The following is a 57,671-nucleotide window of genomic DNA, read 5'->3' on the forward strand; positions in this document are numbered from 1 at the left end:
CGGTTCGTATAGGCTGGTTTCAGATTGATCGATTAAGAGAAAATTTATGCATAGATAAAGAAAACACTAGTAGGTTTAGGACGAACGATGTTTGAAATGGGCAGTCTTGCTGACTGGATTTCGGCAGTCGGCGGTCTTCTTGCTGTTATCGCAGCTTCGATGAGCTGGAAGTCCAGTCAGCGAATGCTGAATATTGAGCAGAATCGTGATTCAAAGCGAGCACTTGCCATGCGGCGTGAACAGGCGGAGCTAGTGTTTGCGGTGGGTGCATGCTTGCCTAATAGAGATAAATCAGAACATTGGGCAATCTATATTTACAATGGATCAACCAAACCAATTTTTGATATTAAAATTGAAAGCCAAAAACTTGATGGCCGCGCTCCGAATAAGCCTCTTGCCTTGAGCGTGATACCTCCGGGGCAGTTCGTCGTTCCAAGTCATCCGGTTTATCATTGGGGAACACTTGTTGACTTGTCCTTGAAACCAGAAGTTGTGGATTTGCTTGTTAAGGGGAAAGGTGCGGGGATGATTACTAGGTTTGAATTTGCAGACTCTTCACATCAAATCTGGACAATCGATGCTTCCGGGCAGCTGCACTCAAAGCAGCAAGCATAATTACTAAAAATAAATGTCTTTTACGTGCGGCAGCGCCAGATCGTGCAAGATCACCCGCAGTTTCGGGATGTCTGCCGGAAGGCGCGCGAGTGGCTGGCGGCTCCAGAGTCCAACTCCTGAGGGATGCTGCTAGTAGTGAGCCGGGAGCGCGAACAATCCGGCGCTCGTCATACTGTAAGTTATTAGCTAGCTATAAGCTAGCTAATGTGAATTATGGTGAATAGGACGGAGAAAGGAACAGCTATGGCTCGAAGTGCTACGGTGTTTGCTCGGGTAGAACCAGAAGTAAAAGAGAACGCCGAAGAAGTGTTAAGTAAACTCGGTATCCCTATGAGCAATGCGGTGGATATGTTTCTGCGGCAAGTAGTGATCCAAGGTGGAATACCGTTTGCGCTGACTAGCCGTCCGCGCACAGGTGTGCCTGTGGCGCATGCGAGCTTGAGTGAAGCAGAGTTTCGCGATGAACTCCAAAAAGGGCTCGACTCGATTGCGGCTGGTCGCACCGCTACAGCTGACGAGGTAGATGCGGCAATGAGCGCGCTTCGCGCCAGTGTGAGTGCAATCGGACGTTAAAAATGCGGGACATCGCCTATTCGGCTGAGGCGCAGGCGGACTTGGCCGACATTTACGTCTACCTTGCTTGGGATTTGGGTGCTCCGCAGGTGGCGAATCATATTGAAGAGGCAATCAGATTGAGGATTCGTAGCCTCGCTGAGTATCCTTTGCGTCACAGAGTGCTAGACGATCTAGCGATGGGTGCTGTGCAAGTGCGAGTGACTAAGGCCGGCAATTGTGAAATCTTTTATCATGCGGATGAGCTGAGTAATTCAGTAGTAGTCGTGCGGATTCTGTATGCTGGCCGCGACATAGCTGAACAGTTAAGAGGATGAATTAGTTAATCACGAAGACTACTACCATCACTATTACTACCGTGTCAAAGAATATCGAGATTGAAGTGTGTACTGGGCGGAGTTTAGGTTTAATGTGTAAAACCTGCTGCGGTGAGTATCGGCTGATAAATAGGTTCTGAAAGCGCACAATCGTAGAATTGTGTGCTTTCGGTTTATTTAACAATCCAATCTGCATCAACGCAGGAATAATCTCAATGCAGAGATACCTTGAGTAATCTGATGAATGGCTGCTGAAGACGGTACACAGCAGGGTATAAGTTATCGGATGTTGCTAGTTTTGTGCTGCTAGTCGTGAAATCTGGGCTTTGGCAGGAGCAGCATTAATGACGGGCAATAAAAGAAAACATTGTTTGTTGCCCTTGCCGTTTAGATTCCAGTGCCTTGCCGAGTTTCCCAAATGAGTGAATCTGTTTTTGCGGCGTTCCGTGGGGAAAGTTGGTTCTTGCCGTTACTTACGTAGCTTGAATAGAGTTTCCATTAATTGTGCAGCGAAAATATTTCCTCATTCCCGCAGCAATAAAACTCAAGTAAAAGTAACCTGATATATCTGCTCTGAAAACTTAGTGCAGGTGCTTGTGTGCAGTTGTGGCAATAAAACATGTGCTGAATCTATTTACAGCAAAGTACATCAAAATTCTAAAAATAGTGAATATCATTCATTGTTAGGGTATGCTAACCTAATAATGAATAGTGTTCGCTATAGGAAGGTGTACAAATGCCAGCTAATGAAAATGAAAAACTGGAAATGCCGGAATTAACTGCGCGCTCAGAATCGGGAGTTGCAGCTCATAAAATTGTATATACCGGAGTATTTACCGCAATATACTTCGTAGTACTTTTCGCAATTGGGATGCTTGGTTTCTTTGGTCCGCAGTTTATGCTGATTAGTTTCCCCTTAGTGTGGCTTATCAACGGAACCGTCATTATCTTAATGCTAAATAAGATTCGTTCTTTTGGCGCGCTTACATTTTTAGGCATTATTATCGGGAGTTTGATGGTGCTCACCGGGCACGCATGGACCACGCTCGCTTCCACTATTTTAACTTCACTAATCGCTGACTTGCTGTCGCGATCTGGAAACTATACGAATTCGGTGAAAAATATTTTTTCGTACGGGATTCTTCAGCTGTGGTATATCGGCCCGTTGCTCCCGATTTTTATGCTGCAGATTCCTACTACGCTGATATCGCCCGGCAAATGGGGCAAGCATATGCTGATCAGATGCGCGCATTTTACACGCCGGAAATTCTTGGCATATTCGCAATTGCAGCTTTTATTATCTCTTTACTGGGCGGATGGGTTGGAGTAAAAGTTTTGCACAAGCATTTTAATAAAGCGGGTATTGCCTGATTGGAAGTAACCGATGGTCACGCAATCATCTGGCGGATGTGAAGCAGAGATTCCCGATAACGTTCAAATGTCATGGAAAAGAGTGCGCTTTCTGCGTAATGATCCGCGGACAACGTTACTTATCGCTGCAATTATTAATATTACTGTGATGGGCAGTGCAAGCAATCTGGTGCTGATAACTGCTGCTATGCTGGTAGGTGCGCTATTTGCATCAGTCTCAACCCTGCGGGGAGTGTTTACCTTTTACGCAATTGCGGGATTTTTCATCTTTTTACAGAATACGGCGCGTTGCTTGGAACAAGTTGGATTTCAGCATTCCTGATTAGCATTAGCTTTTGGGCATCACGCTTCACGTTAACATTTACAATCGGAATTTACGTGTTGTATTCAATGAATCCTTCAGAATTGCGTGCAGCAATGTATTCGCTCCGTCTCCCTGCGGCCTTCATTTCGGCAGTTTTAGTGATGCTGCGTTTTATCCCAACAATTTTTGCGGAAATTCGCGCAATCCAGGAAGCGATGAAGCTCCGGGAATACGTCTTGCGGGTCGGGACGCGCTAATTCACCCATTACAAACTGTGCAGTACTTAGTTGTGCCATTGCTTGCCGGAGTGGTGCGGATTGCTGATGACCTTACTGCAGCAGCGGTGATTCGAGGGCTCGGGAGTACAGAACGGCCGTTCGCATTGTATCCGCTGAAGATACGTTCAGCAGATATTATGCTCCTCGGGATTGCTTTCAGCTACCTGGTATTGCGGATTTTTAATCCGGATATCGCGACAATCACCTCTTTCATTACGGAGGTAATCTGATGCAAATTTTGAATCGCGAAATTTCTGACCAGGGAAGAGTCAGATTCGACGACGTGTCATTTGCGTATCCGGCTCAGCGTGATACGAATCCAAAATTTGTTTTTACACATTTCAATTTGGACATTCCTGCAGGCAGCTGCGTGTTGTTCTGCGGACCGTCAGGCAGCGGAAAGTCTACCGCGTTAAAAATGTTTAACGGATTAATTCCGCAGCTGCAGCCGGGGCATATTGCAGGAAAAATCATGGTGAGCGGAGTAAATCTAAATACCGTAAAACTTGTGGATATGGGGCGCCTGAGCGCAACAGTTTTCCAAAATCCGCGGACCCAGTTTTTTACCGGCAATGTGCTTGCGGAATTAGCGTATGCGGGAGAAAACTACCAGGTGCCGGTATCCGAGCTGAAGCAGCGCTGCATGAAAGCAGCAAAAGATATCGGCATTGCACATCTGCTGGAACGGAACCTTTGCACGTTATCAGGAGGGCAGCTGCAAGCTGTGGCGCAAGCAAGTGCTTTAGCAGCGCATGTTCCAGTTTTGTTATTTGATGAGCCGACATCGAATTTAAGCCCGTCGGCAATCGTGAACTTTACCCGGCATCTGCAAGAACAAAAAGAACGCGGAAAAACGATTGTTATCGCAGAGCATCGGCTCTACTTCCTGCGGAATCTGGTTGACCAGGTTGTTTACTTCCATTCAGGTGAAACTCCGGAAATTATCGACGGGAAAAAGTTTTTCCAACTTGACGATTCTGCCCGGCGTAATATCGGTATTCGGACACTTCATGAACCGGAGTGCAGTGAAGTCCCTGTGATGACTATTAATCAAGACCCGCGCAGGTCCGGTACTTCTGCAGCAAGCAGGAAATGAATCTTCCTCCGTTAGCTGAAGGGATATCGCTGCGTAATCTTTCTTTCTCTTACGGGTATACGCGTGTGCTGGAATGTATTACAGCTGATTTTATGGCAGGAGAAATCACGGCAATAACCGGACCGAATGGTGCAGGAAAAAGCACTCTGGCCCGTTTGCTCTGCGGCCTGTTGAGTCCTGATAGCGGGAAAATATTCATCGACGGAAAAACGCGCTCTTCGCGGTATCTAACTGCCAATGCGGCAATTGTAATGCAGGATGTCCATCGGCAGCTTTTCTCAGACAGTTTAATTAACGAGGTGATGTTAGGTGCCGATAGCGAAGCGGATGCGCGGGAATTGCTGCGTAATCTAGATTTAGCTGCAGAATGTGACCGGCATCCGTTGGCGCTATCGGGAGGGCAAAAGCAGCGTGTAGTAATTGCCGCAGCTCTTGCAGCTCGCCGTCGGCTTATTATTTTTGACGAACCAACATCTGGGGTTGATTATCGCCAGCTGGAATCAATTAGCGCGCTGTTTCGTGAGCTGGCTGCCAGCGGTCATATTGTCATAGTTATTACGCACGATTATGAATTACTAGCGAGCTGTGCGAATCGAGTCATCAAATTAGAACCGTACTGTATTTCAGATGATTTTTGCGTCGACTCAGAAAGGGAAAAATATGAATGAGTCAGAATATGCGACAAATAAGGAAAAGGATAAAGCGGGAAGGGTTGCTTTCTCTCAGCTCGTGAGACCCATCGCGGGACGTCTGTGGATTGCGCGGATTTTTGCTGTGGCTTCTGCGTTTCTTGCCGTCGGCCCGTATATTGCCTTGGTTTGGCTGGCGCAAATTTTGCTGGATGCGTGGCAAAACGATGCGGCACCGGATATGAATCTGGTAAATCGGGCGCTGCTGCTGCTTATTAACCTGTTTTTGGCGCGCTTAATGCTGTATATCACGGCATTAACGATTACACATTTTGCAGATATACATCTGCGGCGGAACCTGCAGGACCAGATTGCTGCACGGATTTCTCGTGCTCCGCTGGCGTGGTTTTCGCAAACAAACTCAGGTCTGGTGCGCAAAGCAGTACAGGACGATACTGCTGATATTCATGCGGTGATTGCACATGCTCCGGTGGATAATATCGTCGCAATTGTAAGTCCGATTGTGCTGCTCGGATACGTTTTCTATCTCAACTGGCTTCTCGGTTTAATTGCAATTGCGACAATCCCAATATATTTGGGTGCCATGGCATACATGATGCGGGATATGGGCGAAAAGACTGCCGAAATGGATACTAAACTCGGCTATGTCTCGGCAACAATGGTGGAATTCGTAACAGGTATTTCCGTGGTGAAAGCATTCGGGCAAACTGGTCAGGCGCATGAGCGCTACCGTTGTGCAGCCGAAGAATTTCATCGATTCTATTTGGCTTGGTGCGGTCCGATGCTGCGAATGAGTGCGTTAGCATATTCTTCCATCTCAACATCAATAATTTTGCTTGTAAATCTCGGTTTAGGCACACTGGCTGTGCAAAACGGATTCGCGCAAGCAACTGATTTAATCCCTGCGGCAATTATCGCGCTAACGATTCCGCAGTCTATTGAAGTTTTGGGCAATATGACCTGGTCATTGCAATTAGCCGGTGCAGCTGCTCTGCGGATTCGTTCTGTACTTACGATTCCGCAGATTGAGCGGGTTGATTTTACCAATCCGAAAGCATTTGAAGTTTCTGGAGTGCCGGAGGTGGTGTTTGAAGATATTTCGTTTAGTTATGGGAAAACTAAAGCAGTAGATAAAGTTTCTCTGACTCTGGCTCCGGGAAGTGTGACGGCGTTGATTGGTCCTTCTGGAAGCGGAAAATCTACGCTGGCTACTTTGCTGGCGAGATTCTCTGATCCGGATCAGGGGAGAATCACAATCGGAGGAGTTGATTTACGGCAGTGGGCTGACCGTGATTTATATCGGGCTGTGGGTTTTGTGCTGCAAGAGCCGCATATGCTGCGATTGTCGATTCGCGACAATGTTCGGCTGGGACGGCCAGAAGCGAGTGATGATCAGGTGTGGGCTGTATTGCGCGATGCTCATGTTGCTGAGGATATTGCGGCGCTTCCCGACGGTTTAGACACTATTTACGGGGTGGATGCGCACCTATCCGGAGGGCAGTGCCAGCGGATTTCAATTGCACGTGCGCTGCTAATCGATCCGCCGATTTTGATTTTAGATGAGGCGACGGCTTTTGCTGATCCGGAATCAGAATCGCTGATTCAGCAAGCATTAACTAGGTTAATTCATGCGCGTGATGGAGGGCGTACGGTATTGGCAATCGCGCACCGCCCAGCTTCGGTGCAAGGGGTGGACCAGGTTGCGATTTTAGAAAGCGGACGTCTAAGTGCGGTTGGTTCTCCGGCTGATCTTGCGGAGCATCCGTTATTTGCCGCTTTATGGAAAGGAATAAACGCATGAAAGCAAATACTGGCGGAGTGATGCCGCAAATTTTCCGGATGGTCAGTGTACAAGGAAAAGAAAAACTTCGTTTGGCAATAGTTCTCGCAGTAATTGCCGGAGTGGTGCGCGGAGCGGCGCTTGTGGTCTTTTTGCCTGCAGCAGCGAGCCTGGTGAAAAATAATTCGGTGTGGGGGCTGAAAATTGGCGGATGGCTGGTTGTGCTGGCAGTGCTCGGACTGCTGTCCTTGATTCTCGAATATCGGCTTGCGATGGCAAATTATGATGCTGCTTTGGATGTAATGAAAACGATGCATCGCAAAATTGGAAATAAAGTTGCATCGTTACCTTTAGGGTATTTTACGGCGGGAACAGCCGGAGAATTTTCGCGTCTGGTTACGAAGAAAATGCTCACTTTAGGTGAATCTTTCGCGCATATGCTTGCACCGATTATTATGAATTCGATGACGTTGCTGGTGCTGCTGCTGGGATGCTGGGTGTGGTCGCCGGCAATGGGAGCTTTGCTCACTTTGACGATACCGATAATAATTTTGGCCGCGTTGATTTCTCGTCGATGCAAGCATCGCGATAATCTGTTAATCGGACCGCCGGCAAATGAGCTGTCTGCACGGTTAGTGGAGTTTACCCAACATCAGCCAATTTTGCGTGCTTGCGGCAAAGCTGCAGCGTTTAAGCCATTAGATTCTGCCATCGTGAAGATGGAAAAAGCAGGAGTTCGCGGAATGTGGTGGGGCGTATTGGGTAATGTGGCTGTCGGTATTTCTGCGCAGCTGGTTGCAATATTGGCGATGATTCTCGCAGTCAGTACTGTGTTTGGTCTGCGGGATCCGATTGCAGCGATTGTATTTATCGGTGTTATTCTGCGCTTTACGACGCTTCTTTCTGATATTGGCACATTGGGGATGGGGCTTGAAGTATCGCGGCCGCTGCTGGCAAAGGTTAATGCTTTGCTTGATGAGCCGGTAATTGCAGACCCTCCTGAGCCGAGTTTAATTACCGCGCCGGGGACCGTCGAACTTCGCGATGTACACTTCGGATATAGTTCCCAACGGTCGGTACTAAACGGCGTAAGCCATATTTTTCCGCCGTGTTCGTTTACTGCGGTAGTTGGGCCTTCGGGATGCGGAAAGACGACATTGGCTCGGCTAGTGGCGCGGTTCTATGATGCGGAAAGCGGGGATGTGCTTGTTGGCGGTGTGTCGGTAAAAGACCAGCGGATTGAAGATTTGATGAAGCAAATCTCGTGGGTATTCCAAGATGTTTACTTGTACGACGATACCCTGGAAGCGAATATTCGTGTTGGTAATCCGCAGGCTAGTGATGCCGCAGTACAGAATGCGGCAGATCTTGCCGGGGTAACGGAAATAGTAGAGCGGCTTCCTGAGGGGTGGAATACGAAAGTTGGTGAGGGCGGGCGCGCCCTTTCCGGAGGTGAACGTCAGCGAGTTTCAATCGCGCGCGCGTTGTTGAAAGATGCGCCGATTGTGTTGTTTGATGAAGCGACAAGCGCGTTAGATCCTGCGAACGAGAGCCATGTGGTGCAATCCCTGAATTACTTGCGCAAACGGGCTACACTAATTGTGATTGCACATAAGCTTTCGACAATTAGTGCTGCTGATGAAATTATGGTGCTTAATTCGCAAGGAAAAATAGTGCAAACTGGTACACATGAGGAATTATTAGCACAAGGCGGTACTTATCAGGAGTTCTGGGAGCTTCGAAACGCAGCTAAAGGATGGTCTCTGACATGATTTATATGCCGCTTGGGCGAAAAACTGGTCCAAAACCTAAATTCTCCGCTGAACAGGTGATATCGGCAGCGCTGGAGATTGGATTGGATCGGTTTACTATGGCGCAAGTGGCAAAAGCTGTAGGTGTTGGTGCTCCGAGTTTATATCGGATTTATGAATCTCGTGAGGATTTAGTTGGAGCCTGCCTTGGGGAGATTGCACGGCGTGAGCCGTGGGTTTCCCTGCAGCAGGCATGGCCGGATATGCTGCGTGAGTGGGCGCATTACTGCTGGCATCTGTGTGAAACTTATTCGGGTTTTGCTTTAACTTTGTATACATACCCGTTTCCGCAAGTTAGGTTCATGGAGGCTGCGCCGGGAATTATTGATGAATTTATTTCCGCTGGATTAGACAAAAGTACGGTGTTGTTCGCCTTAGATTTTGTTGGTGATACTGTAATTACAATTCATCTTGGTTTGGCCTGCTATCGGGTTGACCGGAATCACCCGCAGCAGCGCATGCTGCTGGCGCGCAATATCGAGATTACAAACAGGCAATTAGGAGTTGACGTTAGTCCGTTAGTAAATAGCACTAATGTATATTCTGATTTTGTTTCTCCGAAAGTTGATTTTATTATTGCGGCGTTAGAGCGGGGATTCGGCCGAAATATTCAAGTCTGATGTCGGATACTTTTTCTTCTGCTGACTAAGAAGTGCCGATTTTCATTAAGAAGCAGAAAGTTTTTTGTTGGAATAAAAGTGTCTGGCTGGAAGTTTCAGTTTACTGATTCTTGAACTTCCTGCGCCAGTCTGCAAAATATGCGGGATACGTATAAAGCGCACGGAGTGGTTTCTGTTTTCCTTTTTGCTGTGTTCACGATTCCTTTGTAAATGAAATATCCCTGGAGTTTATGTGTGCTGCAGCTAATTGCAGAAATTTAGGACTTTGCGATTTGATGTGCATAAATCTGAAAATATAGTATTATGAAACAAGGAATGCGGGTCTCCGCTGAAATAAACTTTTCATTCAATTAACTACCTGTTTAGGATGCTTCGGATGGCTCAGAATTCACCATCAGCACCGCAGTTCTTGACCGTTGCGGAAGTTGCTGAAATCACTCGTGTATCCCGAATGACGGTGTATCGCATGGTGCATTCGGGTGAGCTTCCTGCAGTGCGTTTTGGCAGCTCATACCGTGTACCGCGCTCTGCGCTTGAACAGCTTCTTGGGGCTAGTGCAGATTCTGATTATCAGGAAGCTGTTGGGAATTGAAGCTGATTTGAGTATTTATTGATTGCTGCTGCGGGATATTTTCTAATTTCATTTTGATTTTTCTAACATGAGTTTTTATTTCAGTGCCGACGGTTTTTGTCCGTTGGCACTTTGATTTAAATCAAACTGGAATTTTGTCCCTCAGCTGAGCCGATTTATCTGGCTGGGGGGGTAAGCGGCAGGTTTGGTGTTTTTGTTTGGGCTGATTAGCAGAGCGCGGACCTGATTATGATTAGTGCAGTTAGTACAGTTAGTACAGTTAGTACAGATATTTTTCGGCCTTTATGTGTAAGCTTGTTTTTATCGTGTTTTGCGGTTGATGCTGTTCTCGATTTTCGCCGCACATATTGATTTTTTATGATTTCACCCGTTGCCGGCAGCTTTCATTGCTTGTTTTTTGGTTGGCAGGGTGCTCTTCTTTGGGGTTTAGCTTCGGTTTTTAGCTGAATAAATATGCAAACTGGTGATATCCTAAGGGGATTAAATAACTGAAGGCGTAATGCCTGCGGTGTTACTTAACTGGTGGCAAAATCAATCCGATTTTACGTAACTGGTGGCGAATGGTCTGTACGGTTACGTAAGTGATGGCGAAATCCGTATTTTTTAACGTAACTGGCGGCGAAATGTACGGTTTTGATTCCCGACGGGAGAGCCGTCGTTCCTTAAGTCTATGACCAGCAGAAACACAAACGCTTCCGACGGGAATAACCCCAGCCGGAGTTCTTGCCGCCGCTTACGTAACGAAAATAAGTTCCAGCTACCAGTTACGTAATGAAATCGACTTCTCGCCATCACTTACGTAACGAAACAAGCTCCCGCCGCCAGTTGCGTGAAGCGAACATATCCGTGCCGCGTGAGCGCATTTTCTATCCGTTTTTAACTCCCCGTACATGAAATGTCCCGCACACGAAATAATGCCGGAAGCTGCTAATTAACACATAAAATCGGAAAGTGCGTGCAGAAAGCGAGTGCGTGCGCCGCTCCTGATTCATAATCCCAGCTCCCCCCGCTGCCCGCTGGATGCGGTTAAATAGGGATATGGCGATACAGAAAACACCGTTGGTATTAGTTACAGGCTTCGAACCTTTTGGCGGTGAGAGGGAAAACGCTAGTTGGGAGGCGGTGAAAGTACTGCAGAAAGTACTGTGTGAGCGAATCGGTAATAAGGATAGCGGATTAGTGACCGCGCGTCTGCCAGTAGAATTTGTCGGCGGACCGGCAGCGCTGCGTGCTGCGATAGCGAAATATCAGCCCAGTGCAGTGGTATGCGTGGGTGAAGCCGGAGGGCGTTCCGTCGTGACTCCAGAACGCTTCGGAAGAAATCTGGCAGACGCGCGAATTCCGGATAATTCAGGTGCACAGCCGCGCGGGCAAACTCTTGACGGAGGAGATGAACGAATTTTAGCTCGCGTTAATGTGGATGCGCTTGCAGCCGAAATTGCGGCGAATCAAGTTCCGGTGGAAGTCTCTGAAGACGCAGGTACATATGTGTGCAATGCGGTCCTGCGAGCGTTAATACGGGATTTTAGCGGACCGGGTGTGTTCATCCATATCCCGGCGCTGCGCAGAAAAGGGCGTGCGCACATCGGTGATGAGACTGATTCACTTACAGCTTCGCGCGATGTATCCGGCGGCAATCAAAAATCTGAATTAACATTCGCAGATATTGCCCGGATGCTCGAAACTGCAATCAACTTTCTCCGGATACAGCTCTGAAAAACGGCAGGGAATAATCAGATTTGAGTGTAAGCTTGCAGTTAAATACACACAAAGATGTGAGAAGAGATATATTCGAAAGCAAACAATTTGCAATTATGGCGGAGGGTATCCTGCGGCTTGGACAAGAATTGATGTGTATTGATGATAATAAATATCGCAATTTCTAATTCCTGAAGATTTTTCGGATGGGCAGAATAGGATTGGTGAGAAAAGAAATGCTTCAAATGATATCGTTTGCGGGCGGAATGGTGCTTGCGGTTATTTCCGCTTTCCGTGCAGATTTGAGTACTTTATATCTTTTTGGGATGATAACTTTCCTGTTGATTATGTGGTTTGAATCCCCGGAAGATTCAGCGAAAGTTTCAAAACACATTCAACATCCGGCAGCAGAATATTGTTTCGCTGGTACTGCTTCTTATTTGGGGAACAATCCTGTTCATCCCGCTGATGCAGCTTCCGGCTGAAATCATGAATCCGCTCGCGCAGACCGGAATTAATGTGCCTTGGTATCGTGCTGTTTCGTGGTGGAACCTGGGCGGCGCCTTTTGTTTATCTCCTCTTATGGATGATTACCTGGCTGCTGATTGCGCTGAATCTGAAAGAGAAAAATTAGAAATTTTGCAGAGGATGCATTTATCGCGGGAAGGGCGGAGTTCGCTGCCGGGAAATAGGGTTTGCTGATTTTCCTGAGGCTGGTTTCGGCTCTGAGAGTTAATTAAATCATGATTATCGCGGTGCAGCTATCGTGCGTTTTATATCGAATGATAGCTGCGCCATTTTGCCGGTAGAATGGGAGCGCTGCTTGCTGGTTGCAGCAAAACTAACCGAAAAATAACACCGACGGAAAGGAATGTGGTGCACACAATTTTTGGACTAGGTAATCCTGGGCCGGAATATGCTCAGACACGGCACAATATCGGTCAGGCGGTGGTCGGTGAGATTGTGCGCCGCACAGGAACTTCACTTTCGGCACATAAACCATCAAATACGCAGGCAGCCTCACTGCGTATTGGGCTTGCGCCAGGAAATCCTGGTGAACAAGTTATTATTGGGATTAGTAACGGATTCATGAACACTTCAGGCGGACCGGTAAATTCACTGCTGAACTACTTTGGCGGGGCAGCGGAAAATCTTATTGTGATTCACGACGATTTAGATCTCCTTTCGGCGAATTAAAGCTGAAACGCGGCGGCGGCGAAGGCGGGCATAATGGGCTGAAGTCTATCTCGAAATCGCTTGGTACAAAAGAATATATTCGAATGCGTTTCGGGATTGGGCGCCCGCCGGGGCGGCAAAATCCGGCGGACTTCGTACTTGGAAAATTTAATGCCGCCGAAAATAAAGAACTCCCATTATTGATCAGCGAAGCAGCAGATGCCGTCGAAGAAGTGCTTACACTTGGACTGGAAAAAGCACAGATGCGCCTGCATACAAAGTAACTTTAATTATTAATCCCGAACCGGCGGCAAAACATCGATATCCTAAGACCGCTTGACGCTTCAACGGTTTAATAGTTCAGCGGTTCGACGCAAAATTTACATATTTCGCGCTATTAAATATTTTGCTGCAATTCTAAAGGAGCTCTTTTGGATCTCACCCCAATTCTTGATTCTGCTGATTTTGCTGAACTTTCCAAATTTCGCACAGTGCACGAGCTTGAGATAGATATTCCACGCGGTGCTGCCAGTTTTCTGATTGCACAATTGCTGCGTACGGAAAATACTGCGAGCCGTAATACAATCGGGGAAAATGCCAAAGCCGATTTTAAAGCCGACGGTGATAGCGCAGCCAGCAGCTTTGCACAGACACTGCAGGTAGTTGTAACCGCGTCTGAATACGAAGCGGAAGAACTCGCGGTACTCTTGAAAAACTTCATCCCCGAAAGCGGCATTGCCGTCTTCCCGGCGTGGGAAACGCTTCCGCATGAGCGGCTCTCACCACGTGCTGATACCGTCGCCCGGCGCCTGCAAATACTTCGCCGGCTCGCACACCCCGAAGAATTCGCACCGCTGTATGTGCTGCTCATGCCGGTGCGCGCACTGCTGCAGCCAATCGCTGCGAACCTTGGGCAGCTGCAGCCAGTGCGCCTTGCCGTCGGTGACTTCTGCGATCTGCAAGAACTTCAAGGAGCACTGACAAATGCGGCATATACCCGCGTAGATATGGTTGAATCACGCGGAGAATTCGCGGTTCGCGGCGGAATAATCGATATTTTCCCTCCGACGGAGCAGCATCCGGTGCGTGTGGAATTTTTGGCGACGAAGTAGAAGAAATTCGCGCCTTTGCGATTTCAGATCAGCGTTCACTCGACACTGCAGAATCACTCTATGCGCCGCCGTGCCGTGAAATTTTACTGACAAAAGCTGTGCGCTCCCGGGCAGCAAAAGCGTTGAACCAGCTTCCAGGCATAGCTGAAATGCTGGAAAAAATCGCATCCGGGGCGGCGGTAGAAGGGATGGAATCACTGATGCCGCTGCTGGCGGAACAAATGGTTTCGGTGATATGTGAATTGCCGGCCGGCTCGCGTTTAATACTGCTTGAACCGGAGCGGATTGCGGCACATGCCCAGTCTCTAGAGCAAACCACTGCTGAATTTCTTGCTGCAGCCTGGTCTAATGCGGCAGCCGGCGGTGAAATTCCGGTGAATGTGAATCAAGCTTCGTTTGCTTCGCTGCGGGAGACACGTGAATTTGCAGCCAGCCGCAAGATTTCCTGGTGGAAAATCGGCGGATTTGCAAATGAAGAAACGATTCGTTCCGGGATTCGCGAACCAAAAACTTTGCTGGAAATACGGATGAAGCTTTCATCTGCCTGCAGCAGCAAATCCGTGACGGATGGCGGATTGTACTTGCAGCTGACTCAATGGGGCTGGCCCGGCGGCTGCACGAGCAACTTTCTGAAGCTGATATTCCGGCACGGATTGTCAACGAGTTTGCAAGCGGCAGTAACAGCAGCATCCGAAAAAATCAGAAAGCAGCAATCGAGCCGTCCGTCGTGCATATTATCGTGCTTCCATTAAAGACGGGATTTGTATCTGATGCGCAAAAATTCGCCCTGGTTTCTGCACACGATTTACTTTCACGGGTCCGGAGAAACGGTATTGCGGGTGAAAAACAGGCAATGCCGAAGCGGCGGAAGAAAGCCGTCGATCCGCTCACTCTGAAACCGGGAGACTTTGTAGTGCATGAACGTCACGGTGTGGCGCAATTTGTGAAGCTGGTAAAACGTCAGGTTGGCGGGACAAACGGGACGACACGCGAATATATGCTGCTTGAGTATGCGCCGAGTAAACGCGGAGGAGCACGCGATCAACTTTGGGTGCCAACCGATCAGCTCTATCTTGTCTCGAAATACTCTGGGGAGACGCGCCGTCGTTAAATAAAATGGGCGGATCCGACTGGGCAAAAACGAAAGCAAAAGCTCGTGCGGCAGTGAAAGAAATCGCGCGCGAGCTGATTCGGCTTTATGCAAAACGGCGAGCCGCCCGCGGGCACGCATTCGGATCGGACACCCCATGGCAACGTGAACTAGAAGACGCTTTTGAATACATCGAAACTCCCGATCAACTCCACACGATTGAAGAAGTCAAACGGGATATGGAATCACTGGAGCCAATGGATCGGCTGATTTCAGGGGATGTGGGGTACGGCAAAACGGAAATTGCTGTGCGTGCCGCTTTTAAGGCAATTCAAGATGGGAAGCAGGTGGCGGTGCTGGTGCCGACCACGCTTCTTGTACAGCAGCATCTGGAAACATTCCGAGAACGCTATGCCGGATTCCCGGTAGTCGTCGAGGGGTTGAGCCGATTCCAAACACGAAAAGAATCTGACACGATAAAAGACGGCGTGACTAAAGGGAAGATCGATATTGTTATCGGCACGCATAAACTGATTACCGGTGATGTGCGGTTCAAAGATCTGGGACTTGTGATTATCGACGAAGAACAGCGTTTCGGTGTGGAACACAAGGAAACCTTGAAACAACTATATCCGACGGTAGATGTGCTTGCGATGAGTGCGACCCCGATTCCGCGCACGCTCGAAATGGCTGTTACCGGGATTCGGCAGATGTCTACGCTTGCTACGCCGCCGGAAGAACGGCACCCGATTCTCACCTATGTGGGAGTGCAGGATTCAAAGCAAATCAGTGCAGCGATTAAACGCGAACTATTGCGTGATGGGCAAGTGTTTTATATCCACAACCGCACACAGACGATCAGCAAAGTCGCAGCTGGATTAGCGGACCTTGTGCCGGAAGCGCGTGTCGGCATAGCACATGGCAAGATGAGTGAGAGTCAGCTTGAGCAGGTGATTAATCAGTTTTGGGAAAAAGAAATTGATGTTCTTGTGTGCACCACAATCGTGGAAACCGGACTCGATATTTCCAATGCGAACACGTTAATTGTGGAGGATGCGCAAAAACTGGGGCTTTCACAGTTGCATCAGCTGCGCGGACGGGTCGGGCGCGGGCGTGAACGGGCATACGCCTACTTCCTGTATCCGCCAGAAAAAGTAATGACTGAAACCGCTATTGAACGGCTGCGCACTATTGCGGCGCACACTGAATTGGGTGCTGGAATTCAAGTAGCGATGAAAGATCTTGAGATTCGCGGAGCCGGCAACTTGCTGGGAGGTGAACAGTCTGGGCATATTGCGGGTGTGGGATTCGATTTGTATATTCGGATGGTTTCCGAAGCCGTCGCAAAAATGACCGGCAAAGCACCAGATGACAGCGAGGAGAAAATCGAGATTCGTATTGAGCTGCCGGTAGATGCTTATGTGCCGCAAGGGTGGGTGGCTTCGGAGCGGCTGCGGTTGGAGATTTACACGAAGATTTCTGGAAGCGCCGCCGAAGCGGAACGCGAAGATATCCGTGCCGAGCTGATTGATCGCTACGGCAGTATCCCGCCGGAAGTAGAACGGCTTTTCCGTCTCGCACGTTTGCGGGAGCTTGCCGGAAAAGTTGGGCTGGCAGAAATTTCGGTGATGGGGAGAAATATTCGTTTTGCTCCAGCGGAGCTTTCAGATTTTCGGCAGGTACGGTTGAAACGGTTGTATCCGCGGGCGATTTTAAAACCTGCTGTCCGCGCAGTTCTCCTGCCGCTGCCGGAAGGGGAGCTTGGGCGCATGGACGGCGCGGGCGGCGGAGAGCTGACCAACGAAGCAATGTTTGAATACGTTGAGCAGTTCATTCACGCCATAATTGTGGCAAACTGAATGTGAAAGTTAAGTACGATTTCGAAAGTTAAATGCGATGCCGCGGGGAACTGGCGATTTTCCGGTGCCTAATTTCGGCGGAAGATAGTTTGCCTGGTTTTCGACCCGCCGTGCTGCTGCGGATATTTGAGTTTTTGCGTGTTTAGAAAGTGATAATCAGCTGTTTTGGTTGCGCCGGCTTTGTGACTGCCGGGGTATCTGCGAGAATTAACATGTTGTAAAGTCTTGAAAATGCACGCTTTAGTGGCAGTTTCGGCGCAAGTTTCAATCTCGTGTCTTAGAAATGCAAATATTTCGAAGCTGCGGTTTTCAACTTCTGAAATATCGCAGCCTTCGTATTTTGTACTTTGTGATTTTAGGGCGCGCACAATCCAAATTAGGATCTAAAAAATGAATCAGAATCTCGAATCGAAATCCGAAGTTTTTGGCGACGACGCTCCAGAGCAGATTCAGGTGCGCCGGGCGAAGCGTGAAAAGCTGCTTGCTGATGGTTTCGAAGCATACCCGGCGCAGCTGCCGATTACTTCAACTATTGCGCAAGTGCGGGAAAAGTATGAAAGCGTAGCGCCGGGTGAAGAGCTGGCAGACGAAGTCGGAATTGCTGGGCGGGTGATGTTTATGCGTCCGTCGGGAAAGATTGCATTCACGGTTTTGCAATCGGGCGACGGCACTCGGGTGCAAGTTATTTTCTCTCTCGCAAATGTGGGCGCAGAATCTTTGGCATATTTGAAAGCAAATGTTGATCTTGGCGATCATATATTTGTTGAAGGGCATATTGGTGCTTCAAAACGCGGAGAACTTTCGGTGTTTGCACATTCGTGGCAAATGGCGGCAAAAGCAATTCGTCCGCTGCCAAAGACTTTCACCACTGCCGACGGCGAAGAGATGAGCTTGAGTGAAGAGACGCGCGTGCGTGCGCGGCATCTTGATTTGATTACGCGCCAAGGCGCCCGTGATATGATTCGGATTCGGGCAAAAATGATGCGCTCAATTCGCAAGACTTTCGAAGATCGTGAGTTTATCGAGATTGAGACACCGATTTTGCAGACTTTGCATGGCGGTGCGGCAGCTCGCCCTTTTACCACGCATATCAACGCTTATGATGAAGATTTGTATCTGCGGATTGCAACCGAGCTTTATCTCAAACGCGCCGTAGTCGGCGGTGTAGAGCGCGTTTACGAAATTGGTAAGAATTTCCGTAACGAAGGCGCTGATTCTTCACATTCGCCAGAGTTTTCCGCAATGGAAGCATATCAGGCTTATGCCACCTACGATACGATGGCAAAGCTGACTAAAGATTTGATTCAAAATGCAGCGATGGACATTTTCGGTACCACTACCGTAACTCTCGCCGACGGCACCGAGTACGATTTGGGCGGAGAATGGGACGAAATCTGCCTTTATGATTCGCTTTCGGCGGCGCTGGGAGAAGAAATTACGGTGGAAACTCCGCGGGAGCGCTTAATTGAGATCGCGAATGAGCATGGGATTAAGGTGAAAGATTATGCCGTAAACGGCAAGATTGCAGAAGATATTTGGGAAGAACTGGTGGGCGACCACCTTTATCGCCCAACTTTCGTGCGTGATTTCCCGGAAGACACTTCACCGCTCACGCGCGGGCATCGCACTAAGCCTGGGCTTACCGAAAAATGGGATTTATATATTCGCGGTGTGGAAACTGCTACTGCATATTCCGAGCTTGCCGATCCAGTGATTCAGCGGGAACGTTTAACCGCGCAATCGCTGGAAGCAGCAAATGGTGATCCGGAAGCAATGCAGCTCGATGAAGATTTCATTGAAGCAATGGAGCAGGGATTCCCGCCGTCGGGCGGCATGGGCATGGGGATTGACCGGATGCTGATGGCGCTTACTGGTTTCGGGATCCGTGAGACTATTGCTTTCCCGTTTGTAAAGCGCGGATAAGCGGTTAGCACAAACGCGGAAGTGAATTTGACGCGCTCTGTTGCGCGTTAGCTCAATATAGCGGCTGTTTTATGTGAAGTGCGTGCTGAGTTTATTTTGAACTGGGCATGCACTTTGCTTTTATCTGGGCGGCGGTGTTATTCGCTTTGACTAATGTAGCTGATAGCGAAGTAGGTATTAGTCCGCGTAAGCGGCGGCAGAAGTAATTGTGAGTCTGCGTAAGCGGCGTCATAATCTCTGGAATTTCACGTAAGCGGCGGCAAGAACTTGGTCTGTATTTTTTACCGTCGAAAGTGCTTGCGTTTACGCAGGTCGCAGGATTAAAGCAGCGACGGCTTTCCCGTAGTTGCGCAAAACCGCCTATTTCGCCACTGCTTACGTAACATTGCAAGGATTATGCCGGCAGTTATGTAATAAAATGCCGGCAATTTACTCCGCATGTAAACAAAATGCAACTCTCACGCGAACAAAAACGCAAACCTGCACAAACGAAACACGAAGCACCGATTTAATTTTGATTTTGGTGAACCATCCCAATATTTTGCGGAATTAGGCGCTTAATGCCTGGATTGGAATAACATGCACGCCGCTTTGCGGGTCAGTGTATGCTATATCTGTTCCACCGACGATGAGCATCAGCGCTCGCGGTTCTCCTAGTGCGGCTGTGTCAATGCTGTTGTATGTTGAAACTCGCCCTGAGATTCCTGCAGGGATAGAACCCGGTCCAAGTTTGATTTCCGCGCCAATCCATGAGCCGTCTTCCAGTACGATTGCGGAATCAAATTCTTTACCCTTAGAGTCGCGATAATGAAGCACGTGCCCGCCAATTGCTTCAGCGTATGCGGCAAGCTGTTGATATACATAGTTTTCAAAAATAAATCCGGCAGTTTTGAGATCTTTTAATAGGCGCTCACTGGTAGCTCCAAGGAGATAAGCCGTCAGTGATGAATCGGTAAAGTATAGCACTGGTGACGTGCGAATCACGGCTTTCGAGCGGAGTCTTGGTGACCAAGCGTCTACGGTGTCAACTACAAATAGTCTTTGCAGTGCCGCAAACCATCGTTGGACTGTTGCTCGATCCGCTAATCCGTCTGTGGCAGTGACGTCGGATACAAGTGTTGAGAGGCTCGGTGCTTGCCCGATGTTTCTTGCAATTGAACGCATTAATGCGCTGCGTGCTGCGCGGTGGTGTGCCTGTTGATATTTACTGCGCAATAATCGGCTGTGACGTTAAATGTGATTTATGTAAGGCGGTGACATTTTTTCCAAAACACGTTATAGTGTTCCTGAGCAGTAAAACTGTTTCAGGGCGAGGTGTAATTCCTCACTGGCGGTGATAGAGCTTAGATTCCGAGCATAGTATGAGCTTTCGAGCTTTGAGCTAGGCGCGTGAATCGCCGCTTTTAGTCCGCGACCCGCCATCCGTACAGCTTGGCAGAGATAGCTTTGCGGATAGCGGCTGACTGGGATGAGATTTCCCGACCAACGGTAATAGTCCGGATGGAAGAAACGGTAGGCACTGGCATATCTCCATATCTGTGCATACCGCCGCCCGCTTTTCAGCGGGCTTTTTCGTACCAAAATCTGGTGCGTGAAAAAGACGAAGGCATATATGCCTGACGAAAGGTGCGCAGAGCATGTCTGGCAATCTCACACAACTACACAACACAAACGATACTAACAACAGCTTCAGCAGTGCGGATTCCTCCGCTCATGCTGCCGTATCTTCTTCTCCTGCGGCTGCCAAGCCGAGATGGAACACTCGGGAATTGGTAACATTGGCAGTTTTTTCCGCGATGGCTGCGATTTTGAGCTTCATCGAAATTGCTCTTTTCCCGCCGGCACCGTTCTTGAAGTATGATCCCTCAGGCGTGATCGCACTTATTGCCGGATTTATTTTCGGCCCATTTTCCGGATCTGCAGTGGCCGTCATCTCATGGCTTCCGCGGATTTTTATGAACCCTATTGGTGCTCTGATGAACATTGCTGCAGCGCTGGCGCTAATCTTTCCTGCAGCAGCAATATATCGGAAGAAGCGCACCCGTCTCGGAGGGATTCTTGGAATGGTGCTCGGCGGAGCGCTCGCTATTATCGTGGCCGTAGGGCTCAACTTCATTGCTACTCCGCTCTACTACGGCGGCACTGTATCCGATGTGATGAAGATGATTCTTCCGATTCTGGTGCCATTTAACCTCATCAAAATCGTACTCAACTGTGTGATTGTGCAGCTGCTCTACAAATCCGTGCACAAGATAGTGGGGCAGATGACAAATAAGAAAACTGGACGCAAGCGCGTGTGAGCATGGATATCAACAGCCCAAAGCTGTCTGCTCTGCCGCGTCCCGTGGAGCGCGCTGTGATTTTCGACGATGTGCGTTTTTCGTATGATGACGAACGTGACGTGCTGCGCGGCATCAGCGCTTGGTTGGATATGCGCGAATATACCGTGGTGCTTGGTGAAAACGGCAGCGGAAAATCCACGCTTGCCAAACACATAAACGCCTTGCTTATTCCGGATTCGGGGAGTGTGCACGTGCGCGGTTCGGATACCAGTCACGAGCGCTGCACGCTGGAGGTTCGCCGCAATTGCGCAATGGTTTTTCAAAATCCGGATAATCAAATGGTCGCCAACACTGTGCGGGACGATGTAGCTTTTGGCCCTGAGAATCTCGGGCTTAATCGTGAAGCTATTATTGAACGGGTAGATCAGGCCTTGGCTGAGGTTGCGCTCGAAGCTTTCGCGGAGCGAGATCCGAACTCTCTTTCCGGAGGTGAAAAGCAGCGCGTTGCCATTGCCGGAGTGCTGGCGCTGCGTCCCGAACTGATTGTTTTCGACGAACCCGGCGCGATGCTTGATCCGCGCGGGCGGCGTGGGATTCGGCGTGTAATGCGAGAGCTTAATGATGCCGGAATTGGAGTGGTGCACATTACGCACTTTATGGATGAAGCGCTTGCAGCAGACAAAGTGATTGTAATGAAAGAAGGGAAGATTGCGCTTTCCGGCACCCCAACGGAAGTGTTTGCATACGGTGACGATATTCGTTCGCTGGGATTGGAAGAGCCGTTCGCGATGCAGCTTGCGCAAGCGCTGCAGGGGCGAGGAGTGCCGGTGCCGGATACTGGAAACATGGAAGATATTATCGAGACGCTGTATGCAGGTGGGTGCGTAGATGAAAGCGCAGTTCACAGTGTGACCGCGGAAGCGGATTGCAGCTCGGATAAACGTTTCGTTTGCGGTGTACGCGAGCGCCGACATGGGCAGTATGAACCTGAGCATAATTCTTTCAGCATATTTGGGCGTAACGAAAAGAATACATTTGGGCATGCAAGTGAAAATATAGCTGCACTCGGTTTAAAGAACACTGCTGAACAGGGGATAACGAACGCAGCTGCTCACGACGCAAAGAGCCTCGTTGGGGAGATTGAGTTTCGCGGCGTCACATTTGCGGCGGATCCAAAAGCTGTGAAGCTGCTTCGCCGCGCTCCTGAGACAGCGAGCCGAGAGCATGGGGCGATTCTAGCGGGGATTGATTTACGTATCGCGGCCGGAGAATTTTGCTGCATCGTGGGGCATACCGGATCTGGGAAATCGACGTTAGTAGAGCAGATAAAAGGCTTACACGCACCGACTGCCGGTGAAATATTGATTGACGGCGAAATTGCGGGGAGCCGCGGCAGCGAAACACGGGCTTAAATCGGTGCTGGAGCTTTGGAAAGAGCGGGTGCCGTCGTGAAGAGAAAGCGCAGAGGCAGAAAACCTTGCGGGCGATGATTGGATATGTGAGTCAGTATCCTGAATATCAGCTTTTTGCGGAAACAGTTTTTGCCGACGTCACTTTTGGTCCGAAAAACTTTGGCGCAAGCGAAGCACAGCGGGAAGAGATGTACGCTGAAGCGATGCGGGAGGTGGGGCTAGATCCGGCAGAACTGCGCGAGACGTCGCCTTTTGAACTGTCGGGAGGCCAAAAACGCCGTGTGGCTTTTGCGGGGATTCTTGCAATGCGCCCAAAAGTGCTGATTGTTGACGAACCAATGGCCGGATTAGATCCGCGCGGGCGGCAAGAGATTAAAGAAATTTTGCAGCGATTGCATAGCGTCGGTACTACGATTGTGATGGTTTCGCATTCTATGGACGACGTCGCGCAGCTTGCCGAACATATTGTGGTGCTCAATCATGGCAAGGTGTTTATGGAGGGAAACCGTAACGCTGTGTTTTCACGAGCGCAGGAGCTGCGTGATATTGGGCTTGGGATTCCGAAAGCTGCAGCGTGTGCAAAAAGCTGGCTGCGCGCGGCTGGGAGTTTGCGCCGATACCCTACACTCTTGACGAGCTTGCAGATGCAATCGCGAATCAATGGTGCGGGAGAAATTCTCAGCACGGCGTCGAGAACATACGGCAGGATTCCGGTGTTTCGCAAATGTTCCCGGCTTCTCAGATATCTTCGGCTTCTCATCCTCATCAAGAGGTGAGTTCATGCCGATCCCAAGACGAGCTTTCCGCTGGTGTTCCCGCTGATTGTGCTGTAGATTTCTCCGCCGATTGTTCTTTGGAGCTTTCTTCTGCGATTCCGAGGAGTGAGAAACGAGGTGACTATGGCGTTTAGTGTGCCGTTCGGGCAGTTTGTGAATGTTGATTCGCCGCTGCATCGTTTGGATCCGCGCGTAAAAATCGTACTTACAGGCACTTTGATGGCGGCGGTGTTGGCGGCGAACTCCTATCTCACACTCGGTGTTATGGTGGTGTTTTTCTTCGCGTTAGCTGTGCTTTCGCGCGTGCCGCTGGGTGATATCTTGCGCGCTATTCGCCCGATTTTCTTCTTAATGCTGGCTTCGGCACTGCTGAATCTCTTTGCGATTCGTACGGGGCAGGTGCTGGTGCATTGGCATTTTGTTCTAATCACTTCCGACGGTGTGCGCGCAACAATCATTATGCTCTCGCGGCTGCTCTGTCTGATGTTCGGCGGAGCGTTGCTTTCGCTCACTACTCCAGCTATTCGTTTCGCTGATGCACTGGAACGCATGTGTAAGCCGTTGGAGCGTTTCGGCTTTCCAGCTCGCGAAATGGCGTTGATGAGTTCAATTTCTTTGCGTTTCATCCCAATTCTCTTTGGTGAAGCGCAGCGAATTATGAAAGCGCAATCAGCACGCGGAGCTGATCTTGGATCAGGCAGACTGTGCGATAAAGTGCGTTTCTTTATCCCGATTCTCGTGCCGCTCTTCGCTAGCGCGCTGCGCCACTCGGATGAGTTGGCTGTCGCGATGGAAGCTCGCTGCTACAGCGCTGGAGCTGAACGCAGCCGCTATCGGGAACTGCGAATCGGGCGCAGTGACGCTTCCGCAATTGCGGCAGTATCTGCTCTCGCTGCAGGCATTGCTGCCATGCGTGTGTGCGGGTTTTAGGGTTGGGCTCTGAGGTTTTGAGGTGCTTCATGTTAAAGGTCATCAACTCGTTTGGGCCTTGGGGAATTCGGCGGTGTTGTGTCAACTCGCATATGCTGCAGAACCGCAACGGAATGTGTGTAAAACCGCAATGAAAATGCTGCAGAACCGCAACGGAATGTGTGTAAAACCGCAATGAGAACGCTGCAGAACCGCAGCATGTGGTATGTTTGGTTTATGGAAAGCTCGTTAATTAGCCGAAATTCCCAATCTTTAGCGGAAGAAATTCTTTCTGACACTCCGGTTCTTTGCGTCTCTGGAGCCAGGCAAGTTGGAAAGACCACTTTTGTGCGTCAGCTTATTGAAAACCGGCAGGCGCAGATGGTTAATCTTGATGATTATGCAGTTCTTTCAGCAGCGCAAGCAGATCCGGATGGGTTTGTGCGGCAATTTCCGCAGGGAATTTTGGCGATTGATGAAATTCAGCGTGTACCAAGTCTGTTTCGGGCAATAAAAGGGGCGCTCGAAGAAAATCGGCGTCCAGGGTGCTTTATTGTCACTGGCTCATCTAATTTAGAATCGTTGCGTGGTTCTGAAGAAAGTCTTGCGGGCCGGGCTGAGACTATTTTTCTGCGTGGATTAAGCCAGGGTGAACTGCGCGGAAAATGTGAAGATTTTGCCGATTTGATTTGGAAGATGGGTGAGAGCGGGGAGATGCCGGAGATTAGTTCGCAAGCTCGTTCGTATACCCGTCGTGACTATTTAAAAATGGTAGTTACTCCCAACTATCCAGAGCTTCTTAATGCTATGCCGCGGCGTCAAAGCAGATGGGCGGATGCATATGTGCAGCGAGTACTTTCAAAAGACGCATCAGAAATTTGTGGAATCCAGTTCCCGGATCGGCTTGAGCGCATGCTTAACCTGATTGCGAGTATGGGTGCTTTTGAATTTGTAGCGGCGCATTCTGCTCGGGAACTAAATATTCCTGAACGAAGCCTCCCGAATTATCTCGCTGCACTGAAAGATGTGTTTTTAATAGATGTTTTACCTGCTTGGGGTGCAAATTTACACAAAAGGGTGATTTCCAAACCGAAAGTATTTTTGCAAGATTCAGGTATAGCGGCGATTATTTCTGGTATGAATGCTGATGCTTTAGAACTGCAAATTTCAAGCAGTATTACTCGCGGTTTAGTTGAATCGTTTGTTGCTTCTGAATTATTAAAGCAGCAAACGTGGTCGAAAGTGCATTTTAAGATGTTTCATTTTCGTACTTCGACGGGGAAAGAAGTCGATTTAGTGCTTGAAGATCGTGGGCGAAACGTGGTGGGGATTGAAGTGAAAGCTGCGATGTCGCTTTCTATGAAAGATTTTTCCGGGCTGAAATATCTTCAGGAGCTTGCTGGTGAGAAATTTAAGGCAGGGATTGTGCTGTACGCGGGGAAAGAAATACTTCCAATGGGCGCGAGACTCTGGGCAATGCCGATTTCGATGCTCTGGCAAGCACACTAATTGCTGAGAGCGGCAAATACGGCAAATGTATTTCAGCTCGGCTGAGCGAAGAAAATCATATAAGCAATCTGTCCGTTTGCTGCAGCGAGTGAATATTAAGTAGGGCGGAACATTTAGGGCGTGAGCTGGAGTCGGCGCCCGTGCCAGTGCTCGATTAGCCAGCGGTCATGGCTCGCTGCAACGAGCGTTCCGTGCCAGGTGCGTAAGGCATTTTCGAGGGCATGCATTGTGTCGAGATCAAGATAATTGGTGGGCTCATCTAGAACTAGCAGCGCGGGATGGTTGGCGAGCACGCTTGCGAGTTGTGCTCTGCGCTGATTTCCGGCAGATAGCTCCGGAATCGGCGTGGTCCACATTGCGGGGTGTAAAATTCCTTTTCCGCGTTCGCCAATACCCGCTCTCCAGAGACTCGATTCAAAACCAGGATCAGATTCGGCGGGAAGGCGTTGCGGAACAATTCCAATTGGTTCATCGCGCACAATAGCTCCAGTACTCTGGCTATGTGCAGGCGGAGTGCCAGCAGCAATCCAGTTGAGCAATGTAGATTTACCGGATCCGTTCCCGCCCGTAACGAGCAGGTGCTCGCCTCTCTCCAAATCGAAACTGACCCTCGTCAATCGGCCAGGCACTGCCGCGTTGCGGGCGCTCACCGCCAGCCCCGGTGCAAAATTCGATTCATAGGCAGGAAATTCGAGACGGTGGCTGCGAGGTTTGCGTACTTCCTGCTGTTCAAGCCGCTCAAGGCGAACGTCGTCGTACCTAGTTCTTTTTACGGACGTTTTCGCCGCTCGATCTGTGAAAAACTTTTTCTCTTTGGGAGCCGCTGTTTGTACGCGAATTCCGCCGCGGGAAATTTTCATGCTCTTATGCCGGTGCTCGCGTATCTCGCGCTTCTGCGCCTGCTGCGCAGCGTGAATGCTGCGGTATTTCTCTTGAGCTGCTGCCTTTGCGGCAAAATAGTCTGAGTATGATCCAGCATTTCGATACACGCCCTCAATCTTCTGCCCGTCGAGCCGTGCCAGTTCCCTCCACACAGTAATGTTCATGTCGTAAATCACGGTTGCGGTACAGTCGATAAAGGCACGGTCGTGGCTGGTGGCCAACACTGGCCCTTCCCAATTCTTGATGGTCTGCGCAAGATAGCCGATCGCTTCGGAATCAAGGTGATTGGTTGGCTCATCAAGAATAAGCACCTCAGGGCGAAGCATAAGAAGTGTCGCCAATTTCAGCCGCGCCTTTTGCCCGGGTGATAAACTATCGAGCTTTCGGCAAATATTAGCCGCGGTGAGATCTGCAAGCCCAAGTCCGTTCAGTGTTGCGCTTACACGCGCATCCAAAGACCACAAATCTAGCGCCCCGATGCGGGCGAGCGTACGGTCGTACTCGGCGTCAAGCCCAGTCTCGCCGCCAGCTATCGCAGCGGTGAGCTGCTCAAAACGGGACATAAGAAGTTTGAATGGTGCAAGAGCGGCGTCAAGAAACTCTCCCGCGCTTCCGGTGAATACATCCGGATCAGGAACCCTGAAGCGATGCATTCCGGAAACAATCTTCCCGGAATCGGGTGATAGCTCACCAGTGATTACTTTCAAAAGAGTAGATTTACCGGATCCATTTGATCCGACCAGGAACGCGCGCTCGCCGTCTCCAACGCTTAGACTGACTCTATCGAGAACAGTCCGTGAACCGTAAGAAAATGAAATATTGTCGAGAATGATTGCAGGCATAGTAATCTCCGAAACGCTGAATAAACTTAGGGAACGTCTCAGCGAAGCTGAGCGGAAATTACAAAACCACCGGAACAGCACACTCCTTCAATAATTTCGCAATCATTACTGCCGAAACTCGGCACTGCTATCCTCAGTGTACATTAAGATGGTGAGATTTTCCTCTGCCCGGAAGCAACTCTCATCATTGCTCATGGATAAAGTCTGTGCGTTGGTTTGTTCATCGCAAAAAGTACAGCTGGTTAAACTTTGATTGCGTATATGGCTGTACTCACCGCTTATCTTTAATCCGCCACCGCATATCTGCTCAGGCCAGGTTCCCGAGCGGTTACCATATTTACTTGAACTGTAAAGATCCCTTAAGGAAATGAGGTCTTATGAAGTTTACGCTGACGATTGATCCGAGCGTGTCCGAGGTGAGCGTTGCCGTCACCGCTGCTGAGATTGATGACGACGTGCGTGCTATCGAGCAGATAGCTTCAGGCAGTACGCCGAGTGAGTTGCGGCGGATTATTGGAATGCAAGGCCGTGACGCTGCCGTCATTGATGTGCGTACCGTGCTTGCTTTCTACACGAAAGACAAATCTGTGTGGGCACACACTGCAAGCGGGGAATGGCAGCTCAAACAACGCCTATACGAAATAGAAAAGGCGCTTCCCGCAGGCGACTTTGCGCGTATTTCACAATCAGAGATCGTCAGTATTAATGCAATCAAGAATCTTGATCTTTCGCTCACTGGCACAATCAGCGTGCATCTCAAAGACGGCACACGATACTACGTTTCCCGCCGTCAACTTTCCAGCTTCAAAGCAAAACTTGGGCTATAGAGTGCGGCTCGGGCTAGAACTGGAGCGGCGGCTGGTGCGGTTCGGCTCGCACGCAACGTCGCCGTCGCCAATAACCGCTTCTGTTAAATACTTTTACGCAAAGGATATTTCCCATGAAAATCAAAGATTTTTTCTCGCATATTATTTTCGGTGCTTGCATTGGTATTGCTGTCGGTACCAGCATTGAGCTGATTTTTCTGCGCTCTCAGAGTCTGCATACTCGCCTGGTATGCCGAGTTTCCTCGAACAGTTTAGTAATCCGCATACCGGCGTGTTTATCGAGCGAATCGTGTATGCACTCTACGGTGTGATTTGTGCTTTTGCCGGCAAGATTTATGAAAATGAAACCCGCCCGCTCATCTTAGCTACTGGACTGCATTTGGTGATTGTTGTTTGCTGCGGTCTAGCTGCGGGTATTTACCTGCATTGGTGGGATAACGCGGCTGGATTACTCGGCACTATAGTAACTATCCTGATTGTCTATGCGGTGATCTGGGCAGTGTTATATGTGTTATCCTGTGCGGAAGTGAATAAACTTAACGCGCAGCTGCAAGCAGAGAAAGGTGAATAGTTGTTTACTGTTTAGAGGTGCCGGCGGCAGGCGGTGCAAACGTCAGATAAACTATTCCAAACTAGGTGTAATCTCCATTAGGTGCATGGGAAGCAGGGTGCTGAAGGGTTGCGAGCTGGATTAGTCTGATCCCTAAAACCGCAGTTGCGGCACTAACAGGGGTAAAATCAGCACAATCCCGTGCGATGCCGTTATGTTTATATTTCGCAAAATTCAGTACTGTACATTAGATGAGCTGCAAAAACTCCTCGTGAATTGTGGTATCTCCAGTTAGTTCCGGGTGAAAGCTGATGCCGATTGCCTGCGGGCTTATCACACCCACAATTCGCCCATCGATATAGGCAATCGGGCGCAGGTCTGGGTTCTCTGGACTAGTGAGCAGACTTTCTGAGCTGGCAGGCGGGTTTTCCGCATGGGCAAAATTCCGGTACTGCTGATATTGCGTGTGTGCATTGGCGCTGCCTGCTCCGATTCGCACAATTTCGGGGGCACGAATAAATGCAGCTTGTACTGTGCCGTATATTGTGTCGATTTGTTCGACGGCAGAATCACGCTGCGGGCCGAAAGCATTGCGGCGCACGTCAATATCGAGAATTTTCAGTGTTTCTTGCCCTGGGGCGGGGTTAATCACACCTTTAGCCAGCATGATTAACCCCGCGCATGTGCCTAATACGGGGATTTCCTGGAGCCGTTCAATCAGTGCGTCACGCATTTTAAATCGCCGCAGGATTCGATCCATTGCGGAAGATTCTCCGCCTGGCAGCACGATCCCGTTAATCTGTGCTAACTGTGCTGCATTCTTCACAAGCAGCACGCGCGCCCCAAGCGATTCAAGCATCTGCACATGCTCGCGTACTCCTCCTTGAAGTGCAAGAACTCCAATCATTATTCGCCTTCCGTAAGGTGGTATGGTGTGCTGCTGCGGCTGTTGAAGGTGTGCGGTATTGGCGGATTTTCCATGTCACCAGCCGCGCTCTGCAAGGCGGTGCGGTGCAGGCAAATCGGATACGTTAATTCCGACCATCGCTTCGCCAAGCCCGCGCGAAGCCGCGGCGACTACGGAGATATCTTCATAAGCAGCAGTGGCGCGCACGATTGCTTCAGCGCGTTTGGCCGGATTTCCTGATTTGAAAATACCGGAGCCGACGAATACGCCGTCTGCGCCGAGCTGCATCATCAGTGCAGCATCAGCCGGGGTGGCAATCCCGCCAGCAGTAAACAGCACTACGGGGAGTTCTCCATGCTCGGCCGTGTATTGCACAAGTTCGTACGGTGCTTGCAGCTCTTTTGCCGCCGCGTACAGTTCGTCTTTTGGTAAGTTTTGCAGCCGTGCGATTTCCGCGCGAATTGTACGGATATGTTTGGTGGCTTCTGAGACGTCACCCGTGCCGGCTTCGCCTTTGGAACGAATCATGGCAGCGCCCTCATTGATTCGCCGCAGTGCCTCGCCAAGATTTGTTGCCCCGCACACGAACGGTACTTTGAATTTGCGCTTATCAATATGGTTGACGTAATCGGCAGGAGAGAGCACCTCGGATTCGTCGATATAGTCCACCCCAAGATGCTCCAGAATTTGGGCTTCCGCAGTGTGCCCAATCCGCGCTTTTGCCATTACCGGAATCGAAACGGCTGCGATAATTGATTCGATTAAGTCTGGATCCGACATCCGCGCCACGCCGCCTTGTGCACGAATGTCGGCAGGGACACGTTCAAGAGCCATCACGGCGACGGCGCCCGCATCTTCAGCGATTTTGGCTTGTTCCGGAGTGACGACGTCCATAATTACGCCGCCTTTCAGCATTTGCGCCAAGCCTTGATTAACGAGATTTTGATTGTGTGAATTGTTCATTTCTTTATCGTCTCAAGAATACTGGCTAAATAAAAGAGCCAGTATTAGACTACTTTTTAGTCCAGTTGTGCGATGCAGGGGAGGCTGGTGCGATTGCAACTGTGCGATAAAGAGAGTGAGGGAATGAAATGCGTGCTGAACTTTCGTTAAAAATAGAACGCCGCGCGCCGTCGCCGCTGCCGGCACAAATTGCTGCCCAGATACGCGCGTTAATTAACGGCGGCACACTCAAACCGGGCGATGCGCTTCCGGGAACGCGCACATTGGCAGTACAGTTAGGCGTATCGCGCGGAACCGTCACTGCAGCTTTTGATCAGCTGCATGCCGAGGGGTATCTGCAATTAACACCCGGCGGAGCGACGAAAGTTCATGCCGCGCTTGTGCAATCTTTGCCTGCCGCTTGCAAGCCTGCGCCCTCGAGAGCCGAAATACCGCGGACACTTGCGCCGTCGCCGCGAAAGAAAATCTCACTTAAACCATCTTCAGCCTCGGAAGTGAATGTGCGGGCAAGTGCCTGGCGCTCTGCGTGGAGGCAAGCGGCAGCGGACGGCGAAACGCATTTAGCGCCAGCGGGGCAGCCAGAACTACGGGAAGCGATTGCTGAGCATATTCGCCTTACTAGAATGCTGCCAGTTGCGGCTGAATCTGTGTTGGTGACGGGCGGAAGCCGCGAGGGGCTGATGTTGATTTTAATGTCTTTTCGCCGCATACTGCGCGTGGGCGTGGAAGATCCGGGGCATCCCGGGCTGCGCGCAATAGTTACGCTGCTTGGGCATGAACTTCTGCGCTGCCCAGTGGATAAAAACGGCGTAATAATTGCGCAGCTTCCAGAAATGGACGTGCTGCTGGTAACGCCGTCGTATCTGTATCCCTCAGGGGAAAATATGCCAGCTGCCCGCAGAAGTGAGCTTATTTCGTGGGCGAGCGAAACAAACACTGTCTTGATAGAAGACGATTTCAATACTGAGCTGCGCTATGGGATTGCACCCATGCCAACACTCCATGAGGGTGCAATCGTTTTGGGGACGTTTTCTACGCTCTTACATTCGAGTCTTTCGGCAGGTTACGTGGTTGCGCCGCCGCGTTTTATCGAGACTTTGCTTAAAACTCGCGCACAGCTTGGAATGCCGGTGGCAGGAGTGACACAGCGGGCTATTGCATATCTGCTGCACAACGGATATGTGCGCAAACATACCCGTACGATGCGTGCGACGCTAGAACGCCGCAAAACAATCGTCGCCCAAGAACTTGGAGCATGGGTGCGCCCGATGGGGTTTGATTTCTTCCTGCATTTTCCGCAGGAGAAATACGGGCGAGGAGAACAGGGGCGAGATGAGCGGCAAGAAGAAGCGGCGCAAACACGGCTTTTGAGCAGATTTGAACAGATAGTTTCTCGTTCCGGCATTGACCTTGTCCGCGCAGATCAGCGCTGGGCGGGAGGAGCGCAAGGGTTTATTCTCAGCTTCGGGCATTTAAGCGATGCACAATTCGATTTTGTGCTGCGGGTAATAGCAAGTGCGCTGCGTTTATGCTCAGCGCACTCAGACCCGCGGCGTTGAGAAGCGGAGAATTAGCGTAATGTAAATCTTGTATTTACTCATTTTTTGCCAGCAAAAATATGTAAGTATTTGTCAAGCCGTTCATATAAATATTGGGCAAACAAATCTTCCATAGCTGTAATTTTTCGATTAATTCCGCTGAATAAGCGGTGCGATACCTTTTTCTCTCATGTGCTGGTTTCATTGCAAGTTTTCCGCAATGCTTTTGCGGAATCATAATATTTTATCGGAACAATACTGGTGTATTTATCGGAACAATCATTGGGGAAATAAATACTGGCTGTAATATCGTCTTGGTGTTTAGCTCGCAGCTCAGGCACGATATGGAAGTCCGCCCTGGATAAATTCCGGGGTGCTGCCATTCCGCCGAGCTGTATACTGTTTCTGATGGCAGGCGGGCTTGTTTTGATGCTGAACGGGCTGATCCTGTAAGAATCTTGAAACGCGCCGAGTAAAACGCGGCGAGTAAAACGCGCCGAGTAAAACGGGCAAAATAACAAAAGTGGTGATTTAAGAATGGCAACAGGCTGGGTATGGATACTTTAATTTCAGTGCGAGTGTTCCCGGGTACACGCATTGCACGACGGGTGCGGGAGATTTATTTGGAAGCATTCCCCGCGCAGGAGCGGGTGTCATCTCTGTTTCTTTTCGGCTCTGGGGTGTTGCGCCCGAATTGTAAACTGTTAGCTTGGTTCGATTCGGATAGCAAAGCTGCACCGGTGGGTTTTACCTTTGATTACGTGTATAAAGACGTGAAGTTGCTGCTCTTTTTGGCTATTGATAGTGCGCAGCGTTCTGGAGGATACGGCAAACGGATTCTCGCGCAGGTACAGCCGCCAAAGCCTGGCGGAGTGGTGGCGCTTCAGTTAGAACCATTAGAAGCCGGGGCTTCTAATGCGCAGCAACGTGAACGGCGTTGGAATTTTTATCTGCGTTCGGGTTTCCGCCCGTCGCCGCTTTTTAGTGAAGAGAACGGGGAAACGTATGCGACGATGATCCGCGGGCGTGATTTAAGGAAAAAGAATTTGCTGCAGCGCTGCGATTATTGATGCTCGGTACGCGCACGACCCGGGTCTATCTGCCGGATAACAAATCAAATAACACAGATACCGGATTAGAGCACGAGTGAATATCGGAGGGGCAGGGGCGTAAGGGAGATGATGGGTGAAATTCGCGCAGTGTTCTATGTACGCAAACTTAAGATGTGCGGCGAAAGCTTATGGGCGTAAACGGCACAATTGTTTTATCCCGTCAGTATTCTTGCGCGAATATATTGAATTTCTTGGAAAACTCAAGCGGTTTATCGCTGACGCCGCTGCGATTTTCTTAAGCAGAGCAGGCACCCGCTAGTTTCCGGAAAGTGATACGGATTCTGTGCGCAGCTAGCTTCCGCAAATACAGCTAACTGCACACAAAATCGTGTGAACCAAATGCGGATGTTTAATCCGCAGGTATCACTTTTATGCCCGCCATCATTCTCCCGCTGGAAAATATTGTTATCCGCAACTCAAAGAAAGGTGCCGCTGAATTGAGAATTAATCTCAAACCAGCAGCACCCTTGATATTAATTTCAGACTGAAAGCTTAAATACGTCCGTCATTCAGTCTGCACGTCGTCATCTACCCAGTCGAAAGTGCGTGTTACTGCTTTCTTCCACAAACGCATCTGCCGTTCACGTTCTGCAGATTCCATTTGCGGCTCCCAGCGCTGGTCTTCTTGCCAATTGTCGATTACGTCTTGCTCGCCATCCCAGAATCCGACGGCAATACCGGCGGCGTATGCTGCACCGAGTGCGGTAGTTTCCGCAACCTTTGGCTTGACCACGGCAGTGCCGAGAATGTCTGCCTGGAACTGCATTAAGGCAGAGTTTGCAGTCATGCCGCCATCGACACGCAGTTCGGCAAGATCCACGCCGGAATCAGCGTTCATTGCTTCGAGCACTTCGGCAGTCTGGAATGCTGTTGCTTCAAGCACTGCGCGTGCCAAATGGCCTTTATTGTTGTAGCGTGTTAGCCCGACGATTGCGCCGCGAGCGTCGTCTTTCCAATATGGGGCAAAAGACCGGAGAAAGCCGGAACGATATAAACGCCGCCGTTGTCTTCCACCGTCTCCGCCAGTGTTTCAATCTCTGGAGCAGACGAGATGATACCGAGCTGATCGCGCAGCCATTGTACAAGCGAGCCAGTTACCGCAATTGAACCTTCAAGTGCATATACTGCTTTCTGCTCGCCGATCTTGTAGCAGACCGTGGTAAGCAGCCCATTCTTTGAAGTAATTGCTTCTTCGCCAGTGTTAATCAGCATAAAACATCCGGTGCCGTAGGTGTTCTTTGCCATTCCTTTTTCGAAGCAAGCCTGACCGAAAGTTGCTGCCTGTTGGTCGCCGAGATCGCCTGCGATTGGAGTGTCAATCAACAGCGAGTTCTTTGCTCCATAGCCGTAAATTTCTGAAGAAGACTTAATCTCGGGGAGCATGGACATCGGAATCCCCATATCTGCGCAAATATTTTCATCCCACTGCAGCTTGCGCACATCCATCAGCATTGTGCGTGAAGCGTTGGTGACGTCAGTGACGTGTACTCCGCCATTCACTCCGCCGGTAAGATTCCAGATTACCCATGAGTCGGTGTTGCCAAAAAGCAAATCTCCAGCTTCTGCTTTTTCACGTGCTCCTGCTACGTTGTCGAGAATCCATTTAATCTTCGGACCAGAGAAATAAGTCGCCAAACCAAGCCCGCAAACTTCCTTGTATTTGTCTGGACCTTCATCGCCGGCAAGTTCGCGCACGATTTTTGCGGTGCGGGTATCTTGCCAAACAATCGCGTTATAAACCGGCTCGCCGGTGTTCTTGTCCCATACAACAGCGGTTTCGCGCTGGTTGGTAACGCCGACGGCGGCGACTTCGTGGCGATTTACATCAGCTTTTGAAAGTGCTTGCCCGACTACTTCACGAACGTTGTCGCGAATTTCGAGTGGGTCATGTTCCACCCATCCGGCTTTTGGCATAATTTGTTCATGTTCTTTCTGCCCAATTGAAACTATTTCACCGGAGTGGTTGAAGAGGATTGCGCGGGAAGAGGTTGTACCTTGGTCGATTGCGAGAATATATTTCTTTTCGGTCATTATTGTCTACCTTTCAGATTTAATCAGCGCTGAAAATGCTTGCAGTTTTATTTAGTGCAGCACCTGTTTAAGTTGGGTTTATTGAAATTATTGTGATTTGGTGATTGTGCTGCTTACATGATTGGGGCAAGCAGATGCAGAGTTCCTTCGCCAAATAGCAGGCCGGCTAGTACGGCGCCGATGATTGGTCCGACGATTGGCACCCACGCGTAGCTCCAATCTGATCCGCCTTTTCCTTTGATTGGTAAAATTGCGTGTGCAATGCGCGGGCCGAGGTCGCGGGCTGGATTGATTGCATATCCGGTCGGGCCGCCGAGTGAGGCGCCGATTGATACGATTACCAGTGCGACGGCAAGCGGGCCGACTGCAACATTTTGTGTGTATCCGGAGATGAGAACCCATGAAACAAGTACGAAAGTCGCAATTATTTCTGTGATGCAGTTCCAGAGCGGATTGCGGATTTCGGGACCAGTGGCGAAAGTTCCAAGAATTTCTGCCTGGTTATCGTGTGCGTCGTAGTGGGTGCGGTAGGTTAACCATGCAAGAATTGCGCCTAATAGTGCGCCGAGCAGCTGGGCTGCGATATAAACCAGGGTTGAGGCGATAGTAATTTCTACGCCTGGTACATATTCGGTTTTACCGGCAGCAATCATACCGAGAGTGACTGCTGGATTTAGGTGCCCTCCAGTTGCCCAGGCGAAATATACGCCGAGATAAACTGCCAAGCCCCAACCGAAGTTAATCATTAGCCATCCGGTGCCGCGCCCTTTTGACTTGGTTAGGAGATTGGTTGCAACAACGCCGACACCAAGCAGGATAAGAATTGTGGTGCCGATAAATTCTGATAAGAAAATTGTTCCGAGAGACATTTTTCTGCCTTAAACTTCCTTGTTAAATGCTGTTTCCTGATGAAAAAATTGTTTGCTTGTATTTGCTGAAGCAGTGGTTATTAGCGGAAAACTAATTTCAGCATCGTTGCTGTGACTTCATGCATATTTCAACTATCGCACATTTAGTTTGTTATTAGCTGGGTCACAGCAAAATTTGGGTGAACGTGCAATATTAGAAAAGGAAACTGCAAAAAGTTGAATTTTGCCGTAGTGTGCGTTCAGGAATAATCCGAAAACAGCAGAAACAGGAAAATGCGGAGCGGAAAACGGTGATTATGATTTTGGAGTATCCCAGCGCTGTGCGGCTAAAACCCGGGTTAGCGCTTCTTGGGCTTCGGAATAAGAAACTTTCCGTGCCCCTTTGCTGCAAGATCTGCATACATTTTCGGTTCGCGAAGAAAGTGGGCAAAACCGCGGCGCAGCAAATTAGGTAACGGTTTGCGGGCCTCGTCAAGGTCGCGCATTAATCTGAACCAGAAAGTTTGAATCCGCGGGCGGGAAATGCATAATGCGTCAGCAAGAATCCCTTCACGGCGTAAATCATCGATAATATCGGCGGCAAAGATTCCCTCTGCAAGCACATACCGCCGTCCGTCGAGATCTAAATCTCGTTCTCCGATTTTTGCATTGCTTGGAATATCGTAGATTGGAATTTGTGTGGAACCTTGCGTGCAAAGTTCCACGAGCGCATTAATTGCACTTTCACGATTCCATGTTTGAATCGAATCCCAATCAACCATACCGTGCCGCCGCGGTAAACCGGGCTGGTCCCCGTCGTAATAGAACTCGTCAAGAGATACGACGGGAAGCCCGGTTCGCGACACGAAACGAGTCTTCCCGCTGCCGGAAGGACCAGTAATTAAGATAATTTTTGCGCGCGGCTGCCGCTGCACGTTATCTGGAAGATTAAAAAGTCCGTCGGTAGTGAGGGAAGTAGCCATGCGAAAAGCTTAGCGCAAATCTTCCCACGGCATGCCGTGAATTTTTCTGTGCCGGCTAAGCCGAGTGCGTGATGGATTAGCTGGACCGGGTGAATTACCTCAGCTCCCGTACCTTTTCGAATCTGCCAGCGGCATGTTTCGGTTTCGCAAGCCGCCAATTCGGGATTTGTGTTTTTTACCATATCGAAAAGCGGTTTGCCGACTTTTTGCGCGACTTCATATTTTTCACGTTTCAACCCGTACGTTCCAGCAATGCCGCAGCAAGCGCGCCCGGATTCGATTACTTTCACCCCAGGGACTGTCTCCATTAAACGAATCGCCGGCTTGCCGATACCTTGTGATTTAACTTGGCATGGCTGATGGTAAGGGAGTGTCAAATCGCGGCGCTGCAGTTTCTCGATTGGGAATTCGCCGTTATCAATTAATTCGAGTAAGAACTCGGAAGTCTCCACCATCCGTGAACCTACATCAATTAACTCCGGATCGTCGATTCCCATTATTTCGTGTGCCTCGTGGCGGAGCATTCCGGCGCATGACCCTGAGGAAGAGATAATTGTGAGATCTTTTCCCGCGGCCCGCAGCTGCCCGCAAAGTTTCCGCACGGCTTTTGCTGCTTGCAGAAATAGCCCGTTGGATTGTTGGGCGAGCCCGCAGCATCCCTGTTTAGGTACAATCACTTCGTATCCGAGATATTCAAGAAGTTCGACGGTAGCAATTGAGGTTGCAACTTCGAAGTATCCGCCGGCGCAGCCGTGAAAGAACACGATTGGTCCTTTGGGAAACGGACCGGTGCGTTCCCTTTCATGCTTTTTAAACCAGCGCGGAAAAGTGGTGAATTTTGCTTTTGGCACCGGGGCATCCCGATGTACGCCGACTACTTTTTCGACGACGGTGCGCAATGGCTTATTGGCAAGCGCTGCATTCGCGATTGGGGCAAATGGGCTTAAAAGTTTGCCTTCAAGTTCGGTTTGGGTGATGAGCCGATCACGCAGCGGCATTTTGGCAGCTTTTGCAACGGCACGTGCCTGGGCGTTAATTTCGGCAATTTTTACGCCTTGCGGGCACACGGTGGTGCAAATTGCGCATCCGGAGCAGTAGTCGAGCGAATAGTCCACTGAAGCGCCGTGGCGGAAACGTTCTGCCTGCGGGCCGACAAATTTTGGTCCGGGGAACAGCGGGGTTGCTTCTGCCACTGGGCATTGCGATTCGCAAATAGTGCATTTTACGCAAGCGTCAAGCGAAATACGTGCCAGTGATACTTTTGCATATTCGAGCGGGTTTGCTTTTTCTAAAGGGGTTTTGGGTGCCATTAGTTTGCCTCTTTTCCGGTTTTAGCTGCTGCTTTCGCTGCGGCTTTTGCTGCGGCAAATGCACTTCCCAGGCTAATGCCTTCGCCTGATTTTTCTTCCCAGGCTAAGGCGCCGCCGATGACTGCGCCAATACAGTATAAGTTCTCGTAAAGTACATCTCCGGCTTGATTTATTGGATTCATTGCTTCGTTTACCATTACGCCTGAGCGAAAAATATTTTCGGCAGCAAAATCCGGTTCGGGTGCCTGATGTGTGTAAAGCGGCAGGTTGAAAATAGATTCGCGCGTTCTCAAGTGTGAATCGCGTGTGATATTGCCTGACTCAAAACCGCCGGCGCTGTCGATTATAAAATCGGCTTTTACCTTGTGGATTCTTCCGGCGCGCTGTACTTTTACCGTTTGTACATGCTTTCCGCGGCTGGTAAAGCCGACGGCAGCCGCATTTAATTGGATGTCGATACGTGCATCTGCGCACATTTTGGTGAGAGCTTCATGGATTCGTCTTCCGGAGACCGATGGCGGCGGAAGCGGAATTTCACCTACGGGTGTGCGGAAATGTTTTGTAAAAGCTGCGAAAACTTCCGGATTAATCCCGAGTACCGCGGGAAGTAATACTTTTTCACCGGGTCTGATTTCGTGCTGTAGAGCCTTAATTAAGGCGGTGATTTCAGTACTGTTCAGTTCGGTGTTTAATTCCGTGTCGAATTCGCGGGCGTGTGTTGTGCCGGCGGCGTCTGTTTCTTTTCCGCCGCGTACTGGAAAGTCGATAACGACGGAACGCGCTGCTGCTTTTACAAATGGTGAACGGGAGAGGTTGTCGGCGATTAACGCCGCGGGGAAGTCTTTGATCCGGTTCAATCCGACGACAAGGATTTTATCTCCGTCATGTAATGCAGATTCGCGCATTGCGTGCGGGACGGCAGCCGTCGGGCGCAATGCTCCGACAGCAGTTGGCACGAGCGAGTTCGTGGTGATATCTTCCGGTTCGGCAGAATCAAAGAAACTCAGTTTTTGGTTAACCAGGAAATGCCGGCGCGGGCGTTTTGCAATCCGATTTTTGCATACGGGTGGAATGGGTGATTTGCGACGAATTTTGCAAATTCGGGTTCGATTTCGCGGACTGGCGGCGTTGAAGCGTCATTAGAATGCCATCCAAGTAAATCTAAGGTGCCGTTTGCAAGGAGCATTCCGCCCATGCCGCGTGAAATAATGGTGACGGTATGGCCGGCTTCGCGCAGCATGAGAGCGCTTGCCATGCCGGAAAGCCCGGATCCGATTACTAGTATTCGGCTCATTTGGCGTTCTCCTTTGCGTTTCTTGCTTGATGATTTGGTGCTGCGGCGGTTTCCGTGTTTTTCGCAGTTTCTTGAGCTGCTGCGCTGCTCTTGTGCGGCGGTTCAAATCGTGTTGGTCTGATACCGTCGTGACGGCCGTGATTTAAGGCGAGATCGCCAGTTGCCTGTTTCGCGGCGGAGCTTGGAGGCGGCAGGTGATTTATATCTAACGCACCTGCGAAAATCCACTGGTCTAAGGCTGCTTCATGCAGTTGCTGCCCGAAGAGCAGCGGGCGTAAGCCCTGTGCGCGGTTTGCAATAAAGAGCCGGAGCATTGTTGCGGAGCGGTCAGCTATTTCTGCAGCTGCTGCGGTGCTGCCATTATGTGCGGCAGCAGTGCTTGATTTTGTAAACTCGTGCATAATTCCGGCAGTGCGTAAGGAGCAGAATCCGCCTTGGCATGGCCCCATTCCGATTCGGAGTTTACGGCGTAAATCGTCGATATTTGCGGTTGGTTCTTTTTGGAGTTCTTTTTCAATCATTGAGCGGGTGACCAGTTCGCATTCGCAGACGATTTGTTCGCGCAAGCGGTCAGATTCGCGCTGTGCGAGCCGGTCGCTAACTCGGTGGGTGCGCACGTTTTTGCACTTGGTACTGCTTCTTTGTCGGTAGTGCATTCGCGTTTTTCCCCGAGTACATCGCACATTACGTCAACTACGTTCTTCGCCATTAGCCGGTAAGTGGTTAGTTTTCCGCCGGCGATAGTGAGCATTCCGTGGATTCCGTCGCGTTCGCCATGTTCGAGAATCGACATTCCGCGCGACATATGGCGGGTGTCGGTTGCGCTGACGCGGGTATCTTTCACTAGCGGCCGCGCTCCTGCCCATGCGTGTACTGCCCGCGAGTCACGAAATCCGGGAATCATTGTTTCCCCTGCGTTAAGCATTTTTGGACTTCTGCGTCTTTAATTTCAAGAAAGTCTGGATCTGCTGCTGCTTCATCGGTTGTGCCGATAATGCACACGGTGTGTGCTGGAACCAGAATGTCTCCGTCGGCGGGATATACGCAGCGGTTTATTACGGTGTTCACGATGCGGTGGTTCATCGCCACCATAATTCCGCGTCCGGGAACAACGTCCACGCCTTCGATTCCGGCAAGTGCTGCAATCTGTCCGGCCCATGGGCCTGCGCAGTTGATGATGAAACGGCAGTTAATCTGAATCTTTTCGCCAGTTTTTCGTTGATTGCCTGTACGGCTTGTACTGCACCGCCGCGTACGATGATGTCGGTAACTTTGTGGTATGTGAAAATTTTTCCGCCGTATGCTTTTGCGCTTTCGATTGCGCCCCAAGTCATCCGCCAGCCGTCGACGGTTCCGTCTTGTACTTCAAAGACGCGTTTCATACCGCGATGGATCCGCGGTTCGCGTTTTAATGCTTCCCGCACAGAAATTTCTGCGGCCGGCACTTTTGTTTTGCGGGCTGCCTGAAGAAATTTGTCTGCGTATTCTTCGCTGTCGTATGGGGTGACGACGAAAAATCCGCCAGTTTCTTCGACGGCGTCGGCATGGATTCGCCGCACGATTTCATTTTCTGCGGCACATTCGGTGGCTGAGTGCGGGTCGGAAATTACGTAGCGTCCGCCGGAGTGGAGCAGACCGTGGAAACGCCCGGTGGTTCCTTGGGCGATGTCGGCACGTTCAATGAGTACGGCATCGAATCCGCGCATTGTTAAATCGCGAATGGTTCCGGCGCCGGTTGCGCCGCCGCCGATTACTGCGATTTCGGTGTTTATCTGTTTCATATCTTTAATCGTCTTCCGCGTTGAAGTTGTTTTGGGGTGCTTACCGAAATTTTCTGAAAGTGTTTTGTTTTTACAGCTGCTGTATTTCAAAATCAGTTTGCGGTGAGCACTTAATGTGCGCTTCTAATCCCTAGATTAAGAGTAATTTGATGTAATTACGCACTCGAATTAATCGTTTATGTGTAAAATGGGCATATGTGCACGGCTGTGCAAAGTTGTTGGAAACAATTTCAATCCGGCTTGCGTAAATCGGTATTTTCGCACGTCAACACTTTCGTAAATACTGTTTCAAGGATGAAAAGGAAGGTTATCAAGAGTGAGTGAACGCAGAAACCTAGCATATGAAGCTGCAGTGATGCACTATGTGCAAGGTGAAACGATGGAATCAATCGCACGGCGCCTTGGTGTTTCCCGCTCCACAGTATCGCGGCTTGTCAAGTCAGCCCGCGATGCCGGATACGTGCAAATTTCACTCCATCCGCCGAAAGAACTCACAGATTCCTTAGGTATCCGCATCTCGCGGAATTTTGGAATTAAAACGCATGTAGTTCCAGTGCCATTCGGAGCAAACGAATCCCGCCGGCTGCAAGCTGTGGCAAAAATGGCGGGGATTGTTGTTTCGGAGCTGGTTAAACCAAATACGGTTATCGGGATTGCGTGGGGAAATACTGTTTCCGCCGTAGCTGACCGGCTGGTGCCGAAACCTGCTTCCGGATCGGTAGTTGTACAACTAAACGGAGCTGCAAACAAAAACTCCACTGGAATTCCATACGCAGGTGAAATAATCGCGCGTTTCGGGCGGGCTTATGGAGCTGCAGTATGCCATTTTCCGGTTCCAGCTTTTTTGATTATGCGGAAACCCGCGAACAGCTCTGGAAAGAACGCTCTGTTGCTGCTGTGCGTAAACTCCAGTCAGATGCGGATATTGCCGTATTCGGTGTGGGAGCTTTGGATGGGAAAATTCCTTCACAAGTGTATGCGGGCGGATACCTCAGTCCGGAAGAGTTATCTGAAGTGAGCAGCGAAGGTGTGGTCGGTGATATTTGCACGGTACTGCTGCGTGCCGATGGTTCGTGGGAAGATCTCGCACTTAACGCGCGGGCTTCCGGGCCGACTCCGCAAATGCTGCGGAAAATCAGTCGGCGAATTTGTGTAGTTTCCGGTTCAGAAAAAGTCCGGCCGCTACTCGCTGCACTGCGTGCCGGAGTAGTAACAGATTTAATTATCGACGAAGAATCTGCTTCAAAACTTGAAGAAATAGCGGGATAGATTCCAGATAATCGATATTGCGGGCTGTTTTCGTTTTTCGTTACTGCGGGATTGGAAAAATCCGACGGCGGGATTGCTTTCCGTCGGGAAATAAAATCATCCATATTTCCGCCAGCGGCGTTAAATAATCGCGGTATTCCTGCTAATTATGGGATTTGGCGAGAAAATGCCGTTTTGCAATGAATAAACCGAGGGGTGATTGAACTGCGATAATCGCTGCAAGAATCAGCGGGCCGAATTTTATTTCAGAAAAATATCCCCAGATGAGCGTGCCGAAAATCAAGGTTAAAGCAATGGAAGCAGCTATCCGGAGCTGAGATGATGTTTTCTTTACTGACCGTTGTTTTTTAAAGAGCGAACAGCTGATTAGAGACGCGGCTGCGTATAGAGCGGCTCCGGCGCCGGCATAAATCGGACCTGCAGCAAGAGCAGCAGACTTAGCCGGCACGCTCATTACCACAACCAGGGATACAAGGAGCTGAGTTAGTGCAAGAACTGCAAGAAATGTTCCAGCAAGACCAAAATCTTCACAATTAACAGCTGGCAGTGAGCTGTTTTTGGCGTGTTTTTGATTGCAGGCGACGGCAGCTGCTGTGTTTTTCCGAATTATGCGCATACCCGGATTTTATCAGCAATATTTTGCAGATTTTTAGCGGCGCCGAAAATATGAAAGCAGCTGATTTTGGGTATTAGCTGCTGTATCTTTGCAGTATTCGTTTTATTTCGGAATTAATATCTTCGGATTCACTTGTGCTGCTGCAATGTGTTTGAGTGTGATTTTGCAGATTTCGGCGTGGAATCACGCACTGCGGCACGGTGAACGGTACGGTATGGTGTGTGATATTTGAACGCGGTGAACGGCGCCGAGGTAATGCGCCGCAAGGTCGAAAAGAGATGCGCAGTCGGGCAGGGCATAATTCTGAACGGCATGCACAAAGCGTGCGTCATGCTCACCGTCAGCAGCAGGATGCTGATGTGAATTCCCGCAATAGCCGAATATTGCGAAAACGGAATTCACAGGCGGATAATTTGCAAGTTTCCGCTAAGCGCAGTGTTTCCGCTTTGAAAGATAAACCCCGGGATTCGCGTGCTGATATTGGTGTTTCAATCCCGCCGCGTGAAAAAACCGAAATCGTCACGAATCCTTGCAAGGAAAACGCGCAGCTCGCCGCAAAAAGCAGGAGGCTGGGCATTTACCGCATCGAAAAACACTCCGCTCACAACGAGCCGTGCTGTGCGGCAAAATGGGGATTCTCCGCAAACTTCGTTAAAAAATCCGGTGAAAAAGAATGGGAGCCGCCGCTATTTTCGCGGCGGTGCAGCGCCGCGTTTCAACCGGGAAAACCAAAAAATGAGTTCGGGTTCAAATAACGGGCTGAAGCAAAATAAAATACTAATAATTGCGATTTTACTAATCGTATTGCTTGCACTCAGTGTTTTCGCATATAAATTCGTGAAGGGGCAAATCGACAATTACCATGAACAAAAGTCGCTGCCTGCGGCGGCCGAAAAGTATAATCCCGTTGCTTGTACCGAAAAAATCTGGATCTGCAGCTTGAGATTGCCCGCCGTTCTGAGGGTGCCGGAGCAGTTTTTAATGTGACTTTCAATAATCCGAAGTCTCTTGCTCCCTGCTATGTTGATGCGGGATATTCGAATGTGAAAATACAGGTTACTTCTGGAGACGAAAACATTTGGAATTCGCAGGTCTGCAAGGCGGGCGCGCAGAGCAAAACACTGCTATTAGGCCCGGGAGTGAGTTCTCGGCAGGGATACCTTTGGAATGGGATACACGCTGGATCCGACTGTACGGGAACTGCGCTTGCCCAGGCAGGGACATATCGGGTGAGTTTGAGTGTGAATGAAAAAACTGTAGTCGAGAATTTACCTTTTATTATCAACCAAAATAGAACAATTTCGATTCCGGCTGCGCCGGCACAGCCAGAAAGCGCGCAATAGTTAGCACAGCACGCGGCACACCTGCTGAGAGTAAAATCAGACGCTGATTGGGTGCGCCGGGCACTGCTGCGCAAAGTTTGCCGGAACTGAAGCGGAGAACGGGAATCGCTAGTTCAATGCCAACACTTTTTCTGCAGCTTCACGAACGTCTTGCACTTGCCAAACTTTCATTCCCGACGGAATATTAAATGAATCTGTATACGGCGGAACCAAGGCAGTTTTAAATCCGAGCCTGTTAGCTTCGTTCAAACGCTGCTGCAGGCCGATAACCGGACGCAGCTCGCCGGTTAGCGAAACTTCGCCGAGCGCAATCACGCCCGGCGCGAGCGGCTGATTTACTGAAGCTGATGTGAGAGCCAGGACAATTGCTAAATCTGCGGCCGGTTCAAGTGCTCTGGCTCCGCCGACGGTAGAAACAAATACGTCGCAGCGGTCGAAAGCAACCGTGAGCCGGGATTGAATTACGGCAAGCATCATTGCTACACGCGAATTATCAACTCCCACACTTACTCTCCGCGGCGGACCGGCAGGGTTTACACTCAAAGCTTGAATTTCAACAGGCATTGGGCGCCGCCCTTCAAGGGTGACGCTTACGCAGGTTCCGGGAACTGTAAGATTGCGCGCCGATAAAAACAGACCGGACGGGTCTGCGAGTTCGCGAATCCCGGAATCAATCAGCTCAAAACAGCCCACCTCATCTGTAGCTCCATAACGATTCTTAATTGCCCGCACCATACGCAGACGTGAATGGCGGTCGCCTTCAAATTGGCAGACAACGTCTACAAGATGTTCTAATACCCGCGGTCCGGCAATTGATCCCTCCTTATTCACATGCCCGACTAAAATAGTTGGCAATCCAGTACTTTTCGCCAAACTGACCAGTGCTGCTGTTACTGCACGCACTTGAGCTACACCGCCGGCGGATCCTTCCACATTTGAATCGGCGATGGTCTGCACGGAATCAATGATTAATAAACCGGGTTTAACTGCTTCTACGTGGCCGAAAATCGCGCCTAAATCAGCTTCCGATGCGAGAAGCAAGTTATCACTTAAAGCACCGATTCTTTCGGCACGTGATCTTATCTGTGCTGCTGATTCTTCTCCGCTTACGTAAAGTACTGGAGCTTTTCCGCCAAAGCGGGCGTGCTGGGCCGCTTTCGCGGCAACATCAAGCAAAAGCGTAGATTTCCCGACCCCTGGTTCGCCGGCAAGCAGGACAACTACGCCAGCGACGAGACCGCCGCCGAGCACACGGTCAAGTTCAGAAACTCCGGTTGGATGCTTTGCGGAAGCCTGTGCCGAAACCTGTGTGATCGGCATTGCCGGAGATGCCGGAGCAATTGAAAAAATGCTGCGGGCGCCGGTTTTCCTACTTTCATGAAATTCTTCAACCGTGCCCCAAGCATTGCACTCAGCGCATTTCCCAACCCATTTGGCAGTACTCCAACCGCACTCGGTACAAACATAATTAACTTTATTTTTCGCCATATGAAAACTCTACCGCTGCCTTCCCGGAAAATTTTCTTGCTTTTGTTCCGGCGGTATAAATCGCGGAAAGAAACCGCAGATTCGAATCGGAAAAATTGCGGCAAAAACAGCGCCGGAAGAAACGAAAACGTGTAAACAAAAGCAAAACTGGCGCAACTGCGAGAACATAAAATACTGAAGCCGGAACCGGAAATAACAACTGGAACTGCGGAATTAACGCTGCGGAATTAACACGGTGCAAAATATCGAAAATTAAATTCGATCTGCAAACTCTTCCAAAAGTGCCGGATCGCCTGAAACAATCAGTGTATCGTTAGCGCCGATCTTTGTTTCGTCGGTAGTATACTCAAATGGTTTCCCCGGAGACTTTACGCCGATCAAAGTAATCCCGTAGCGTTCGCGAAGTTTCAGCTGCGCCACAGTAAACCCGATAATATCGCGCGGCGGGAGCATTTTTACAATTGTAAAGTGGTCTTCCATCTCGATATAGTCAAGCATTTTCCCGGAAACCATATGCGCCACCCGCTGCCCTGCATCGAATTCCGGATATACCACGTGGTGCGCGCCAATACGCCGCAAAATCGTGCCGTGCTCACGGGAAGTAGCTTTCGCCCAAATTTGTTTCACACCTAAATCGACAAGATTTGCGGTAATCAAAACCGAGGCTTCGAGCGAGGTGCCGACTCCGACAACCGCAATTGAAAAATCTCCGGCGCCGAGCTGACTTAACGCTTCAGCTGAGCGCGCATCTGCTTCAACCACACGGAACCGGTTTGCCCATTTTTGCGCCAGTGCCGGGCTGGATTCTACAGCGAGTACGTCTTTGCCGAGTTTGTCGAGAGTAACAGAAATTGCCGCGCCAAAGCGGCCAAGACCAATCACGAGAATCGCGTCGTTAGAAGCATCTTTGCGTGCCATAAATCCTCACTAGTCTATTGGCTGGGTTAATTTGGTGGTTATTAGATGTTTTATCTATTTTTAAATTCGGCAGAATACAGTGCGCCGACGGGAAACAAATACTAAACCCAAGTCTAACTGTTAACTGCAAACGGCGGTATTTGCAGCGTCTCCGCCCGGGGATGTTCCATCTTCCGGCGCTGATTCTTCGCCGATTCTGATCCTTGCGCTGCCCGATACGGTGCAGATCAGCCAATCACGGGACGTTCTTCCGGAAAGCGAATTACCCGTCGGCGGTGGCGTAATGCAAGCGCTGCTGCCATCGTCATTGTGCCCACGCGCCCTAAATACATTAAAACAATCAGCACAATTTGCGCCGATCCCGGAAGCGTCGGCGTGGTTCCAGTGCTTAAACCGCATGTTGCAAATGCGGAAATAACCTCAAAAAGGACCACATTCAGCGGCAGATGGGTGATTTGCAGCAAAATCATTGTGGCTGCACCCACGAGAACCGCCCCAAGGAAAGTTGCTGAAATTGCGAGCCGCAGCACATCGTGCGGAATCCGCTTTTCAAAAGCTTCGGTATCGCGGTCGCCGCGTGCTTCAGCCAAGATTGCGAGAATCAAAACCGCAAATGTGGTTACTTTAATTCCGCCGCCGGTTCCTGCAGATCCGCCGCCGATAAACATCAGGATATCTACCATAAAACGGGACGCTTCAGTGAAATCGTTTACATTCAATGTTGCAAGGCCAGAGGAACGGGTTGTTGCGGCATGAAAAATTGAAGCAAGCACTTTCTCGTCGCCAGGCAATCTTCCAATCGTGGCATTATTGTTGAACTCCAGAATGAAGAATAAGACGGCGCCGCCAAATAGCAGAATTAAGTATGTGACTACGGTAAGTTTTGAATGCAGCGACCATTTGCGCACGCTTAGCCGGTGCTGCGAAATATTGAGCACAACCGGAAAACCCACCGCGCCCAGAATCGTACCAATAATTATCAGCAGTCCGAAGCTCCACGATCCGACATAGTGTGAAATGTCCGTATCCAGCGACACGAATCCGCCGTTGTTGAATGTCGAAATTCCCATAAAAACCGCATTCCCGACCGTGCCGATCAACGATTTTCCTTCATTCGCAAAAATTGCGAGAAAACCAGCGGTAAGAACTAACTCCACTGTTAGCGAGGTGATTAACACGGCTCGGAGCAGTGAGCCGACATCGCCAAGCCGGCTTTTTGTCTCGGTTGCAGTGAGAATTCTTTGAGTCAACCCAATATGGCGCGATACTGCCAGACCAAGCAGAGACGCGAGCGTCATTACGCCTAAACCGCCGATTTGCATTCCGATGGCAATCACGCCTTGCCCGAACGGACTCCAATAAGCTGCAGTATTCACTACCGATAATCCGGTAACGCAAACTGCTGAGGTGGCAGTAAAAAATGCGGTCAAAAATGGGGCAGGACGAACTTCTGCAGAGGAAAAGGGCAGCATCAAAAGCAGCGTAAAAATTACGATAATTCCAGCAAATACGAGCATTGCGAAACGCGCCGGGGAACGTTTCGCCAGGGAATCAATGTAGTCGCGCAAATTTAAATTGTTTCCTTTTTTATCTGCCGGCACTGTTCCTCCTGCTGCGTGATGAGATACTGTAATTTGCGGTCTTACTGTGTACGAGTCTGCCGCTCGGATATCAGCAGCCGAGTTTGCTTCTGTTCCGCTGCCGGTTCCGATTTGCCGAAACTAGCTTTTACCTTAGTTTATTGCGGTTTTGTTCGCAGCATTGATTTTATTTTCACCTCCGCCCGTCGGGATAAATTACGCTGAGAGCTGTTAGCGCATTGTTAATGCCGGAAAACTCTTCCATATCTTCGACAATTCAATTAGGATTTTTAGTGAAGTTTTTGAATGATTTAAAACCCAGTTTTGATTTGACATACGACGACGTATTCATGGTGCCGTCGTACTCGAATGTGGGATCACGCAATAACGTGAACCTGAATACATCCGACGGAACCGGAACCACAATTCCGCTTGTAGTCTCAAATATGACCGCAATTGCTGGAAAGCGAATGGCTGAGACGGTTGCGCGCCGCGGCGGTATTGTGATTATTCCGCAGGATATTCCGGTTGATGTAGTAATAGATACGGTGCGTGAAGTGAAGTCGCGCCATCTCATATATGAAACTCCGGTAGTTGTGAAGCCGCATCACACTTGCGGCTATGCGCTTACACTTTTGCCGAAACGTGCGCATAAAGCAGCCGTCGTAGTAAATCCTGAGACTAATATTCCGGTGGGAATGGTAACTGAATCTGACCTGACCGGTGTGGATCGTTTTACACAGCTCCGAGAAGTGATGAGCACGAATCTCACGACAATTAAAGAAGGCACTGCCCCGCAGGAAGCTTTCCAACAGCTGAAAGAAGCACACCATGATCTTGCTCCAGTAGTTGATGCTGAAGGGAAATTACTTGGGCTTTTCACTCGTTCCGGCGCACTCCGTTCTACAATCTACACCCCGGCTGTGGATGCTGATAACCGGCTTCGAATCGGCGCCGCGATTGGGATGAATGGCGATCCGGCAGGGAAAGCAAAGCAGCTTGTGGCCGCAGGCGTGGATGTGATTGTGGTAGATACTGCACACGGGCATCAGGAGAAAATGATTGATGCGGTACGCGAAGTTCGCAGCGTGCTTCCGGCTGATTTTCCAATTGCTGCAGGAAACGTGGTGGCAGCTGCGGGTGCGCGCGATCTTGCAAAGGCTGGTGCGTCGATTATTAAGGTGGGTGTAGGACCAGGCGCAATGTGTACTACGCGGATGCAGACAGGTGTGGGGCGGCCGCAGTTCTCGGCGGTGCTTGAGTGTTCAGCGGAAGCAGCAAAATATGGGGCAAGTGTCTGGGCCGACGGCGGTGTACGGCATCCGCGGGATGTGGCCCTGGCGCTCGCTGCCGGTGCTTCGAATGTGATGATTGGTTCATGGTTTGCTGGGACTTATGAGTCGCCTGGTGATTTGCGTTCAGATGCGAATGGGAAGATTTATAAGGAATCTTTCGGGATGGCTTCAAAGCGTGCAGTGCGCAATCGAACCGCAGCTGAGTCGGATTTCGACCGTGCACGCAAAGCGCTTTTTGAAGAAGGAATTTCCGTCGCCCGCATGTACATTGATCCGGAACGGCCGGGGGTAGAGGATTTGATTGACCAGATTATTTCGGGTGTGCGTTCTGCTTTCACATATGCGGGTGCGGCCACGATTGAACAGTTCCGTGAGCGGGCAATTGTGGGCTTGCAGTCTGCATCCGGATATCGGGAGGGCGCTCCGGTGCCGCAATCTTGGTGAAGCAATCTGGTTGCGGTGAGATAAACTGATTTGCTGTGCAATTATTTATTGTGCTGATAAACATAGTGCTGCAGATGCGGATGGATGACTTGGAAAATTATTGCGCAGCTTGAAAGTTAAAGCAGGACACGACGTGTTTACATCGTGTCCTGCTTTTTATTCGGTGCTGGTTCAGTACTGGAACGGTGCCGGTGCGGCTGCAGTTTTCGCAGTTCGGACTGCAGCTGCGAAATGTTTTCGAAAAAACTGGAAACAAATGGAAACTCCTTGCCGCGCAATGCGTGTGCAATCGAAAATGAAACTACCAAGTTCAACGGTGAATCACAGTTGCACCCAGTGAATAAGCAGCGCAAATGTAAAGCTGGGAGCAGCCGTTAGCCGTTGAAAATCCAACTCCATACAAGAGAGAGTCAACGAGGACGGAATGAAACTTTCGATTGAAGGAATTCGCGATACTGCAAGCTACGAAGCAGCCGGCGTGGCACTGCCGACGTTTGATGTTGCACAAATGCAGGAAGCTGGCAAAGTAAACCCGCGTTGGGTACATATCGGCCCAGGAAATATTTTCCGTATTTTCACCGCGCGCGTAGCACACGATCTCCTAGCAGCAGGGCATCATTGGCCAATCGCTGGCGTGATCCCGCTTGATCCAGCTGAACTTGATACCCAGCTTGCACCTTTCGATTTAATGACTCTCGGAGTCACCTTGAATCCAGACGGTAAGCGTGAAATGAAAGTCATCGCCGGGATGAGCGAAGTGGTCGCCACCCGTCGTGAAGCAGATTATGCGCGTTACCTTGAGCTGATGCGTGCGCAAAGCGTCACCCTGCTTTCCTTTACAATCACCGAAAAAGGCTATGTGATTGAAGATTCATCTGGTGCACTGCAAGAATCTGTAGTTGCAGCATTTACAAAAGACCCGCTCACCTACCATCCAAATACGATGGTGCTGGTAGCAGCAGGGCTGTATGCACGTTTTACGGCAGGGGCTGCGCCAATCACGCTGCTTTCCACCGATAATTTCTCGCATAACGGCGATAAACTCCGCAAGTCCGTGCTCACAATCGTAGACGGATGGGTAGCTTCCGGCATGGCAAGTGCAGAATTCCGGGCATATGTAGCAGACGAGAGCCGGGTAGCATTCCCGATCTCCGTCATCGATAAGATTACGCCGCGCCCGAATCCGTCAATCGCCGCCGAACTTGCCGAGCTCGGATTCACTGATCTGGAAGTGCAGACGGTTGGGCGTGCAGCATTCGCTGGTTTTGTAAATGCTGAGCCAACAGAATACCTGATCATTGAAGATAAGTTCGCAGCTGAGCGTCCGCCATTTGAAGAATTTGGCGTGCACATCGTAGAACGCCAAGTGTGTGACGATTTTGAGAACATGAAGGTAACCACCTGCCTGAACCCGCTCCACACGGCACTTGCGATCTCCGGAATGCTCCTTGGCTTCCCAACGATCGATGCTGAAATGCGTGATGCGGCACTGGCAAAAATGGTCAACCGTCTTGGCAGTGAAGAAGGTCTGCCGGTAGTGGTAGATCCAAAGATCGTTACGCCGCAAGACTTCCTGCGTGAAGTACTTGAAGTACGCTTCCCGAATGAATACCTGCCAGATTCGCCAGCACGTATCGCGATGGATACTTCACAGAAACTCCCGATCCGTTTCGGCGAAACAATCAAGAAATATCAAAGCCGTGGAATGGATCTTGCGCAATTGCAAGTGATTCCGCTGGTTTATGCACTTTGGGCACGTTACCTGCTTGGTGTAGATGATCAAGGTGCCGCGCTCGAACTTGCCTCCGATCCGCTGCTCGATGAGCTCACCGCACAAATGAGTGCAATCAAGCTCGGCGAGAGCGATCAGCAGTTGATTCATGCCACGCTTGCACCAATCTTTAGCAACCCGCAAATTTTCGGTGTAAACCTCTATGACACCCCGCTAGCTGCGAAAGCCGAAGCACTATTTACTGAAATGATTACCGGAGCAGGCGCAGTACGCTCCACCATCGATAAGGAGATGAACTAAAAATGAAGATGACCTTCCGCTGGTATGGTGAGGGCTTCGATCCGATCCCGCTCCAGTATATTAAGCAAATTCCAGAAATGACGGGCATCATGGGCGTGCTCAACCAGTATCAGGCTGGAGAAGTATGGGAAGAAGCTGAAATTAAGAAGCTTGTAGACCAAGTGAATGCTGCCGGTCTTGAATGTGAAGTAATCGAATCTGTAAACGTGCATGAAGACATCAAGATGGGTCTGCCAAGCCGTGATCAGTACATTGAAAACTATAATAAAACCCTCGAAAATCTCGCTAAATACGGGATCAAGACGGTTGTATACAACTTCATGCCAGTATTCGATTGGCTGCGGACTGAGCTTGCTCACGAAACTGAAGACGGATCAAACTGCCTCTACTATGATCACGCAGACGTAGAAGGAATGACGCCACGGGATATTGTTGAGCTGACTGCAAAAGAATCAGGCGGATTGACGCTGCCAGGTTGGGAACCGGAACGCCTTGAACGTCTCGACGAAGTAATGGCGCTCTACGAGGAGATCGATCACGCGAAAATGCGTGATAACTATCGTTACTTCCTGGAAGGGATTATCCCAACGGCAGAGAAGGTCGGGATCAAGATGGCATGCCATCCAGATGATCCGGCATGGGATCTCTTCGGTTTGCCGCGGATTTACCGCAACCGGGACGATATGGACAAAATCGCGAAACTGTACGATTCACAATACAACGGTTTCTGTATTTGCGCCGGATCTCTTGGATCAAATCCAGAGAACGATGTGCCAGCGATTTTCCGTGAATTTGGTGAACGCGGGCTACTCAACGCAGCACACGTACGCAATGTGAAGTACTTGAGCGAGAAGAAGTTCCACGAAGCACCGCATCCGTCATCCACGGGTGAACTCGATATGCATGCAATCATGGAAGCAATCTACGATACAAGCCCAGATATTCATATCCGTCCTGATCATGGGCGAATGATTTGGGGAGAAACTGGCCGTCCAGGTTATCCGCTCTATGATCGTGCACTCGGTGCCGTATACCTCGGTGGGCTTTGGGAATCGATTACAAAGTTCAAGAACCGCTAAAACATTTCGGATCGCACGCGTGAGAATCGCGTGCGATCCACGCAAAATACTACTTTCTCGCCCAAATCATCAAATAAAGAAAAGGAATCCCCATGGCAATCCCGTCTCCTCAGCCATTCCTTGCTGAGAACCCAATCGTGCCAGTGGTCGTACTTGACCGTGTAGCAGATGCACTACCTACAGCGAAGGCGCTTGCGGCTGGTGGTATTAAGGCAGCCGAAGTGACCTTCCGGACTCCAGTAGCTGCTGAATGTATTGCCGAAATGGCAAAATATCCAGAAATCACTGTTGGTGCCGGTACCGTCACTACGCCTGAGCAGGCTCGCAAAGCAGTCGAAGCAGGTGCGAAATTCCTCGTTTCTCCAGGCTTTTCCGCAAAAATTGCAGATGCGGCTGCCGAACTTGAAGTGCCATTCCTGCCAGGAATTGCAGACCCAAGCGATATTATGGCGACCCTCGAATACGGGTTAGATACGCTGAAATTCTTCCCGGCAGTACCACTCGGCGGGCTTCCGTTGATTAAGGCAATGGCAGCGCCATTCCCGCAGTTTAAGTTCATGCCAACTGGTGGGATCGGGCCAAAGAATATTGGTGAATGGCTCAGCGAACCAATTATCGCTTCCGTCGGCGGATCGTGGATGGTGACCAAGCAAATGGTAAATAATGCAGAATTTGAAAAGATTACCGCGCTTTCTCAGGAAGCGATGGAATTAGTAAAGGAGTATCGCTCATGAGCGCAATTGAAATTCGCCCGGCAGCAGAGTGCCGCTACGATATCGTTTCCCTCGGTGAAGTGATGCTTCGCCTCGATCCAGGTGAGGGCCGGATTCGCACTGCACGTTCCTTCCGTGCATCTGAAGGCGGCGGTGAATATAATGTAGCACGCGGTTTCCGTCGTGCATTCGGCAAGCGCGCAGCGATTGTTACCGCACTGGTGAAAGATGAAGTTGGCCGGCTCGTAGAAGATTTGATCCTGCAAGGCGGTGTGGATACTTCTTTCATTAAGTGGGTTGAATCTGACGGTGTGGGGCGCACAGTGCGCAATGGCTTAAACTTCACCGAAAGAGGATTCGGGATTCGCGGTGCCGTCGGGAATAATGATCGCGGCAATACGGCAACAATGCAGATGCAGCCGAAAGATATTGATTGGGAATACTTATTTGGTGAGCTTGGCGTGCGCTGGTTCCACACCGGCGGCATTTATGCCGCGCTTTCTGAAGAAACTGCGGCTACCGCAAAAGCGGCAATGCAGGCAGCGAAGAAGTATGGCACGATCGTTTCTTTCGATCTGAATTATCGCCCATCGCTGTGGAAGTCTCACGGCGGGCAGGCACGCTGCCAGGAAGTGAATCGTGAACTGGCAAAGTACGTAGACGTGATGATCGGTAATGAAGAAGATTTCACTGCGTCGCTCGGCTTTGAAGTAGAAGGCGTAAACGAAAACCTTGACAACCTGGAAGTAGAATCTTTCCGGAAGATGATCGAACAGGTTTCCGCAGAATTTACGAACTTCCAGGCAATCGGCACCACGATGCGCCAAGTACGCACCGCGACCGTAAATGATTGGGGTGCTGTAGCGTGGAGCCGTGAGCAGGGATTCGTGCAAGCGATCCAGCGTGACGGGCTTGAGATCCTTGATCGTGTCGGCGGCGGCGATTCTTTCGCATCCGGGTTGATTTACGGTTTGATGGAGACAGGAGATATCGAAAAGGCAGTAAACTATGGCGCGGCTCATGGTGCTCTTGCGATGACCACTCCTGGTGATACTTCGATGGCGTCACTGGAAGAGATTGAGAATGTGATGCGCGGCGGATCAGCCCGCGTGAAGCGTTAATCTGTTTCGGGTTGAATCCGTGCATGATTCAAATGGAATCTTGTGTCTGAAAAATCTGAACAATCTGAATATATCTGAACCTATCTGAATCGGAAATGTTTCAGCGGAAAGCTACCGAAATTCGGCTTTCGATACGGAAAACCTCGTTAGAAAACTAACGAGGTTTTTCTTTCAGATATATACGTTTCAGATATTTACTTATTTGTGTAAGAGGTTTTCGCTGCCTCATGCGTGTTTCACTATGAGTTTGAGTTTATTCATCCTTTCCAAGACGGCAATGGTCGCATGAGCAGACTCTGGCAGACTATTATTTTGAGCAGGCGGTATCACGAAACTTTTGCATGGCTTCCTATTGAGGCGCTAGTTAAGGAACGGCAAGAGGAGTACTGCGAGGCGCTGGCTAGCTCTAATAGTGGGATAACTTGCATTAGTTTGAGTATCACACGTATCTGTAAAACAGTACTTAGAATATCTGCAAAACAATATCTAGAAACCCTGCAAATTTATACCTTCATGCTAAATTTCCTTATGAAACCTGAATTACATGGCTTTTCTCCGTATCGTTCACAGGCGATCGATTCATTGGTAAAGCAGCGATTGCAAGTTGCTGGAGCAGTGGTTCTAGAATGTCTGCACGCTTTACGCTCAGATAGCTGGACCGCCACCCAAATTCCTCGCGGTGATTACCGGCACTGGAGACACTGCTAATTTAAGCGAGAGCATAGTGACCTCCCGTTACATGCCCTGTCGATATAACGGACAGAGATAACATGGGAGTGTTACGTTTCGCGTTTACGCTAACGACTAAATTTTCAAATCGCCGCTGTTCCCAAGCGTGAGCCGGTTTTTAACTGCGAACCTAGCGTTACTTTACTTTTCGAGTGAAGAGTCGATTTTCTTTATGAACCTGTTTGCCCATGTGATTGCTTCGTCAATGCTTGGTAATACGGGGAGAGTAGATGCTTGTGCTGTGTAAAGTTTGTCCCATCCAGTCTGTTTGATAATTGTGGGTGGCCAAGTTTGAGCTTGTCTATATGTGAATAGTCGTATACATGTTCTTCTTGTCTCTTGGAAATCTATGTTGTAGTTACGTTCAATGAGTTGCAAATCAATCAGATCTCTTGCTCGGTCTGCACTTGCGCTTACTGCGTGGAGCTTCTGTGCAATCTGGTGGACTATTGGCATAAGTGGAACTTGGGTAGGCGATGGCAGTCCAACGTTTATAAACAGCTCGATTGCATCTGTGAAATCTACCCAATCTGCAATATCCGCATCTCCAATCTCGTTATGTCCAACTTCGAGTGGTACGGTACACCAAGGTTTTCCCATATAGTTGAGCTTAATATCGTACGGTTTCATGACGTAGTCTGACGGGATTCCTTCAGGTGATGCTGGCTCTTTGCGAATTATTCTTCCTGTGAATCCTTCCCAACCAGATTTCAGAGCTTTATCAAGTTTTTCTGTGTAAATTACTGGATCGGTTGCAGTAGCTGTATCAAGGTCGGTAGTGAATCGAGTATTCTCGTTCCCAAAGCGCATTTTCAATGCGGTTCCACCTTTGATAACTCCGTCTGGCAGCATACTGGCAACGATAGCGTTAGCCATAATTGTTCTGGCATATATGTATTTTTCTGTTGAGTTTCCACAAACTTTCTAATGGCATCATCGAGATGGCGCATACTGTTTGGTCTTTTCACTGATCTTTCACTTTCGCAATAATGTTCGCCATATCGTTTTCGGATATGTACCCTTGGTGCTGCGCCGCTTTAGCTGCCTGAATTGTTCTGCTTTGCCCGAGTAGATGCTGCTGTAATGATTGCTTCAGCAATTGGCTGGCAGGCAATTCCGTTAATCGAATCAATATTTGCGTTTTTTGTATGGACGAGCCGTATTCCAGAGCCAAGATTTTTACGAGTTCTTTTCGTGACTGCAATCCATATTTTTGCTGGGTCTGTTGGGGATAAGTCTAAAAGCGCTAAAACTGATTCCCCATAGAGGAAAGCGTCTTTGCCAGCAGCTTTGACTGCTATCGCGTAAGGCGCTTCTGCCTGGAAGGGCCATACAGGCATTCGATATACACCACGCTCTACGCGCACAAGTTTTCCTTTTGCTGCTTGCTGCACAAGTTCCACATTGGAAATGCCTATTTCTG

At 49.8% G+C, this 57,671-nt stretch carries 47 protein-coding genes, 8 pseudogenes and 1 riboswitch (1 of these 56 only partly in view); of the genes and pseudogenes, 39 read left to right on the forward strand and 16 right to left on the reverse strand.

Annotated features, from left to right (window positions below; translation table 11 throughout):
- The first annotated feature begins 87 nt into the window (after window positions 1-87).
- From RQN30_RS09540 to lysS, 21 genes and pseudogenes are all read left to right on the forward strand, one after another.
- Window positions 88-615, forward strand: coding sequence for a hypothetical protein (locus tag RQN30_RS09540; RefSeq protein WP_353060271.1), 528 nt, complete (start codon window positions 88-90; stop codon window positions 613-615).
- A gap of 243 nt (window positions 616-858) precedes the next feature.
- A complete protein-coding gene (locus RQN30_RS09545) occupies window positions 859-1,188 on the forward strand; it encodes a type II toxin-antitoxin system RelB/DinJ family antitoxin (protein WP_353060272.1) in 330 nt (109 codons plus the stop codon).
- 2 nt (window positions 1,189-1,190) lie between these two features.
- Window positions 1,191-1,505, forward strand: coding sequence for a type II toxin-antitoxin system RelE/ParE family toxin (locus RQN30_RS09550; protein ID WP_353060273.1), 315 nt, complete (start codon window positions 1,191-1,193; stop codon window positions 1,503-1,505).
- 871 nt (window positions 1,506-2,376) lie between these two features.
- Window positions 2,377-2,876, forward strand: a pseudogene (locus tag RQN30_RS09555) (MptD family putative ECF transporter S component).
- A 13-nt stretch (window positions 2,877-2,889) separates the two neighbouring features.
- Window positions 2,890-3,198, forward strand: coding sequence for a hypothetical protein (locus RQN30_RS09560; protein WP_353061859.1), 309 nt, complete (start codon window positions 2,890-2,892; stop codon window positions 3,196-3,198).
- Window positions 3,165-3,437 carry a CbiQ family ECF transporter T component gene (locus RQN30_RS09565; protein WP_353060274.1) on the forward strand — a complete coding sequence of 91 codons (273 nt, stop codon included), beginning with the start codon at window positions 3,165-3,167 and terminating at the stop codon, window positions 3,435-3,437. The genes RQN30_RS09560 and RQN30_RS09565 overlap by 34 nt, the downstream gene beginning before the upstream one ends.
- A gap of 17 nt (window positions 3,438-3,454) precedes the next feature.
- The gene (locus tag RQN30_RS09570) at window positions 3,455-3,688 is read left to right on the forward strand and encodes an energy-coupling factor transporter transmembrane component T family protein (protein WP_353060275.1); all 234 of its coding nucleotides are present in this window, start codon (window positions 3,455-3,457) and stop codon (window positions 3,686-3,688) included.
- Complete coding sequence (locus RQN30_RS09575) at window positions 3,688-4,554, forward strand: ABC transporter ATP-binding protein (protein ID WP_353060276.1); 867 nt, start codon at window positions 3,688-3,690, stop codon at window positions 4,552-4,554. The genes RQN30_RS09570 and RQN30_RS09575 overlap by 1 nt, the downstream gene beginning before the upstream one ends.
- Complete coding sequence (locus RQN30_RS09580; RefSeq protein WP_353060277.1) at window positions 4,551-5,222, forward strand: ATP-binding cassette domain-containing protein; 672 nt, start codon at window positions 4,551-4,553, stop codon at window positions 5,220-5,222. The genes RQN30_RS09575 and RQN30_RS09580 overlap by 4 nt, the downstream gene beginning before the upstream one ends.
- A complete protein-coding gene (locus RQN30_RS09585) occupies window positions 5,215-7,005 on the forward strand; it encodes an ABC transporter ATP-binding protein (RefSeq protein ID WP_353060278.1) in 1,791 nt (596 codons plus the stop codon). Before RQN30_RS09580 ends, RQN30_RS09585 begins: the two co-directional genes overlap by 8 nt.
- A complete protein-coding gene (locus tag RQN30_RS09590; RefSeq protein WP_353060279.1) occupies window positions 7,002-8,756 on the forward strand; it encodes an ABC transporter ATP-binding protein in 1,755 nt (584 codons plus the stop codon). Before RQN30_RS09585 ends, RQN30_RS09590 begins: the two co-directional genes overlap by 4 nt.
- Entirely contained in the window at window positions 8,753-9,415 is a 663-nt protein-coding gene (locus RQN30_RS09595; protein ID WP_353060280.1) for a TetR/AcrR family transcriptional regulator, read from the forward strand. The genes RQN30_RS09590 and RQN30_RS09595 overlap by 4 nt, the downstream gene beginning before the upstream one ends.
- Before the next feature lie 376 nt (window positions 9,416-9,791).
- Entirely contained in the window at window positions 9,792-10,007 is a 216-nt protein-coding gene (locus RQN30_RS09600) for a helix-turn-helix domain-containing protein (protein WP_353060281.1), read from the forward strand.
- Between the two features lie 1,059 nt (window positions 10,008-11,066).
- Window positions 11,067-11,723, forward strand: coding sequence for a pyroglutamyl-peptidase I family protein (locus tag RQN30_RS09605; protein WP_353060282.1), 657 nt, complete (start codon window positions 11,067-11,069; stop codon window positions 11,721-11,723).
- Between the two features lie 218 nt (window positions 11,724-11,941).
- Window positions 11,942-12,190, forward strand: coding sequence for a hypothetical protein (locus RQN30_RS09610; RefSeq protein WP_353060283.1), 249 nt, complete (start codon window positions 11,942-11,944; stop codon window positions 12,188-12,190).
- A 325-nt stretch (window positions 12,191-12,515) separates the two neighbouring features.
- Window positions 12,516-13,165: pseudogene (gene pth, locus RQN30_RS09615) on the forward strand (aminoacyl-tRNA hydrolase).
- 147 nt (window positions 13,166-13,312) lie between these two features.
- Window positions 13,313-13,993, forward strand: a complete 681-nt coding sequence (locus tag RQN30_RS09620) for a hypothetical protein (protein WP_353060284.1) — start codon at window positions 13,313-13,315, stop codon at window positions 13,991-13,993.
- 122 nt (window positions 13,994-14,115) lie between these two features.
- Entirely contained in the window at window positions 14,116-14,745 is a 630-nt protein-coding gene (locus RQN30_RS09625) for a hypothetical protein (RefSeq protein WP_353060285.1), read from the forward strand.
- The gene (locus tag RQN30_RS09630; protein ID WP_353060286.1) at window positions 14,721-15,104 is read left to right on the forward strand and encodes a CarD family transcriptional regulator; all 384 of its coding nucleotides are present in this window, start codon (window positions 14,721-14,723) and stop codon (window positions 15,102-15,104) included. Before RQN30_RS09625 ends, RQN30_RS09630 begins: the two co-directional genes overlap by 25 nt.
- On the forward strand, window positions 15,041-16,942 hold the full coding sequence (gene mfd / locus RQN30_RS09635; protein WP_353060287.1) for a transcription-repair coupling factor: 1,902 nt from the start codon (window positions 15,041-15,043) through the stop codon (window positions 16,940-16,942). Before RQN30_RS09630 ends, mfd begins: the two co-directional genes overlap by 64 nt.
- Before the next feature lie 390 nt (window positions 16,943-17,332).
- Entirely contained in the window at window positions 17,333-18,865 is a 1,533-nt protein-coding gene (gene lysS, locus RQN30_RS09640; RefSeq protein ID WP_353060288.1) for a lysine--tRNA ligase, read from the forward strand.
- 549 nt (window positions 18,866-19,414) lie between these two features.
- Here lysS and RQN30_RS09645 read toward each other — a convergent pair.
- Entirely contained in the window at window positions 19,415-20,080 is a 666-nt protein-coding gene (locus tag RQN30_RS09645; RefSeq protein WP_491608670.1) for a DUF4143 domain-containing protein, read from the reverse strand.
- Window positions 20,081-20,161: 81 nt separating this feature from the next.
- A riboswitch (FMN riboswitch) is annotated at window positions 20,162-20,381 on the forward strand.
- A gap of 121 nt (window positions 20,382-20,502) precedes the next feature.
- Here RQN30_RS09645 and RQN30_RS09650 point away from each other — a divergent pair.
- The 5 genes and pseudogenes from RQN30_RS09650 (at window position 20,503) to RQN30_RS09670 (ending at window position 25,753) form a co-directional block, all read left to right on the forward strand.
- Window positions 20,503-21,165, forward strand: a complete 663-nt coding sequence (locus RQN30_RS09650; protein WP_353060290.1) for an ECF transporter S component — start codon at window positions 20,503-20,505, stop codon at window positions 21,163-21,165.
- A 2-nt stretch (window positions 21,166-21,167) separates the two neighbouring features.
- Window positions 21,168-22,559, forward strand: coding sequence for an energy-coupling factor transporter ATPase (locus RQN30_RS09655; protein ID WP_353061834.1), 1,392 nt, complete (start codon window positions 21,168-21,170; stop codon window positions 22,557-22,559).
- 62 nt (window positions 22,560-22,621) lie between these two features.
- A pseudogene (locus RQN30_RS09660) lies at window positions 22,622-23,335 on the forward strand (ATP-binding cassette domain-containing protein); the annotation flags it as partial.
- A gap of 123 nt (window positions 23,336-23,458) precedes the next feature.
- Complete coding sequence (locus tag RQN30_RS09665; RefSeq protein ID WP_353060291.1) at window positions 23,459-24,265, forward strand: energy-coupling factor transporter transmembrane component T family protein; 807 nt, start codon at window positions 23,459-23,461, stop codon at window positions 24,263-24,265.
- Window positions 24,266-24,463: 198 nt separating this feature from the next.
- Window positions 24,464-25,753, forward strand: a complete 1,290-nt coding sequence (locus RQN30_RS09670) for an ATP-binding protein (protein WP_353060292.1) — start codon at window positions 24,464-24,466, stop codon at window positions 25,751-25,753.
- A gap of 113 nt (window positions 25,754-25,866) precedes the next feature.
- Here RQN30_RS09670 and RQN30_RS09675 read toward each other — a convergent pair whose 3' ends face one another.
- Window positions 25,867-27,477: an ABC-F family ATP-binding cassette domain-containing protein gene (locus RQN30_RS09675; RefSeq protein ID WP_353060293.1), complete on the reverse strand. Its 1,611-nt coding sequence runs from the start codon at window positions 27,475-27,477 to the stop codon at window positions 25,867-25,869.
- A gap of 377 nt (window positions 27,478-27,854) precedes the next feature.
- On the opposite strand from RQN30_RS09675, the gene RQN30_RS09680 reads away from it, so the two are divergent.
- Together RQN30_RS09680 and RQN30_RS09685 are read left to right on the forward strand one after the other, a co-directional pair.
- Entirely contained in the window at window positions 27,855-28,304 is a 450-nt protein-coding gene (locus RQN30_RS09680; protein ID WP_353060294.1) for a LytTR family DNA-binding domain-containing protein, read from the forward strand.
- A gap of 229 nt (window positions 28,305-28,533) precedes the next feature.
- On the forward strand, window positions 28,534-28,875 hold the full coding sequence (locus RQN30_RS09685; RefSeq protein ID WP_353060295.1) for a DUF3021 domain-containing protein: 342 nt from the start codon (window positions 28,534-28,536) through the stop codon (window positions 28,873-28,875).
- A 226-nt stretch (window positions 28,876-29,101) separates the two neighbouring features.
- Here the strand turns inward: RQN30_RS09685 and pdxT are convergent, their stop codons facing one another.
- Both pdxT and pdxS read right to left on the reverse strand, forming a co-directional pair.
- The gene (gene pdxT / locus RQN30_RS09690; RefSeq protein WP_353060296.1) at window positions 29,102-29,761 is read right to left on the reverse strand and encodes a pyridoxal 5'-phosphate synthase glutaminase subunit PdxT; all 660 of its coding nucleotides are present in this window, start codon (window positions 29,759-29,761) and stop codon (window positions 29,102-29,104) included.
- A 75-nt stretch (window positions 29,762-29,836) separates the two neighbouring features.
- Window positions 29,837-30,724 (reverse strand): pyridoxal 5'-phosphate synthase lyase subunit PdxS, encoded by an 888-nt coding sequence (pdxS, locus tag RQN30_RS09695; protein WP_353060297.1) that lies wholly within the window; start codon window positions 30,722-30,724, stop codon window positions 29,837-29,839.
- Between the two features lie 128 nt (window positions 30,725-30,852).
- On the opposite strand from pdxS, the gene pdxR reads away from it, so the two are divergent.
- Together pdxR and RQN30_RS09705 are read left to right on the forward strand one after the other, a co-directional pair.
- The gene (gene pdxR / locus RQN30_RS09700) at window positions 30,853-32,283 is read left to right on the forward strand and encodes a MocR-like pyridoxine biosynthesis transcription factor PdxR (protein WP_353060298.1); all 1,431 of its coding nucleotides are present in this window, start codon (window positions 30,853-30,855) and stop codon (window positions 32,281-32,283) included.
- A gap of 533 nt (window positions 32,284-32,816) precedes the next feature.
- Window positions 32,817-33,332: a hypothetical protein gene (locus RQN30_RS09705; RefSeq protein WP_353060299.1), complete on the forward strand. Its 516-nt coding sequence runs from the start codon at window positions 32,817-32,819 to the stop codon at window positions 33,330-33,332.
- A 547-nt stretch (window positions 33,333-33,879) separates the two neighbouring features.
- On the opposite strand, the pseudogene glpK reads toward RQN30_RS09705, so the two are convergent.
- The 6 genes and pseudogenes from glpK to glpA form a co-directional block, all read right to left on the reverse strand.
- A pseudogene (glpK, locus tag RQN30_RS09710) lies at window positions 33,880-35,405 on the reverse strand (glycerol kinase GlpK).
- Between the two features lie 113 nt (window positions 35,406-35,518).
- Window positions 35,519-36,274 carry an MIP/aquaporin family protein gene (locus RQN30_RS09715; RefSeq protein ID WP_353060300.1) on the reverse strand — a complete coding sequence of 252 codons (756 nt, stop codon included), beginning with the start codon at window positions 36,272-36,274 and terminating at the stop codon, window positions 35,519-35,521.
- 338 nt (window positions 36,275-36,612) lie between these two features.
- Complete coding sequence (locus RQN30_RS09720) at window positions 36,613-37,236, reverse strand: ATP-binding protein (protein ID WP_353060301.1); 624 nt, start codon at window positions 37,234-37,236, stop codon at window positions 36,613-36,615.
- Window positions 37,155-38,546, reverse strand: a complete 1,392-nt coding sequence (locus tag RQN30_RS09725) for an anaerobic glycerol-3-phosphate dehydrogenase subunit C (protein WP_353060302.1) — start codon at window positions 38,544-38,546, stop codon at window positions 37,155-37,157. Before RQN30_RS09725 ends, RQN30_RS09720 begins: the two co-directional genes overlap by 82 nt.
- Window positions 38,546-39,840 (reverse strand): annotated as a pseudogene (gene glpB / locus RQN30_RS09730) (glycerol-3-phosphate dehydrogenase subunit GlpB). The gene RQN30_RS09725 and the pseudogene glpB overlap by 1 nt, the downstream one beginning before the upstream one ends.
- Window positions 39,837-41,621: pseudogene (glpA, locus tag RQN30_RS09735) on the reverse strand (anaerobic glycerol-3-phosphate dehydrogenase subunit GlpA). Before glpA ends, glpB begins: the two co-directional pseudogenes overlap by 4 nt.
- A gap of 379 nt (window positions 41,622-42,000) precedes the next feature.
- Between glpA and RQN30_RS09740 the strand changes: the two are divergent.
- Window positions 42,001-42,890: pseudogene (locus tag RQN30_RS09740) on the forward strand (sugar-binding transcriptional regulator).
- Window positions 42,891-43,032: 142 nt separating this feature from the next.
- Here RQN30_RS09740 and RQN30_RS09745 read toward each other — a convergent pair.
- Window positions 43,033-43,506, reverse strand: a complete 474-nt coding sequence (locus RQN30_RS09745; protein ID WP_353060303.1) for a hypothetical protein — start codon at window positions 43,504-43,506, stop codon at window positions 43,033-43,035.
- A gap of 200 nt (window positions 43,507-43,706) precedes the next feature.
- Here RQN30_RS09745 and RQN30_RS09750 point away from each other — a divergent pair, with 200 nt between their 5' ends.
- Window positions 43,707-44,261 carry a hypothetical protein gene (locus RQN30_RS09750; RefSeq protein ID WP_353060304.1) on the forward strand — a complete coding sequence of 185 codons (555 nt, stop codon included), beginning with the start codon at window positions 43,707-43,709 and terminating at the stop codon, window positions 44,259-44,261.
- 156 nt (window positions 44,262-44,417) lie between these two features.
- Window positions 44,418-44,849, forward strand: coding sequence for a hypothetical protein (locus tag RQN30_RS09755; RefSeq protein WP_353060305.1), 432 nt, complete (start codon window positions 44,418-44,420; stop codon window positions 44,847-44,849).
- A 108-nt stretch (window positions 44,850-44,957) separates the two neighbouring features.
- Here RQN30_RS09755 and radA read toward each other — a convergent pair whose 3' ends face one another.
- The 3 genes from radA to RQN30_RS09770 all read right to left on the reverse strand — a co-directional run bounded on the left by radA (window position 44,958) and on the right by RQN30_RS09770 (window position 48,823).
- Complete coding sequence (radA, locus tag RQN30_RS09760) at window positions 44,958-46,337, reverse strand: DNA repair protein RadA (RefSeq protein WP_353060306.1); 1,380 nt, start codon at window positions 46,335-46,337, stop codon at window positions 44,958-44,960.
- Window positions 46,338-46,589: 252 nt separating this feature from the next.
- The gene (locus RQN30_RS09765) at window positions 46,590-47,255 is read right to left on the reverse strand and encodes a potassium channel family protein (RefSeq protein ID WP_353060307.1); all 666 of its coding nucleotides are present in this window, start codon (window positions 47,253-47,255) and stop codon (window positions 46,590-46,592) included.
- A gap of 227 nt (window positions 47,256-47,482) precedes the next feature.
- Window positions 47,483-48,823 carry a potassium transporter TrkG gene (locus tag RQN30_RS09770; protein ID WP_353060308.1) on the reverse strand — a complete coding sequence of 447 codons (1,341 nt, stop codon included), beginning with the start codon at window positions 48,821-48,823 and terminating at the stop codon, window positions 47,483-47,485.
- A 305-nt stretch (window positions 48,824-49,128) separates the two neighbouring features.
- On the opposite strand from RQN30_RS09770, the gene RQN30_RS09775 reads away from it, so the two are divergent.
- The 6 genes and pseudogenes from RQN30_RS09775 to RQN30_RS09800 form a co-directional block, all read left to right on the forward strand.
- Window positions 49,129-50,574 (forward strand): GuaB1 family IMP dehydrogenase-related protein, encoded by a 1,446-nt coding sequence (locus tag RQN30_RS09775; RefSeq protein WP_353060309.1) that lies wholly within the window; start codon window positions 49,129-49,131, stop codon window positions 50,572-50,574.
- Window positions 50,575-50,998: 424 nt separating this feature from the next.
- Window positions 50,999-52,606 (forward strand): mannitol dehydrogenase family protein, encoded by a 1,608-nt coding sequence (locus RQN30_RS09780; RefSeq protein WP_353060310.1) that lies wholly within the window; start codon window positions 50,999-51,001, stop codon window positions 52,604-52,606.
- A 2-nt stretch (window positions 52,607-52,608) separates the two neighbouring features.
- A complete protein-coding gene (locus RQN30_RS09785; protein WP_309956971.1) occupies window positions 52,609-53,685 on the forward strand; it encodes a mannonate dehydratase in 1,077 nt (358 codons plus the stop codon).
- 92 nt (window positions 53,686-53,777) lie between these two features.
- Window positions 53,778-54,419 (forward strand): bifunctional 4-hydroxy-2-oxoglutarate aldolase/2-dehydro-3-deoxy-phosphogluconate aldolase, encoded by a 642-nt coding sequence (gene eda, locus RQN30_RS09790; protein ID WP_353060311.1) that lies wholly within the window; start codon window positions 53,778-53,780, stop codon window positions 54,417-54,419.
- On the forward strand, window positions 54,416-55,519 hold the full coding sequence (locus RQN30_RS09795) for a sugar kinase (protein ID WP_353060312.1): 1,104 nt from the start codon (window positions 54,416-54,418) through the stop codon (window positions 55,517-55,519). The genes eda and RQN30_RS09795 overlap by 4 nt, the downstream gene beginning before the upstream one ends.
- Before the next feature lie 225 nt (window positions 55,520-55,744).
- A pseudogene (locus tag RQN30_RS09800) lies at window positions 55,745-56,227 on the forward strand (Fic family protein); the annotation flags it as partial.
- A 162-nt stretch (window positions 56,228-56,389) separates the two neighbouring features.
- On the opposite strand, the gene RQN30_RS09805 reads toward RQN30_RS09800, so the two are convergent.
- Together RQN30_RS09805 and RQN30_RS09810 are read right to left on the reverse strand one after the other, a co-directional pair.
- Window positions 56,390-57,124 (reverse strand): nucleotidyl transferase AbiEii/AbiGii toxin family protein, encoded by a 735-nt coding sequence (locus RQN30_RS09805; RefSeq protein ID WP_353060313.1) that lies wholly within the window; start codon window positions 57,122-57,124, stop codon window positions 56,390-56,392.
- Window positions 57,125-57,285: 161 nt separating this feature from the next.
- Window positions 57,286-57,671: the 3' portion of a type IV toxin-antitoxin system AbiEi family antitoxin domain-containing protein gene (locus RQN30_RS09810; protein WP_353060314.1), read on the reverse strand. The gene runs 67 nt beyond the window's last position; only the last 386 of its 453 coding nucleotides appear in the window; the start codon falls outside the window, past its right edge; its stop codon occupies window positions 57,286-57,288.

Source organism: Arcanobacterium hippocoleae, from assembly GCF_040360365.1.
GTDB classification, from domain to species: domain Bacteria; phylum Actinomycetota; class Actinomycetes; order Actinomycetales; family Actinomycetaceae; genus Arcanobacterium_A; species Arcanobacterium_A hippocoleae_A.

Bases quoted from the DNA above. Each gene is read 5' to 3' on its own strand.
- RQN30_RS09540 (WP_353060271.1), top strand. From the start codon at position 88: ATGTTTGAAATGGGCAGTCTTGCTGACTGGATTTCGGCAGTCGGCGGT.
- RQN30_RS09545 (WP_353060272.1), top strand. From the start codon at position 859: ATGGCTCGAAGTGCTACGGTGTTTGCTCGGGTAGAACCAGAAGTAAAA.
- RQN30_RS09550 (WP_353060273.1), top strand. From the start codon at position 1,191: ATGCGGGACATCGCCTATTCGGCTGAGGCGCAGGCGGACTTGGCCGAC.
- RQN30_RS09560 (WP_353061859.1), top strand. From the start codon at position 2,890: ATGGTCACGCAATCATCTGGCGGATGTGAAGCAGAGATTCCCGATAAC.
- RQN30_RS09575 (WP_353060276.1), top strand. From the start codon at position 3,688: ATGCAAATTTTGAATCGCGAAATTTCTGACCAGGGAAGAGTCAGATTC.
- RQN30_RS09580 (WP_353060277.1), top strand. From the start codon at position 4,551: ATGAATCTTCCTCCGTTAGCTGAAGGGATATCGCTGCGTAATCTTTCT.
- RQN30_RS09585 (WP_353060278.1), top strand. From the start codon at position 5,215: ATGAATGAGTCAGAATATGCGACAAATAAGGAAAAGGATAAAGCGGGA.
- RQN30_RS09590 (WP_353060279.1), top strand. From the start codon at position 7,002: ATGAAAGCAAATACTGGCGGAGTGATGCCGCAAATTTTCCGGATGGTC.
- RQN30_RS09595 (WP_353060280.1), top strand. From the start codon at position 8,753: ATGATTTATATGCCGCTTGGGCGAAAAACTGGTCCAAAACCTAAATTC.
- RQN30_RS09600 (WP_353060281.1), top strand. From the start codon at position 9,792: ATGGCTCAGAATTCACCATCAGCACCGCAGTTCTTGACCGTTGCGGAA.
- RQN30_RS09610 (WP_353060283.1), top strand. From the start codon at position 11,942: ATGCTTCAAATGATATCGTTTGCGGGCGGAATGGTGCTTGCGGTTATT.
- lysS (WP_353060288.1), top strand. From the start codon at position 17,333: ATGAATCAGAATCTCGAATCGAAATCCGAAGTTTTTGGCGACGACGCT.
- RQN30_RS09650 (WP_353060290.1), top strand. From the start codon at position 20,503: ATGTCTGGCAATCTCACACAACTACACAACACAAACGATACTAACAAC.
- RQN30_RS09655 (WP_353061834.1), top strand. From the start codon at position 21,168: ATGGATATCAACAGCCCAAAGCTGTCTGCTCTGCCGCGTCCCGTGGAG.
- RQN30_RS09665 (WP_353060291.1), top strand. From the start codon at position 23,459: ATGGCGTTTAGTGTGCCGTTCGGGCAGTTTGTGAATGTTGATTCGCCG.
- RQN30_RS09670 (WP_353060292.1), top strand. From the start codon at position 24,464: ATGTGGTATGTTTGGTTTATGGAAAGCTCGTTAATTAGCCGAAATTCC.
- RQN30_RS09675 (WP_353060293.1), bottom strand. From the start codon at position 27,477: ATGCCTGCAATCATTCTCGACAATATTTCATTTTCTTACGGTTCACGG.
- RQN30_RS09680 (WP_353060294.1), top strand. From the start codon at position 27,855: ATGAAGTTTACGCTGACGATTGATCCGAGCGTGTCCGAGGTGAGCGTT.
- RQN30_RS09685 (WP_353060295.1), top strand. From the start codon at position 28,534: ATGCCGAGTTTCCTCGAACAGTTTAGTAATCCGCATACCGGCGTGTTT.
- pdxT (WP_353060296.1), bottom strand. From the start codon at position 29,761: ATGATTGGAGTTCTTGCACTTCAAGGAGGAGTACGCGAGCATGTGCAG.
- pdxS (WP_353060297.1), bottom strand. From the start codon at position 30,724: ATGAACAATTCACACAATCAAAATCTCGTTAATCAAGGCTTGGCGCAA.
- pdxR (WP_353060298.1), top strand. From the start codon at position 30,853: ATGCGTGCTGAACTTTCGTTAAAAATAGAACGCCGCGCGCCGTCGCCG.
- RQN30_RS09705 (WP_353060299.1), top strand. From the start codon at position 32,817: ATGGATACTTTAATTTCAGTGCGAGTGTTCCCGGGTACACGCATTGCA.
- RQN30_RS09715 (WP_353060300.1), bottom strand. From the start codon at position 36,274: ATGTCTCTCGGAACAATTTTCTTATCAGAATTTATCGGCACCACAATT.
- RQN30_RS09720 (WP_353060301.1), bottom strand. From the start codon at position 37,236: ATGGCTACTTCCCTCACTACCGACGGACTTTTTAATCTTCCAGATAAC.
- RQN30_RS09725 (WP_353060302.1), bottom strand. From the start codon at position 38,546: ATGGCACCCAAAACCCCTTTAGAAAAAGCAAACCCGCTCGAATATGCA.
- RQN30_RS09745 (WP_353060303.1), bottom strand. From the start codon at position 43,506: ATGCGCATAATTCGGAAAAACACAGCAGCTGCCGTCGCCTGCAATCAA.
- radA (WP_353060306.1), bottom strand. From the start codon at position 46,337: ATGGCGAAAAATAAAGTTAATTATGTTTGTACCGAGTGCGGTTGGAGT.
- RQN30_RS09765 (WP_353060307.1), bottom strand. From the start codon at position 47,255: ATGGCACGCAAAGATGCTTCTAACGACGCGATTCTCGTGATTGGTCTT.
- RQN30_RS09780 (WP_353060310.1), top strand. From the start codon at position 50,999: ATGAAACTTTCGATTGAAGGAATTCGCGATACTGCAAGCTACGAAGCA.
- RQN30_RS09785 (WP_309956971.1), top strand. From the start codon at position 52,609: ATGAAGATGACCTTCCGCTGGTATGGTGAGGGCTTCGATCCGATCCCG.
- eda (WP_353060311.1), top strand. From the start codon at position 53,778: ATGGCAATCCCGTCTCCTCAGCCATTCCTTGCTGAGAACCCAATCGTG.
- RQN30_RS09795 (WP_353060312.1), top strand. From the start codon at position 54,416: ATGAGCGCAATTGAAATTCGCCCGGCAGCAGAGTGCCGCTACGATATC.
- RQN30_RS09805 (WP_353060313.1), bottom strand. From the start codon at position 57,124: ATGGCTAACGCTATCGTTGCCAGTATGCTGCCAGACGGAGTTATCAAA.